This is a genomic window from Bradyrhizobium sp. Ken51 (assembly GCF_055807435.1).
The window spans coordinates 55,044-96,461 of sequence record NZ_JBVVPB010000026.1 but is presented as its reverse complement, the minus strand read 5'-3'; the positions used below and the strand labels follow the sequence as shown (position 1 = coordinate 96,461).

General features: G+C 59.0%; 34 protein-coding genes, 1 tRNA gene and 5 pseudogenes (1 of these 40 cut by a window edge). 16 read left to right on the top strand and 24 right to left on the bottom strand.

Translation table 11 applies throughout. The annotated features are described in order from the left end of the window. Positions 1-146 (top strand): annotated as a pseudogene (locus tag AC0L27_RS31895) (IS701 family transposase); the annotation flags it as partial. A 129-nt stretch (positions 147-275) separates the two neighbouring features. Here AC0L27_RS31895 and AC0L27_RS31890 read toward each other — a convergent pair. Continuing rightward, positions 276-1,813: pseudogene (locus AC0L27_RS31890) on the bottom strand (ISL3 family transposase); the annotation flags it as partial. A 166-nt stretch (positions 1,814-1,979) separates the two neighbouring features. Next, positions 1,980-2,207, bottom strand: a complete 228-nt coding sequence (locus AC0L27_RS31885) for a hypothetical protein (RefSeq protein WP_473321651.1) — start codon at positions 2,205-2,207, stop codon at positions 1,980-1,982. 907 nt (positions 2,208-3,114) lie between these two features. Between AC0L27_RS31885 and AC0L27_RS31880 the strand changes: the two genes are divergently transcribed. Beyond that, positions 3,115-3,798: an HAD family hydrolase gene (locus tag AC0L27_RS31880; protein ID WP_473321648.1), complete on the top strand. Its 684-nt coding sequence runs from the start codon at positions 3,115-3,117 to the stop codon at positions 3,796-3,798. Continuing rightward, the gene (locus tag AC0L27_RS31875; RefSeq protein WP_473321646.1) at positions 3,795-4,049 is read left to right on the top strand and encodes a hypothetical protein; all 255 of its coding nucleotides are present in this window, start codon (positions 3,795-3,797) and stop codon (positions 4,047-4,049) included. The genes AC0L27_RS31880 and AC0L27_RS31875 overlap by 4 nt, the downstream gene beginning before the upstream one ends. A gap of 469 nt (positions 4,050-4,518) precedes the next feature. On the opposite strand, the pseudogene AC0L27_RS31870 reads toward AC0L27_RS31875, so the two are convergent. The 8 genes and pseudogenes from AC0L27_RS31870 to AC0L27_RS31835 all read right to left on the bottom strand — a co-directional run bounded on the left by AC0L27_RS31870 (position 4,519) and on the right by AC0L27_RS31835 (position 10,563). Then, positions 4,519-4,919 (bottom strand): annotated as a pseudogene (locus AC0L27_RS31870) (hypothetical protein). A 16-nt stretch (positions 4,920-4,935) separates the two neighbouring features. Continuing rightward, a complete protein-coding gene (locus AC0L27_RS31865; protein ID WP_473321645.1) occupies positions 4,936-5,130 on the bottom strand; it encodes a hypothetical protein in 195 nt (64 codons plus the stop codon). Positions 5,131-5,217: 87 nt separating this feature from the next. Then, positions 5,218-5,562 carry a DinB/UmuC family translesion DNA polymerase gene (locus AC0L27_RS31860; RefSeq protein WP_473321660.1) on the bottom strand — a complete coding sequence of 115 codons (345 nt, stop codon included), beginning with the start codon at positions 5,560-5,562 and terminating at the stop codon, positions 5,218-5,220. A 1,721-nt stretch (positions 5,563-7,283) separates the two neighbouring features. Next, a pseudogene (locus AC0L27_RS31855) lies at positions 7,284-7,440 on the bottom strand (IS5/IS1182 family transposase); the annotation flags it as partial. Further along, a pseudogene (locus AC0L27_RS31850) lies at positions 7,423-7,848 on the bottom strand (ArdC-like ssDNA-binding domain-containing protein); the annotation flags it as partial. The pseudogenes AC0L27_RS31855 and AC0L27_RS31850, both read right to left, overlap by 18 nt. Positions 7,849-8,339: 491 nt before the next feature. Continuing rightward, positions 8,340-8,522: a hypothetical protein gene (locus tag AC0L27_RS31845; RefSeq protein WP_219685460.1), complete on the bottom strand. Its 183-nt coding sequence runs from the start codon at positions 8,520-8,522 to the stop codon at positions 8,340-8,342. 1,043 nt (positions 8,523-9,565) lie between these two features. Beyond that, positions 9,566-9,832, bottom strand: coding sequence for a DUF3551 domain-containing protein (locus tag AC0L27_RS31840; RefSeq protein ID WP_473321643.1), 267 nt, complete (start codon positions 9,830-9,832; stop codon positions 9,566-9,568). 374 nt (positions 9,833-10,206) lie between these two features. Next, complete coding sequence (locus tag AC0L27_RS31835) at positions 10,207-10,563, bottom strand: hypothetical protein (RefSeq protein WP_473321641.1); 357 nt, start codon at positions 10,561-10,563, stop codon at positions 10,207-10,209. 1,080 nt (positions 10,564-11,643) lie between these two features. On the opposite strand from AC0L27_RS31835, the gene AC0L27_RS31830 reads away from it, so the two are divergent. From AC0L27_RS31830 to AC0L27_RS31810, 5 genes are all read left to right on the top strand, one after another. Continuing rightward, on the top strand, positions 11,644-12,594 hold the full coding sequence (locus AC0L27_RS31830; protein ID WP_473321639.1) for a hypothetical protein: 951 nt from the start codon (positions 11,644-11,646) through the stop codon (positions 12,592-12,594). 6 nt (positions 12,595-12,600) lie between these two features. After that, on the top strand, positions 12,601-13,212 hold the full coding sequence (locus AC0L27_RS31825) for a hypothetical protein (RefSeq protein WP_473321636.1): 612 nt from the start codon (positions 12,601-12,603) through the stop codon (positions 13,210-13,212). Positions 13,213-13,876: 664 nt separating this feature from the next. Further along, positions 13,877-13,952 (top strand) — tRNA-Ile (locus AC0L27_RS31820). 607 nt (positions 13,953-14,559) lie between these two features. Next, a complete protein-coding gene (locus tag AC0L27_RS31815; protein ID WP_473321634.1) occupies positions 14,560-15,201 on the top strand; it encodes a hypothetical protein in 642 nt (213 codons plus the stop codon). 273 nt (positions 15,202-15,474) lie between these two features. Continuing rightward, entirely contained in the window at positions 15,475-15,762 is a 288-nt protein-coding gene (locus AC0L27_RS31810) for an HU family DNA-binding protein (protein ID WP_473321630.1), read from the top strand. Positions 15,763-16,438: 676 nt separating this feature from the next. Here AC0L27_RS31810 and AC0L27_RS31805 read toward each other — a convergent pair. The 5 genes from AC0L27_RS31805 to AC0L27_RS31785 are packed head-to-tail and all read right to left on the bottom strand — an operon-like array spanning position 16,439 to position 22,746. Next, the gene (locus tag AC0L27_RS31805; protein ID WP_473321629.1) at positions 16,439-18,472 is read right to left on the bottom strand and encodes a GAP1-N1 domain-containing protein; all 2,034 of its coding nucleotides are present in this window, start codon (positions 18,470-18,472) and stop codon (positions 16,439-16,441) included. Next, positions 18,457-19,344, bottom strand: a complete 888-nt coding sequence (locus AC0L27_RS31800) for a TRAFAC clade GTPase domain-containing protein (RefSeq protein WP_473321628.1) — start codon at positions 19,342-19,344, stop codon at positions 18,457-18,459. The genes AC0L27_RS31805 and AC0L27_RS31800 overlap by 16 nt, the downstream gene beginning before the upstream one ends. Next, complete coding sequence (locus AC0L27_RS31795; protein ID WP_473321626.1) at positions 19,341-20,300, bottom strand: TRAFAC clade GTPase domain-containing protein; 960 nt, start codon at positions 20,298-20,300, stop codon at positions 19,341-19,343. The genes AC0L27_RS31800 and AC0L27_RS31795 overlap by 4 nt, the downstream gene beginning before the upstream one ends. 55 nt (positions 20,301-20,355) lie before the next feature. Next, positions 20,356-21,450, bottom strand: a complete 1,095-nt coding sequence (locus tag AC0L27_RS31790; protein ID WP_473321622.1) for a GTPase-associated system all-helical protein GASH — start codon at positions 21,448-21,450, stop codon at positions 20,356-20,358. Then, entirely contained in the window at positions 21,451-22,746 is a 1,296-nt protein-coding gene (locus AC0L27_RS31785) for a metallophosphoesterase (protein ID WP_473321620.1), read from the bottom strand. Positions 22,747-24,113: 1,367 nt separating this feature from the next. Here AC0L27_RS31785 and AC0L27_RS31780 point away from each other — a divergent pair. Continuing rightward, on the top strand, positions 24,114-24,410 hold the full coding sequence (locus AC0L27_RS31780) for a hypothetical protein (RefSeq protein WP_473321619.1): 297 nt from the start codon (positions 24,114-24,116) through the stop codon (positions 24,408-24,410). A 40-nt stretch (positions 24,411-24,450) separates the two neighbouring features. After that, complete coding sequence (locus tag AC0L27_RS31775) at positions 24,451-25,278, top strand: hypothetical protein (protein ID WP_473321618.1); 828 nt, start codon at positions 24,451-24,453, stop codon at positions 25,276-25,278. A gap of 69 nt (positions 25,279-25,347) precedes the next feature. On the opposite strand, the gene AC0L27_RS31770 is transcribed toward AC0L27_RS31775, so the two are convergent. The 8 genes from AC0L27_RS31770 to AC0L27_RS31735 all read right to left on the bottom strand — a co-directional run bounded on the left by AC0L27_RS31770 (position 25,348) and on the right by AC0L27_RS31735 (position 34,569). Beyond that, entirely contained in the window at positions 25,348-26,391 is a 1,044-nt protein-coding gene (locus AC0L27_RS31770) for an FAD-dependent oxidoreductase (RefSeq protein ID WP_473321615.1), read from the bottom strand. Between the two features lie 66 nt (positions 26,392-26,457). Next, a complete protein-coding gene (locus AC0L27_RS31765) occupies positions 26,458-27,333 on the bottom strand; it encodes an ABC transporter permease (protein ID WP_473321613.1) in 876 nt (291 codons plus the stop codon). Then, on the bottom strand, positions 27,326-28,192 hold the full coding sequence (locus AC0L27_RS31760; RefSeq protein WP_473321610.1) for an ABC transporter ATP-binding protein: 867 nt from the start codon (positions 28,190-28,192) through the stop codon (positions 27,326-27,328). The genes AC0L27_RS31765 and AC0L27_RS31760 overlap by 8 nt, the downstream gene beginning before the upstream one ends. Then, positions 28,189-29,082 carry an ABC transporter substrate-binding protein gene (locus AC0L27_RS31755; protein WP_473321608.1) on the bottom strand — a complete coding sequence of 298 codons (894 nt, stop codon included), beginning with the start codon at positions 29,080-29,082 and terminating at the stop codon, positions 28,189-28,191. The genes AC0L27_RS31760 and AC0L27_RS31755 overlap by 4 nt, the downstream gene beginning before the upstream one ends. 1,412 nt (positions 29,083-30,494) lie before the next feature. Then, positions 30,495-31,031 carry an SCO family protein gene (locus tag AC0L27_RS31750; RefSeq protein WP_473321606.1) on the bottom strand — a complete coding sequence of 179 codons (537 nt, stop codon included), beginning with the start codon at positions 31,029-31,031 and terminating at the stop codon, positions 30,495-30,497. Then, the gene (locus AC0L27_RS31745; RefSeq protein WP_473321604.1) at positions 31,024-32,640 is read right to left on the bottom strand and encodes a linalool dehydratase/isomerase domain-containing protein; all 1,617 of its coding nucleotides are present in this window, start codon (positions 32,638-32,640) and stop codon (positions 31,024-31,026) included. The genes AC0L27_RS31750 and AC0L27_RS31745 overlap by 8 nt, the downstream gene beginning before the upstream one ends. Before the next feature lie 421 nt (positions 32,641-33,061). After that, positions 33,062-33,532, bottom strand: a complete 471-nt coding sequence (locus tag AC0L27_RS31740; protein WP_473321601.1) for a nuclear transport factor 2 family protein — start codon at positions 33,530-33,532, stop codon at positions 33,062-33,064. 110 nt (positions 33,533-33,642) lie between these two features. Continuing rightward, complete coding sequence (locus AC0L27_RS31735; protein ID WP_473321658.1) at positions 33,643-34,569, bottom strand: NADPH:quinone oxidoreductase family protein; 927 nt, start codon at positions 34,567-34,569, stop codon at positions 33,643-33,645. A gap of 203 nt (positions 34,570-34,772) precedes the next feature. Here AC0L27_RS31735 and AC0L27_RS31730 point away from each other — a divergent pair, with 203 nt between their 5' ends. The 5 genes from AC0L27_RS31730 (at position 34,773) to AC0L27_RS31710 (ending at position 40,595) form a co-directional block, all read left to right on the top strand. Further along, positions 34,773-35,825: an AraC family transcriptional regulator gene (locus AC0L27_RS31730; protein WP_473321600.1), complete on the top strand. Its 1,053-nt coding sequence runs from the start codon at positions 34,773-34,775 to the stop codon at positions 35,823-35,825. Positions 35,826-35,944: 119 nt separating this feature from the next. Further along, the gene (locus AC0L27_RS31725; RefSeq protein ID WP_473321598.1) at positions 35,945-37,504 is read left to right on the top strand and encodes an acyl-CoA synthetase; all 1,560 of its coding nucleotides are present in this window, start codon (positions 35,945-35,947) and stop codon (positions 37,502-37,504) included. After that, complete coding sequence (locus AC0L27_RS31720; protein WP_473321597.1) at positions 37,501-38,712, top strand: ABC transporter substrate-binding protein; 1,212 nt, start codon at positions 37,501-37,503, stop codon at positions 38,710-38,712. Before AC0L27_RS31725 ends, AC0L27_RS31720 begins: the two co-directional genes overlap by 4 nt. An 81-nt stretch (positions 38,713-38,793) precedes the next feature. Next, entirely contained in the window at positions 38,794-39,945 is a 1,152-nt protein-coding gene (locus tag AC0L27_RS31715) for an acyl-CoA dehydrogenase family protein (RefSeq protein WP_473321596.1), read from the top strand. A gap of 347 nt (positions 39,946-40,292) precedes the next feature. Beyond that, positions 40,293-40,595 (top strand): hypothetical protein, encoded by a 303-nt coding sequence (locus tag AC0L27_RS31710; RefSeq protein ID WP_473321594.1) that lies wholly within the window; start codon positions 40,293-40,295, stop codon positions 40,593-40,595. A gap of 27 nt (positions 40,596-40,622) precedes the next feature. On the opposite strand, the gene AC0L27_RS31705 is transcribed toward AC0L27_RS31710, so the two are convergent. Beyond that, on the bottom strand, positions 40,623-40,940 hold the full coding sequence (locus AC0L27_RS31705) for a hypothetical protein (protein ID WP_473321593.1): 318 nt from the start codon (positions 40,938-40,940) through the stop codon (positions 40,623-40,625). Positions 40,941-41,147: 207 nt separating this feature from the next. Here AC0L27_RS31705 and AC0L27_RS31700 point away from each other — a divergent pair, with 207 nt between their 5' ends. Then, positions 41,148-41,418, top strand: the 5' portion of a protein-coding gene (locus tag AC0L27_RS31700) for a PAS domain-containing protein (protein ID WP_473321591.1). Its footprint extends 191 nt past the window's final position; the window shows 271 of its 462 coding nt (coding positions 1-271); the start codon lies at positions 41,148-41,150; the stop codon falls past the right edge of the window.

Here is a 41,418-nt window from a genome sequence, read left to right as displayed (position 1 = left end):
ACGCCACGATGTGCATCGCAGCCTACGGATTCCTGGTCTCCGAGAAGGAGACGATTCCCCCCTCAGCAACTCGTCGCTCCGCGCCGTTCCGGGCATCTGTCCTACCCGAGGGTTATAGACCCAGAGGATCCCCCCTTGCGGCCTGAACGCCACATTCCAAACTCGATCGCAACCCTGCGTGTGCGGTTGATCAAAGCGCTCATCAAAAACATGCCGCGATGTCCTTGCTGCGGCAGCACCGCCCCAACATCACGGCGGAAGTTATGACGCAGTACGATTAGCCGAGCCTGCAGCAAGTCGAGCTTGGCGCGTCCGTATTTGGCGCTTGACCAGTTTGAGCTTGGTGATCTCGCCTTCGGTCTGTCCGTTGGACCAGGACGTCGTGATCGCTGCGCTGACGGCGGCCTTGTCCTTGATGACGCCGTTGGCGAAAGAGATGACGAGGCTTGCGCATGCTCGTTCCAACCATGGTTCAAGCTCTACGTGAGCCTTCTTGCGGATCATCGCATGGAAAGCGGCTATGATCTCTCGAGCTTCCACCAGGAGAGGAACGCCTTGCTCAATCGCCGCAATGGTGACGGTTTCTGACTTTGATAACGTATCGCGGCCATTGGTCATCAGGCGCGCGATCGTTCTCGCGGATGGTACGCGCTGCAGGCTCTGAGCATCGGGCGTTTCGGCACGCCGACGGCATGTCGCCCATTCGGCAACGACCCGCACCGAGCCTCTAAATCCCTGCGCCTTGAGGCGACGCCAAAGGTCGGCGCCATTACAATGGCCAGCGGCCCACTGAACATCCAGCCATGGCAGGTAGTGCTCGAGCGAGCTCTCGCGCACCCTGAACACGTCGGATCGCTGACCTCGCAATACCCTGCGGATGAGGCCCGGCTATGGCCGGTGAGCGGTACGATCTCCTTTATGGAGACGCCCGTCTCAGCCTGTTTGAGAATTGCCGCGTTCGTGTCTTCTCGCCGAAGATAGCCCTCATATTGAATGCGCTCGGCGGCGGTCAATAAAGTGGGCTTTATGGTGGCGGAGCCGACCGCGATGCGGACCTGGCGCATGGATTTGCGAACCACATCCACGAAGGCGTGACTGGCGTTCTCCATGAGGTGCCAACGGTCGGCGGCCTGGGTGGCGTGCAGGAGTGCCTTGGCCGCAGCAAGGGCGTAACCACCGCCGCGGTCGCGCGCGACCACAGCGATCTGTGGCTGGCCCGCGAGCCAGGCCTGCGCAGTGGCTGGCTCTCTGTCGGGTAAGAGAGTGATTGGTCGGCGCCGCTCGAGGCCGCAGATGATCGTTCCGTACCTCTGATTGCGCCGCTAGGCCCAATCGTCGATTCCGATCACGCTCGGCGGAGCAAAGGGCGGACACCCGCGCTTTCTAACCACCCGAAGCAATGTGTCGTTGCTCACGGGCAGCATCGACGGGCAAAACTCGGCGCCGGGCGACGACTCAAGGCAAGCCCAAGGTGATGGACGATCAGATCGAGCCGCGTCGTTCGCCGCGCCCGCGGTGCCAGAGCGCCCTCGTCGAAGCGCTCGGTGAAAATACGCCGACCGCATAGAACAGTAACGCAGCGGAAGCGGCGCGCCACGACCACGAGGCGAACCTGCCGCCCCGCCAGCGGCAGATCATTTAGGCGCCTCTGATATCGGCAATGGATCCGCCCAGAACTGGTACCGCAGCTGGGACAGAGACTCGTTCCGCACGTGGCGCATACGGTGATCACGGTCGTAGCGCCATCACAAAAGGCGCTTTCCACGTCAAATCCGCGAGGGACCGCCGACGGACGTAGGGCTCGCTGCATCATATTGATTCCTTTGTGAAACCAACGCGAGCCGACGCTTGAACTTCATCAAGAGTGAGTCAGAGCCAAATTTGAACGCTATTGACAGGCGAGATCGCATATCGGGATACGGTCGACGAGATTTTGAATATGGGAGTTCATGATAGTTCTCCTATTAGTCAACGACCACTTAGAGAGTGGCATCGTCGGCCAGATTAAGTGCGTCATGATCGCTCTGCGTCAGCTTAACCATGCGCTCGATGTCGGATGTGACGCTCGCGAAACCTGCCGGTGCGATCTCAACTGTCACGGTGCCGCTGCCGCATTGCAGATCATGCCGCGTCGTCACAGCGAACGGGCCGAACACCTTGGTTTCCCCCGCCGCTATGGACGCGGTGCCCTGCTGCGCGTCGCCCAATTGATCACCGAGCAGAACGGCGGATCCGGAGCTTAAGGTCGATGCGATAACCGTCAGCGCGCTATAGGACGGCAGGCCAATGCTTCTGCGTTCGGCGTGGTGAGCCTGTCAGTCATTTTGAATTCTCAGGTGGTTGGTACTCCCAGTCATCGATCCATTTCTGGCGATCTTGCAGGTGGCAAATGCGTTGCGCGGTCAGATATTCCGGCGGGAATTGTGCGAGGCCTTTAGCCTCGTCGCCCTGCCCATGCATTTGGATGTAACCGTTGACGTAAGTGCGGTGGAAAGGGCCGCGTCCCCAACCCGGATGATGATCGGACCTGAGGCGTATTCAGCGAAGCTCGAGTCTGCAAAGGACCGCGAGTGCTCTCCACGAGAGATCGGTTCGCGGTCCTCAAACCGCTGCTTGCTCAGGCAGTCGCCTTCTGAAGCTCGACTTTCCCATGGCAACCGGAGCGTCTTCAGCGCAAAGGCCTCCTCTCCAAGGAGAGCCGCTCGCGAGAACTCGCAATGGCGCCTCCGTCATATTCAACATTTCGCGTTGTCGTGTTCAGCCGTATCCTACTGAAGACGTTAATGTCGGAGACCAGACACTGAGGCGCGAGTGTTCCGTCGCCGAAGCCGAAGAACATGGTATTGCCCTCTTCAAGCGAGGCTCGCAAATGACTTTGGTGGCACGTGGATTGCTGGGACACCGTAGAGAGCCCGTTACGATCATGACGGCCTCGCAGTCGCCCGGCCCAGGGGTCAAAATGAAACTTGCTCGATTGGTCGCGGGTGTGTCAATCGTCTCCATTCCCGCCAGTATTTGAACTCATCTAGTGTGTCGATGCCCAGGTAGTTCGGTGCTCCTATACATAGCGAACGACGGTGGTACCCGCACGGAATCCATGCTTAAGGTCAGATCATGAAACCGGTTCTCGTCTTCGATTGGAATGGAACACTGCTCGACGACGCCTACGCACTGCTCGAAACCACCAATGCAATACTAGATCGCTTTGGTCGCACAACGATCGACATGAAGACTTTTCGGGAACATTGCGACGTTCCGCTGTCTCTTCTTTTTCGCGGTCTCGGACTATCGCAAGACGAGCTTGCGACGGTGGATCGCGATGGGAGTGCAATGTTTCACGACGCCTACGAGGCTCTTGCGGGCAGAGCCGACCTGCGCGAGGGTGCGCGCAGAGTCTTGGAGTTGGCGCGCCGAGAAGGGGCTTCGTCCATCATCGTGAGCAACCATATAGTCGACCCTCTGCGCTACCAATTGAGAAGACTTGGAATCAATGACTGCATCGACGATGTGCTCGCGTTTGAAAGCCGCGACACGCAATACAAATCGACGAGCAAAGGAGAGCGTCTTCGTCTATACATGCAGAAGAACAACTTGAAGCCGGCGTCAACCTTCATTGTCGGCGATATGCCGATCGAAACGGATATTGCACGGAATCTCGGACTGATAAGTATAGCCATTACCGGGGGATTTGTTTCCGAGGCGCGCCTGCAAGCGGCGCATCCAGACTACACGATTAACAACCTTCATGAGCTGTTGCCAATCTTACGAAGCCACGGTTTTTTCGGAATGCACAAATGATGATCGGCGAAGAATCACCGCACAGCGTCGATAAAAGCTTGATCATGTCGTCCATGTTGAACGAGTTTATCTCGGCGATTCGAACTCCGCCTTCGACATCGCACGCGTCGCATGGCTCAACCGCGCGACGCTCTTCTTGTTTCAGTCGGCGAGTCCAGCATCTGCAATATCGAACCGGTGATCCGGTACCTGCCGCACTCGCGGCGTTCCACGCGCCTGTAGTCGTCACCGGTGGGCTGCTCAAGGCTTGACGATGTCTTGCAGATCGAACATTAACCATCTCTCACCCACACATTGCCGCTCTTACGACCTCAGCGATCCCAGATCGTCGAGTGTGTTGGGAAGCGTCACATTGTAGAATCGGAGAGCAACTTCACCCCGATGTGCGCCGAACGCTGACCCCAACTATTCAAGCGCAAGTCAGTACTGGTCTGGACGAAATCAGTACTGGGCCGGGCTCATGGTCGGGCCGATGGGGCCAAAGTTGGGAGTTCGGGACTCCGCAACCGTAACAGCACCAGCGCTCGTGCCGCTCGGTACGCCCAAAGGCACCGGTTCGCTTTGCCGCGCGTGTCGCGCTGCCGGAGTGCGCTTCGCCGCTGCCGGCGTGCATAGTCCAATATCGCTCCCACACGTCCTACGCAGGGGACCTGTTGGTGTGCGCAACAGGCGAGTCAACGATTTGACTTTCGCAGGCTCGGAGAACTCGGCGGCTGCTCCTCAAGATGCATGCGCTCGCGCGCGTTCGCGGGCTTCGCGGCGACGCTGGAAACGCTCGCGCCGGCGGTTCGCTCGTTCCGAGGGCTGGGCAACGATGGCACCGGCCAGGCCGTCTCGACTGGGACCTTCCCCGTCGGCTCGTCTTGGCCTCGGCGCGCCTCCATGGTCTCGAGCACAACTCGCCCTCTCACCGTGATTTTCCAACCGCCGTTTTGGCGTTCAACGAGGCCGTCAGAAAAAATGTCCAGCCCGGGAACGCGCGCGGCCAGCCGTTTGGTGCGCTCGGCCCATTCCGGGCCGCTGGTCGCGAGGATTGCCATGTCGCGCTTGAGGTCCGCCATCACGGCAAATCCTTGGGGGTAACTCACCAGGATCTTCAAGACTGTGACCTGGAAGTTCACTCCGCACCTCGCCCGATCAACGCCACATGATGGACGCTAGGGCCAGGGCTTTACGCCCGATCTGCCGCAGCAGGTTCGGCGTTGTTTCGTCGGTCTTTGCGGCCTCGACGATCTTGGAGGCCACGCGAGCGCCGCTCTCCTTGCGCGGAAGCGTCTCGCAGACCTCGTCAAGTACCGCTCGCGATAGAGCGGTCGTGGTGTATTCAAACATCGACGCCTATCCTACCGTAAGTCTTTCGACCTTGGGATTCCCGCAGTTGAGGTAAACTCTGCCGCGCTGCGCACGAGGGCTCGCGCTCTACTCTTCTACCGCGGCCTTGATTCTGATCGATGCGGACTCAAATTGGTAGGCCGAGCTGCAGCTCGGCCTGGGTTCGCCCTGGCGTGAAGGCAAGAAGGCGGATCGGCTTTGGAGCGGGTATCTCGTTTGAAAAGAAGACGACCGACAAGTGTTCGAGCTCGCTGCGGCTCGAAATCGGGACGCGTCTCGTCCTGCTCCGCGCGATGATCTCGCATCGTTGAACCTCACCTTCAGGGTGACCGTCCGGCCACGCGAACCTTTGTCCTCGAAGTGCCTCCAGACCCTCTCGACGGAGCGGCTGTGCCTTCGTGACAACAGGAGTAAACGCCGAGGTGTCGACACCCAGTCGAAGGCGAGGCCGGTGATCTTGATGACGTGGCGCCGCGTGCAAGGCGTCCGCAACTGACTGAAAGCGCACACTGCAAATATCAGTCTCCTCACAACGGGCTCAGACGTGGACGCTACCCGATGGTAGCAGACGGACTTTCTACATCGCCTCCCCCGGCGCAACAAGGTGACGAATTAGCATATCCATCACGTGCCACGACGCTGCCTTCTTCAGCCGAGCGATTCGGTCGTAAGGTCGGGTTGGAGCGGATCTCGACTTCGGCATGAGAGGCCGCCATCATCATTCAACATTCCGCGTTGTCGCGTTCAGCCCTGTCCGGCTGAAGACGTTAATGTCCGGGACCAGACACTGAGGCCCGAGTATTCCGCCAGCGGACGCGAAGCACATCGCTTTGCGCTGTTCAAGGGAGGCTCGCAAATGCCTTTGGTGGCACGTGGATTGCTGGGACACCGTAAAGGATCTGTACGACCATGGCGGCGTTGCAGTCGCGTGCCCAGAGTCTAGATCCGAGCATCTTACGCATACTAAACCGCGGGCACCGCGTGGACGGGGTAGTACAACTCGTACAATTGCTGAATGAGATGGGCGTTGAGAATCTCTCGCTTGACCTCATGTATGGATTGCCGCAGCAAACGCTCCGTAGCTGGTACGACTCACTTATCGGCTTACTGGATGTGGGGATAGAGAAGTTCAATGTATTCCCCTTGATGTTTCAAATCCACAGACCCCTGGCGCGCTCATCTTGGTCAAGCCTGAGATCCGGCCGCCGGTTCTCGGCGACGAGAAGACGTGTCGCGTTGGGAATGTTTCGCAGCCGCAAGCAGCTCGCCAACGAGGAGAGTACGTGGCGGGCGGAGGTCTGGTGCAAGCCCATGTTGGTCCATTCCGCGTCGAAGGTGATGCGATCATCCGGTCGCGCGTTTAGATTTTGGATAGTTCTTTGCGACGGAGGCGCATTATGGAAGGCATCTCATGGGCCGATCTCAACGGGATGAACAACGCGCCATTGCGTTGGGAGCCGGTCTATCGATTGAAGTGTGCAGCCCCCTTGCTCTCCTGATGCTAGGTCGGCTCGGTCTGACCAAAGGGTCTCATTTGACGGCTGCTGGAGACAATTTGCAAAGAGAGGCCGTTTCGAGGGGTGTCGCTGGGTAAGCGGTTCGGTGTCAGTCGATGACGACGGGTGTGGGAATGCCAAACGCAATCGAACTGATTGTGGACGGTTACGTTCGCTTGAACAATCGGAGGGCCTCAGTATGCTGCGCCGGAAGCTGGCGGTGGACCTAACGGCACGTGCAGGTTTTGATTTCCGGACAACGTCCAGCAGATCGAGGAAAATATCGTCGTGATCGAGGCTGGGCTGGCGCGGTTGGATGGCGCGGGGACCAGCTAACCTCCCCGAAGCCGTCCGTGTTCAAGCTGCGATTGATCGCGCAAGGGCGCGAGGATCGCGGCTTGGTTGCTGGTGATGCTGTAGCGGTTGCACGTCTGAGGTTACGGACGACGGCATAAACCTGAATTCCTCCCGAAGCCGATGGGGTGCCCCCAAAAAGAAAGGCCGCCTGCGTCGCCACAAGCGGCCCAAAGTCTAGGGAGGAAACGCCCAAGGAGGGCAGCGATAGCGGGAGTGCTACCGCACACCCTATAGATAAGGCGATCGTAGAGGCGGCTCAATTGTACGTAAGGGGTCACGGACCGATACCAAGGTTTATACATAACCGCTGTCGCCGAGGAGCCGGCTTGGATAGAGATCGAACCGTTCGAGCGAGCGGAATCATGCGCTTGGCAGCCAGCACCTCCGCGTGCCGAATCGCCGTAGTCGCCTCAACATCGACGATGATCGCGTTCTCGACGTCGATCAGGTAGATCGTAAAGCGCTTCAAAAATGGAACAGCTTGTGCCTCCTCGCCGGTCTCGTGTGCGCGGCGCTTTTCGTCGACCGGCACAAAGCGGTCGGCGTAGACGACGGTCGTGCCGCGCTCGCCCTTGCGGACGTGACCACCGAGCGACAGCGCCTGGCGGAATGTGAGCCAGCTCTGACCGGTGAATCCGCGTTCCGTGGCGGCCCCCCAGAGAATCAAGATGTTTATGCCGCTGTATTGACGGCCGGACGCTGCGCTTTTCGGCACGGCCAGAGGCGCCTTCGCCGCCGCGGTACCCCAAGGCTGCACCCACGGCACTCGGCCGGCCTCCAGTTCAGTGATGATCTTGCTGGTGATGTCGTCATAAAGGTTTGCCCGGTCCTCGCCGGTGCGCACCCGAGGATGATGTCTGGACATCGCGGATCTCCGCGACGGGCGCCGCGAGCCTCTCTCGCAGCCTATAACCCGTCACGGCAAAACCCGGCCGACACTCTGACTCTCGCCTCTACTTGAGAGAATGCGAAATCTGCGACGCAGCCCGCCTTCCATCGGAAGTTCATGGGAATTGCATTGAGCTAGCCAGGGCGGCAGGCCCGACCAGGTGTGCGCCAGGGGCGCATCGCCTCAACGGAAAATGGCACCCGGAGAGCGTGAGCATAGCGACCCGAAGGGGCACGCGGGTCCGAGTGCAGCGACGAGACCGGTCAATAGCGGCACCCGGGAACGGGGCAGTGATAGCGATCGCCGCAGGCGAGCCCCTTTTCCGAGTGCCCCCGGCGAGGAGCTCCGCAGTCCTTGCGCGAGGGATCGACGCCGCACGGCCGAGACGCAAAGCGGCTCAGTTCACGAGAGCCCGATGCGGCCAAAGCCGCACGCGCGCAAGCGGAAGAGTCCGCTAGTCGTAGGATCTAGATTTCCTCGCGCGCATTGGTCTGCGCGTCATAGATCCTGATCTGAAGCATAGGAAAACGCTTCTTCAGTTCTTCTCCGCCCGCCTTTGCGCCATCTCTGGTCGCAAACTCGGCCTTGAGACGACCGTCCACTTCAAGGGCGTAACCAGAGGCCGGCAATTCACGGGTGGCTGCAACCATTTTATTCTCATTGTGCGGTAAGTCATAGCGAATGATGGATACCGTGAGTCGCCCGAACCACGCTAGAGCCATCTGCCCAAGCGGCGCGGATCGGCCATTGCACGTGTGGACTTCGATGAGACCCTCGTCACACGAACCTGGACGCGAAAAGCATGTCTTGCCTCTTTCCTCCGCCGCAAGCAGTTCGGCACAGCCCGGTTCAAAATTTTTTTTAAAAAGTTCAGCTCTTCAGCGGCCCCGTGGCCTCGGCTCTGTGCCCATCGACCGGCAAGCGCGATACTTACGAGGACGGTGTCTCAGGCGACCGCATAAAGCCCCGCCTGCGCGAGGATTCAAAAAGCGTCGAAGCAGGAAGACAGCGCACCGAGTCCTCCTGTCAGCAGGTCGTGAGTAGCTGGACAGGACCGATGGGGGCGGAATCCATTGGGGTAAAAAACATGCCCGCTCGCCGCAGCACGTGAGGGGCTCCCACAGCAGGGCATCGAGCACGATCGCGGTCAGCGGGCTGCCGCCTCCAAGCGAATGAATAACAAAACAAGGCAACAGCAGGTTTTTATTACGCAAACGCCAGTCCCACCGTGACCGCAGCGGACAGACTTTGGCGATGCTCGAGCAGATGGTGGGACGCTTCACGCGAACCGAACTGACCTCTAGGAACGGTTTCAGTTCGCCCCGACCTGGGGAGCACACGCAGAATGCCTCGAGCCGGGCAGGCCCATAGGCCGGCTACAGCAGCGCTGCCGACGATCCATGGCCGTAGACACCTGTCCACCGAGACCAGCCTGCTTATTGAGGAAGGACGGGCGGGTGAATTCCATACGCCAGTCGCGCCGAGGAGCCGGAGGAACCCACTCACTCCGGTCAGCAACAGACGCTATGTGAGGCCGACAAGCTCCAGGCTTGCATCCTGGTGCAACCGAGAGCACGACCCTACTCACGCAGGATGTCAACCGGGCAGAAAGCTCAACCCTTAAGCTGCAGAGCCGGCGCATCCATTTCCATGAGCAAATATTGATAGCTCGATCACGCTTGTCTATCACGCATCAGCGCAATTGCTGTCCTTGTCGCTGGAATGCGTAGGTTGGATTCATCCCGCAATAGGCCAAGGTACCGGAGGCAGTGGCCATGCACTGGTCATAGGTCGAGAACTGGCAATTGCCCGGATATCCCCAGGCGCGTCCCTGCAAGCAATAAACGTCCTGCCGAGCCGGTGGAATGTACGAATGCCCCCGCGAAGCGGCGAGCGAAGGCGATCCGAAGCCGGCGAGGATCGGAAGTGCAAGCATACAAAAAAGGAGAAGGTTGCGCATTGGACTGTAGCCTCCGTTAGATCTTCGAACAGAGTCTAAATGTGATGTTCTTAGTTTTGGTCAATGCCAAAAACATTTGGTGGAGCGCTTGGCCGATCGCGTACGAAAGAACTCCGATCGTCAGCGGCTCCGACATTGGAGCAGGATTCCTGCGGCTTCTTAAAAAGCAGTGCAGTTTTCAGGCCTCAGGGGAGCGAAAACCCTGAGGGAATAGTCGACCCGAGCTTGCAAATTATCGGTTCGGGGTGATCCAACTCTAGGGCTCGGTTATCTCGAACGCCGAAATATCCCGCCCGTTTGAGCATGTATCACTTGAGAAGAGGCCCTCGAGCGGATCTGGCGGGGCCAGGAAGATTCAGCGAGCTTGAACTCTCCTAGGGCTTCGTCATCGGCCTGATCCGACGCAGCAGCGACTCGGCATGTTCCTCGCGCTCGCGCATGAAGCGCTCTTGATGGGCTTTGAAGCTCTCGATCCGCTTCCTGATCTCATCGCGCTCGCTGCCGCCATAGTTGGGAAAACTGAGCTCATGCGGCACAACGTCTTTTTTCAGCTCAGGCCTCGGCCTCTCGATCTCCACCTTCAGCGATTTGGTGAACGCCATCGTTTCAGCGACCAGCGCGTCGAGTTCCCTCTTCCAATCGTGCATTAACGCCCCCCGTGCGGCACCGCCGGGCTGGCGGGCCAATTCCGTAAAACCAACCAGCGACTGTGGCGCCGAGGCCGATCGCATCTAGATCGGCCCAATTCTATCCGATCATCCCTGAAAAAGGCCGCCGACGATCTCGCCGGCGGCCTTCCGGGTTGAAAATGCCATCGTGAATAAATGTAGTCCAGCCCCGGTGGCAGCGAGGATAGACTCGTAACGCGCCGTTTTCTAGTTCTACAGATTAGGTTGCTTAACGCAGCTCTTGCCGGATTTATTCAAGTCGGCCACGCATCGAGTGTCCTATCGCGGCCATGCCTGCAGTTGCAGGCGCAGTCACGCACCCGGAAAGATTTAAGTCGGCGTCTGTTACTCAAAGTTTGTTGTTGCTGACAACGTTCGAGAGGACAATTTGCCGGGCCGATCCTGTTCAACCGTCACGCGCTTACTTCCGTCACTTATTGAGAATGCCGCGACGTGGCCCGAAGTACGTGACTTCCAGCAAGACCCGCCCTACAGGTCGGCCGCTGTTGCTTGCCAGCCTAGTGCCTCTCACCAATGAGAGTGGGGTCGCCAAGATTCACGTTCAAATCAAGCTCGATCGTGGTGTCGTGCACCGGCGCCGCACCAAATCACTTAGCTCCGCCGACACGCTGCTCCCAGATCTGGGAAGATCGGTTCTCGGATCGGAGCAACGGGCTGAAATCTCTCTGACGCACACGTCCGCTGCTCCAAAGATCCCAGGTTTGCACAATCAATGCGGTGGAATTCATCGAAAAAGATCGCCCGAACGCCGAATTCGAGCGCCATCGCAACTTTGCACGTCGTGTGCTGCCGGCCACGAGTGGGTGTTACCCAAATCCGCTGGGTGTCGCACCGCTGTTTTCGCTTTTCTACCATCGAGTCGAAGTCGACGGTTCTGTGATTCCCGGTTTTGACATCAACTCGTGGCTGGCCCGGATAACAAGCCGATTTTCACGTAACCACGCATCAACTGCTGGTGCTGCACGGGCGCGAAACGCGCTCTGCACTTCCCAACAACCTTGCAGGACAATATGGAAAGATTTCTCCGGCCCGCCCGGACCGATCAACTGGTGGTAGATTGACCAATTCTGTTGATTATATCGTTTGGTGTGCGATGTTCCCGGAAAGCAAACCGGGGGCACAATGCTACGAGGCAATCAGCGATTCATCCTGTTTTTTGATCTTGCCATGACACCTCATCCATCAGATGCGCCGGCACTATCGTTGGCTGAGTTCATTCCTTACCTGAAGAAGAGGCAGGCGAGCGATCTTTGCTTCCAGGTGATTGATAACGAACGGCGCGTCATCAGGCTTTCGGCTCTGAAGGAGATCAAGCTCTCGAATGGCGCTGCGGCGATCGCGCTATTGTTTTGCCTTGGGGATCGGGACAAGGCCGATCCAGGCTTCACGAATTTCAAGACCGGAAAGGTCAGGATCCCAAAGCGCGCCGATGACGAGGCCGGCGGCCTTTCCGTCCATGCGGTGATCTCGCTGAAGCCTACCCAAAAAGGCGGTCATCTGTACCGCATGGTCTACGAGGATGTCTCGGGCTTTGGCCGTTCCTTGATTCAAGGATTTTTGCGAGCAGAGTTCAAAACGATCTCTGATGATCAGGGGCTCACGTTCAAGCGGGAGGGCTCAAAAGAGCCCTTGAAGACACGTCCGATGGTCGACTTGACCGGACACGCCTCTGACCGCCTGAAGGACTCGATCAAGGAAGGTCGGCTGCTCCACGTCGAGTTGATCAACTACCGCGAAAAGAACCTGGGTTTCGACGAATCCCAGTTCATTCGATCCGTGCGGCGTGACCTTAGCCTCTCGATCGCGAAGGCATTGCCGAAAGGTGAAGCGCTGAACCTTATTGAAAAACTGAAGGAATATGCGCGCAAAAACGACTATGAAGCGATGCGCGTCCGATGGAAAGAGCCGCAAGCAAGCAAAGCTCACAGTGCCAAAGTGGACACCGCCAGGGTCGATGCTGGAGAGGCCTTGTTTGTCAAGTCTGCTGAGGTCACACTGCGGCAGGCTCTGCCGGACATCTCCGACACGATGAGCGATGAACTGATCTCGAAGATCAAAAACTTCGTTGGATAGACAGCCATGTGGCGGATCCTCGTTCCTCTGCAGTATCTGAGGATAGCTCACCCCGAGAAGTGGAAGTTCGACTACGGCCTGCCGATAGTTCTGGGGGCGTTCTTTTCTCTGCCTGCCTTCTCATCCGAATTCGTGAAGGACGCTGTTGGGTCGCTGGACATCATCGGGAAGCTGAGCAACTTCCTCGGCGTACTGACCGGGTTTTTCATCGCTGCGCTGGCCGCAGTAGCGACTTTCGGCAAGCAGGAGATGGATGACCCCATGCCTGGCGAACCGCCTGTTCGGCTCGAGCACACGGTCAACACGGAGAGCTATTTTGAGAACTTGAGCCGTCGCCGCTTTTTGTCGTTCTTGTTTGGCTACATGGCGTTCCTGACGCTGGTGCTCTACGTGGTTGGTTACGTCTATCTCCTCACCGACAAATATTGGTTGTCTGAAGCGGCCGCGACTTGGCGCCCAACCATCTTCCGGGTTTTCTGGTGCGTGTACGTATTGGCCTTGGCGAACCTGCTATCGAACACGCTTCTCGGTCTTTTCTACCTGACGGATCGGATTCATCGACCGAACCGGGTCGCTCGATGGGGGGCATCGGACGGCCCCCCAAAAGCTGAGCCTTGAAGCGGGATGGTCGCAAAACCGGTGAGCTTAAGACCGCTCATTTGTTCGCCCTCAGCCGATGTTTCCAGGCGAGCGGAGCCATGCTCACGTGCCGATCGCGCCAAGCCTACCGGCGCCGTTACTTCACCTTCTGCAGCTCTAGGGCCGGCCCGCCTTTCGCACAGCGATCACGCCGTTGTTTAGCGATCTGCGGGTCATTCCAGCGCGCATGGTGTCGCGGTGCTACAGCCTCATTGACACAGCTGCGAGAGCTGCCGGCGTAAAATGCGAGAACCATCGCAGCCTGTCCGACCCGGAACATCCCTCCCGGTACTCGAGGCTCGTGCTCGCATGATTTTCAGCTCTCGACCCGCGCCAACACTTGGCCTGGACGACCAGCTTCTCCGCTATCTCGCTGCCAATGTCCCGACGCGAGATCGCCGACGATACTGGTTTGGACAATTGAAACCGTGTCGCATGCACCATCCCGATTCCATCATGAGCTGTGGTCGATTTCGTCGGCAGCACGCAACGCCTGAACATGATCCTCGACGGGCGGCGCCTCGCGAGCTTCCACCTGCGCTAAACGTGATCTGCGAGCCGCCCAGTTCGCCTGAAGCGATATGGGATTGCCGAAATGCTGGTCGACCTGTAAACGATCCTGCGCAGACACCTTTCGGGGGTGGGGCCCGTAGCTCAATGGTTAGAGCCGGCCGCTCATAACGGTCTGGTTGCAGGTTCGAGTCCCGCCGGGCCCACCATTCCTCGAAAAATCAAAGCCTTGGTTCCGGGATGCCCGCAGGTGGGACATTTCGGTGAGGCATTTCGTCGTGTTTGTTCCGTCCTATCTGGCTGTGTCACGTCACGGCATCTACTATTTTCGATGGCCATTGCGCATTGCGGCTTCGCTCAAGCACAGGTCGTCGAGCGTAAAGGTTTCGCTACTAACCCCCGATCCGAAGGAAGCATTGCGCTTGTCACGGGCATCAAGCTATTCCGCTCAACAACTCGTTCATTACGGCACCGAGCGCGGAATGACATTTGAAGAGATACGAAGGCTGCTGACTACACACTTCAGTCAGATGTTAGCACAGCGCAAGCTACAGATACCCCCCGCAGCGCCCCGACAACTGTCCCGCATCAGCCAGCCACCAGACCTTCTTTACTATTCATGGAAACAGCACAACCGCGCGATCCGAGGGGCGAATCAGTTATAGTTCGCATATCTCATTCTAAGGGGAAGACAGGAATGTCGGATCACGTGAGGCATATTGGCGTTTCGCCGCCACCGCGCCCAAGCAGTCCCAATCCGGGCACTCACGTTCCTATTCGCCCCGCGCCGGCCCCATCATCGCCGCCACCGAAGAAGTGAGCGAATGGACGGACTTATCGCTTGAAGCTACGACGGCGGGCAACGACGCGTTGCCCGATACCGAAGGTTACGTTTTTGGTCCAAAGTTTGATGCGCTTCGCTGCGCAATATATCACGTGGCGCGAAGAAATTTCTTCGACCTTTCCAATAGGCTTCTAAATTTCCTCGTTATCGTGCTTGGTGCAGGGGTTGCGGGAAAGGCAGCGAAACTGATTCATTTCGAAGAAGGCTGGCTGGAGTTTGGAGTACTTATATTTGCCACGGCTCAACTCACGTTCGACTTCGGGTACCGCGCGCGAACACACGAGTTTCTACAGAAAAAATACAACGATATGCTGGCCGAAATCGAACTTGATCCCAAGCCAAGCGAGAAGCGCTACAATGCAAAGCTCTTCACCATTGCAGGTGACGAGCCGATGCCGCTCCGGGCCTTAGATGCCCTTGCTTACAATGCAGCCTTGGATGCGACCACAAGCGACCCGGACATGAAGCGTCGCAACCGAGTGTGGATTCCTCCTCATCAGCGCGTACTTAGACACTTCATCGCGTTTCATGCCTATGAGTACAAGTTGGAATCTGAGCACGTTTCCATTTGGAAAAAGCTGCTCGGAAGGCGCAACCTCGAGAGCGCTGTATGACCCGTAGAGGCCCAACACAGGTCGACGAGCCGAAATCTCATGCCAGCGTTCGTCCTCCGCCAAAACGATTTAAAACAGCCAAGAAGACCAAGAAGGTCGCCAAAAAGAAGAAGTAATGGCTCACAGCATTGAAGGTCCCAATGCGCATAGCCTTTCTTTCTCAAGGGCTGAGAGATGGTGAAACGTAGTTATCGGATCAGACCGCCGCCTCGTCCCACGCGGCCCAAGCCTAGCACGCTGCCACTGCTCCCAGCAGGACCGCAGGCTAGGGTATTGAGCAAATCACAGCTGATCGAAAAGATTGCTGTCAGTACCGAACTTTCCAAGAGAGACGTTAAGAGCGTCATGGAGACGCTGACCGACGTCGGCCATAGGGAACTGAAACGGAGCGGCGTGTTCCTCGTCCCCGGCTTCGCGAAATTCGTGGTGGTCAAGAAACCCTCCACCAAGGCGCGCAAGGGCACCAACCCCTTTACGGGCGAAGAGATGATGTTCAAAGCCAAGCCGGTCCGGAAGATCGTCCGCGTGCGACCGCTGAAGGCCACTAAGGATGCGCTGTAAACAGATCCCCACGATCTGACGTTTTCGTGCAAAGAACCCGTCGAGCGGGAAGCTCGGCGGTTTTTTAACCACCAACCATAGCTCATGCTCGGGTACGGCTTTCCGATTCCTCGCGACTTCGTCGATGATCGTTCAAAAGGCGATTAGTCCAACAAGCCGAAACTTCTTCGGAGATGCCTTCTTATGCGAGGCCTTCCAAGATCCTGGAAACGCCCATTTTGACTGCATTTTTGCGGTCGCTGGCGCATGCGGCTTAGGGGGCATACTTTGCCTGGTAACCACCCTTCGGACCTCGCCAATATCTATTTTGGATCAAATGATTTCAGGAGTTTAGCGGCGCCATAGGGGACGAACTATGCCCGGTGCCGCACCCAACGAGATTGTGGTCGGCTCGAGGCGACCGTTGCACCCCGTCCACTATACGCGGACACTTTCACGACGGCGTTTTGCTAGCATTATGCTAGTAAAACACAGCGCGATCAAATTTTCGTTTATCTTTTCAAAGGCTTACGTGGCACCCCAGGTGTGGAAAGGTAACCCAAGTTGGCAACCCTGTGCGCCCTTCGAAATTGATGCGGACCGTTTGGCCTGCACGTCCGGCTCGGCGCATCCTATGTTGCTTTGTGCAGCAGTCGCGATCCCTTCGTATGCGGAAAATGCTTTCGCTTGCGTTGGCCTAGAATAGCAAACGGTCGATCTCGGCGATCCGGCGCTGCTCCACGTCTGAGGTGGAGAATTGGAGCCTGTCGCGAACGCGTTCCAAGTACTTCGATCCGCGCCAACTCTTCGCCATCGAGGCAGCCAATTCGCGCCAGATTTTCGGATCGTCCACGAGGTGGGCGAACTCCCGCGGATCTAGTTCTCGGTCGACGAATCTGTCGATCACAGCTTGCCGAACTCGCCAGCACCGATCCCATTCGTTCCACGGGGCGACCCACGGCAGTTCTTGATAAAGCAAGCTCCACCCGGCAGAAGGCAACCGCCCCTCCGCCAAAGCTCGATATACCGCCTCGAAGGAAACCTTGATAAGCGCCGCTTGAGCGCAAGACTGCCAGCCGAGAGCACGCGCCAACAGGAACGCCTTCAGATAGTCTTCATCCTCGCGGTTGAGCGATCCCCTCGCCCGCGTGAATGCCTCCAGCCACGGGTCTATCCCGCCTGCACTTCTAATCGCATCCGGATAAGTGACCCGCGCGACAAGCAGGAGGAGCGGCCTGAAACTCACCCTCCCAGTCGACAAAGCATGATTCAAGTCGTCGCGACGACTGCCGAGCGCGCGCAGCCACGCTTCGAGCTTGGACTGTTCGACATCATCCGCGATCCGCTCGATGGCCTCGATCACGGGACCCGCCCCGAATTTCCGGATGCAGTCGTGGGCGCGATCGACGCCGCCGGCGATCATGCCGGCTACGATGGCCGCGGCACCGTCTGCCGACGATGAAATCGACAGAGCCTGTTCTACATTCAACCCCGGAATCGACCAGAACTTCGGATTGACGAGTAGGTCTTGTCGCCGGTCGGCGATCACTAGTGCGACCGACGGCTCACGATTGATCCCGGCCAAGAGCGCTTCGTCGTCCATGGACGCAAGCTTCGCTTCGGCCGCCTGTGTCAAATGATCTTCTGTCGCAAGGGCGCTCGCAAACATAGAGGGCTGCCTTCGCCAGAGTTCTTCGCTCGTCTTTTGCGCGATCAGGACGTTCGTGCCATCCGAGCGAGCCTCGTTCAATACGAGCTCGAAGCTCGCATCGTCGATGCTTTCGATATCCTGAGCCAGCCTCTCGACGATGGACTTTCGTGCCGTCACCGCCTGGGATGAACCAATTTCGTCCAATGCCGCGACCGCGTCGGAGATGCCAGTCAAGAACGGCTGTCCCTGCACGAAGTTAAAAATTCGACTTAAGGGACGCATCGCGGCCCGCGCGCCCGCGATCTCACCACCGCTTCCGCGCAAAAACCGACGCAGGCCTCGAGCATCCGGATTCATGAGGTCTTCGACCACAAGAGCGAAGTCGGGATCGACAACTTCCTGTGACGGAACGACCGCATCCGGAATCCTCATACGTGGTATCCGGCTTGCACTCGACACCAGCTGCACGTCGAACATGTCCGACGGCGTGGATCGATCGCTCGTCGTAAACGTGCAGAAGCGGAAACTTCTGCGCAGTCGGGGCCACTGTTGCATCCATAGCCCGACGACCAGATCTTCGTCGAAGCCCGCATCAAGGCCGGCGACGATCTTCTGCATCGGATGACCGTACACGGCATCGATCAAGCCGGCCGCCGCAGCCGTCTTCGAAATGGCATGAACCGACGAGGAAGAGCCCGGGAGCAGCAGGTCGCGCCCATAGGATTCGCGCTCTTGCGTTCCGGGCCGGCGGAACGAAGACAATATCGACGAAGCGGAACGCAACGCCGCCAGATCGGAGAAATCGATCAAAATCGAATGCGTCCACACGCAACCGGGACGCGGCATTTCGGGCGCCGGCCAGGTTCTCGCGACTACGTACTTAGCTGACTCGATCAACGAATATCCGGTCAGATATCCTTCGGCCGGTAGCGTCCCGCCGCCGGCGGCATCGCTGAAAACCAGCATGGTTCTGACGTCCCGAGCCGGAAGCGATGCGGAACCGGCGAGTAGCCGATGCCCCTCGCCGTAGCCGTGCAACGTCTGCTGACACTTGAAAGCGGACGCTAGTTCATCAGCCATTCGAGCGGCTCCGTCAGATCGTGCGTTTCGGACCCGTCGCGAAGGAGTCTTATCCGCTTCGACGCCAGATCGATATCGCGCAAACGCTCCGCATCCTTGCGGCGTTTCGCCTGCGGATTGCCTTCATCGTTCTGATCGTACTCGCCGCCTTGCGCACTAAGACCATAGGTTCTGAAGGTCCAGACGTCACGGCCACTCTTGAGATACTGATCGAACATCGGAAGTTTCGCAGCCAGGAAATCGTCTGGCGATTTACCCTCCCCCTCGGCCTTGTCCCAGACTCCGATCATCACGGCAATCCGACGCGGCCCGCGATCGAGCGGCGCTCGCCTGAAATGCTGCAGCAGGTCGACCAATTGGATCTGAGTTGGCGCATGCTCGGGCAACCACTCTTCGGGTTCTGCCTTTGCAGCCCCGTCTCCTTCGACGTTCGCCTTCAACGCCTCACGCTCGGTGATCCAGGCGGGAGCACGTATCCTATCGCCGTTTACCAGCAGCATGATGTTGCTAGAATCAAGGTTCGGCACGAGACCCTCATCGAGTTTTCGCTCTTCCCACATCCGGCGATACTCCTCACCCGGGACATCGGGAAACGTTATGCGGACCTCCCTCCCTTCATTGTCGCGTAGGTTCATGCTTACCGACTTCACTCCGGCGATCTGGGTACGCCCCTGTTCCTTCGCGCTACGCCACAACCGGACGATCTTGTTCAGATAGGCGTAGTCCTGATTGCTCATGGAACCGTAACGTAGTTTCGTCGCCATCTCCCCGCTTTGAATGAGGTGCCAAAGGGCAGCGAGAAACGTCGTCTTGCCCGAAGCCGGCAAACCGACGATCGACACCCCCAAGCCGAATTCCGCGGCGGCCATCATTCCTCCCTCAGCGCGAGTTTCGAGAAAACACGGTCGTCGGAAACCGCAATCGGCGTAAAGGGCTCCGGTTTTGGCGCCTGTAGCCAAAATTTCAGTAGCTCGCCCAGACCATCGCCTCGCTTGACCTCCATGTTCTTAGGCGAGGCGGTCGTCACGAAGTGGCAGATTTCTCCAAAGTCGCTCTCGAACCGCGTCTTAAGCAGCGCGACCAAACGGTCGAAGTCGGAAGCTGCAACGGCCGCCTTGCCGGAAGCCAATACCTCGTCGTTCTTCGTCAGAACGACCGCCATCTGCGGACGACGGACGAACGTTTCTGCTTCTCGAAGCGACTGCACGATCGGCGGGATCGCACCCAACACGTCGTGCCTAGTATCCGGATCGCACAGCCGGCTGCCGTCGACGAGAACCGTCACTGTGTCCGCACGGCGCAACTCGAACAACGGCTGAGCGTTGGAGATATCGTCCGCCACTTCTTCGTATTCTTCTCCCGATCGATCTGCGAGCAGCAACGACGCAAGTCCGTCGTCTCCGGGCATCTTCACGTCGAGGTGGTAGAACGCCACCTCTCCTCGCTTAGTCCGCTGCGAGTGCGCGATACCACGCTTCGAAGCTACCCGAGAGTCGTGACAGATTTCCTCGAAACCGTGCAGTGTCGACGAGCCCGCAAAAGAAATGCCGTGAACCTCTCCTTCCTGAAACGCGTCGTATATGCCGGCCAAAAGACTAGTCTTCCCGCAATCGTGCATCCCGATGATCGCGACGACTCTGGAAGGCATTAGGCGCAACACAGAGCCGGCCCTGACGGAATTCAGCGTCGTTCCCGCCTCGAGATCGACGCCCGACTTGGCAGGCTCCGCCGCTTGAGCATCTCCTCCCGCTTCTTCCGAGGGTTCCTTGCCGTAAAATTGGCATTCCTTGAGCTGGAAGCCTTCGACGCACTTGCCGTCGACTGCCACGCGGCAGTCCGGATTCGAACAGGTCACCTCCACCGGGGCCATCGACCGACACGCCTCACTCGTACTTCAGGAACAACCGCTCGCGGTAGAACAACTCGCCGAGCAGCAGGGGCGAAACCGCTTCATTTTCGCTCAGTCCAGTCACCGCTGCCCAGCCTTTCGCCCAAGATTCCGGATCTCCGGTCTCGACACGCTTGTCCAGCGCGAAGTGAATTGGCGTTGTGATCGGCGATGCCGATACCGTTTCGATAGTCTCGGTCGCCCATGTGTCGGAGACTGCGTTGGTGGCCGTTACGACAGCCAATTTCCCACGGGATTTGAGGCCGGCCCGCGACAACAGAGCCGGAAGCGCCAATGGGCCGGGGCTGGATGCCGTTCTGCCAATGAGTTCTCGGGCGAAGATGAGCGGCTGCATCGCTTGGTCGACCTTGTCGAACGGCACATTCAGATCCAAGCTGCGTTCGCCGAGCAGCCACCAAAGCATCTGCAATTCCTCGTCGGCGACGCGCATGTACGCGCCCATCTTGTCGATCGACGAATTGACCTTCGCGACGGACGTTTGGAGCGCGGCTTCTACCGCATCCCGAAGGCCGCTCAGCGTCGGCTCGAGGGTCTGAGGCGCATTCGGTTGCACCTGCGACAAATCGGGCTTCCAATCGATCTCGGGGGCAGCGACCTGGAGACCTGCAAGATCGGGCCGCTGGCGGCGGGTCGATCCTAACTTCTTGATCGCCTGTTCGGCGATGCCGACCAGATCCATAGGCAACTGCGTCGCGCGAGCGCCGCCGAACGCGGTCGTAGTGACCGCGAGAGCCGCGATCGAATAGGATCCGAACAATTGCACGAGCGCACAGGCCGCAAGGATTTGGTTTTCCCTGCCCGCCGCCGGATCGTAATCTCCCGTTGCCGCGAAGGCCTCATGGAATTGCTTGAGCTTGCCGGCCAATACCGGATTCTTGTGTCCTGCGGCACCGGCCTTGGTGTCGAACGCCAATCTCGTTAAGACCTCGACCGTCGCGCGATTCCGCGTGGCCACGACTTGATCGACGCCCGCCCATCTGGCCTGCGCCAGTTCCTCGTCGAAGGACACTTCGCCATACCAACGAGCGAAATCCGGATGCATCGGAACGACCTTGCGTTCAGCCATCATCTACCCCTCTCTCTCCGCAACCAATTGGGCCAGCCTCTCCAACAGGTCGCGTTCCTTTGCTCTAATAAGCGCTTTCCCGTATCGCTCGGGCTCCGGCAACGCGATTTCTTCCTCGCTGATCAGCCCAAGCTCCAACGCGATCCGCCGTCTATCGCTCGACGCCAAATCCCAAAAGCGACTAACTATGTTGCGAGTGACTTCGCTTCCCATGGCAGCCTCTGCGTCGGTGGCGCTGGAAATCATCGCTACCGGCGACACTACCGCAAGTCCGGCGGTAACGGCAGGATCATCGAATACCGGAATCGTATCCTCCGGAAATTCAATGGTGTGCCGGAATACGTCTTCGTCTCCCGAGGTTTTGATGGGGCGGAAGCCCTCCGGATTCGACTGATAGGTGAACTGGTGTGTCTCGACCGACAAACATCGGTCCTTGCCTGCTCCCAGCACGTTGATCTTGACCAGGTTGTAGCCCGGTTCGTATTGGTTCTCGCTCCGCGACGGATTGACCGCGCCTGCGGCCCATCGCACGAAGTTCGTTTCTTGCAGCAGGCGTTGCCTGTGCTTGTGACCGAATATCTGGAAAGTCGCCCGTCGATTCAAGGCGTCTTCCACCTCATCCCCGTCTATCAGCCAATCGAACGGATGATGGCACATCACCAGGTTCACCACATTTGGAACGGGATCCAAGGCGGTCTGCAGCGGACTGACATAGAGCGAAGGCCTTTGATCGTCCTTGCCGTCACGACCCGACAATATCGTCGACGTGAGGCCGTGGATCCGGAGTTTGACGGTCGGCGACAGATCCAAGTCCTGCTTCCAGTAAATGCGACCTGGCCAAACCTGACAGTGCATCGGTGCGGCGAATTCGTTGTAAGCTCTATGTCCATGAAAGAGCGCCTCGCCAGTCGAAGCGTCGCTCAGTTGCGCCGAAAACACGCTCTCCCGCCACTGCTTCTCGTGCGCGATCGCGCGCTGCGCGTTACGGGTGTTCATCGCCTTCGAGATCGCGTCGCGGTCGACGTCGTGATTCCCAGGAATGACTAGGATCCGCTCGACCTGGCAACCGGTGTCCTTGGCGAGCTTCAGCAGCCAGGCTTTCGCGACACCATACTCCGACGGATCACCCTTGAAGGCCACGTCGCCGCCGACCAGAATTGCGTCCACCTTGCCCAACCTCGCGATCTGGGTCGCAAGGTGCCGTTCGAGACGGGTGCGCACGCCGCGATCGGGATCCATGTCCGGGTTCAAGCATTGCGGGGCCTTAAAATGGATATCGGATATGTGAAGCAGCAGCATCTATTGGTTCCCGGCAACTCGGCCGATGGTCGGAGCGAGAAGAAATTTAACGATCTATATGCCGAACAGGCAACCGTCCTGTGTCTAACTCTTTGTTGGGCTTGACAGATTTTGGAATTCGACTCGAGGCCGAGTGAGAGATAGCTCAAAATACTATATTCCACCAATACAAGGCATAGGCAACTTGGCGAGACTTCAGGTTGTCGCAGTCGCAAAGCGTTTTATGAACGCTTACCCGTGGGTGTAAATAGCGCAGAACTTTGACCCATCGGCTTTGCCGTCCACCCCAACACGAGAGCTCTACAAACGCCCAATTAAAAAGTGTGGCCAGTCAAAAATCCAATCAGCATCAATATATCTACTGTCCTTTTGCCACCCCAATCTTCGTACCTAGCCAGGAGAGCAGTGTAGTTATAGATAAAGCAGAGCGCTAACCAACCAACTATTATGCCTGCAGCGAACCACACAACACTCTTCAGGCTGTTCATGTGCGCGGTGTCCGTCTTGATCGGCAGTGCGCCGAGGGCCCGTACCCGAAACGGTCGGGGCCTTGAGTGATGACCGCTTTGGTCCAGACACATGATTTGATGAAGACCATGAAGATAGCGATTAACCACGCGGCTGCGGCGATTTCTTCGGAATGGGCTTCCGCAGGGACAGTGGGGAACAAGCTGAATCTCACAAACAACCAATCGAACCTAACTGCGTGCCCCGTCAGCTTCCGCACCAGAAAAAAAACACGCGACTGAGCAGTCCCGTTGCAATCAGACTGTTGAAGGCAGCGCTGAGGCGAGCTCCGAAGGTCTCCGAAAGCGGATATGTCCTGTGCAAGGGCTTCGGCGCGGGCATTCCGAGCGGCGAGAGGAGGAGAATGAGACCAACCGCAGCAAACATCGATGTTGTTTGAGGCGAAAACGACCCTGCCCCATAAACCGGTAGCATGACAATGATCGGACGGACGAAAGACCACCATGCCTTGGCTGGATGGACCGACAGCCCCACACGGTCGGCCAAGTATTGCTCATTGAAACTCTCGCGCGGTGTAAAGAGCGCGCGCCAGAGCCGATAATGCGTAAGTCGTTCACCGCCCACCAGGCGAAAATCGAAGTATCGGAAGTACGCGTAAAGAAGAATAAACTCAAAAAAAATCCATGCGCAGATCTGCCGGTTGACTGGAACTGGGACGAAGCGGATGCAGTGCTAGGTGCGCACTGGCGTTCTAGATGCAAGCACGCTTTCATTGTGTTGTAATTTGGTGACAACTAAAGATTTTAACTCACCAACTTCGGCAGTGACTTGCGACCCCACCCGCTCCGTGGCCTGATCGTATCTATTGCATGCAGGGAAATGATACTCAGGAGACGAATATGCCCCCACACCCTCCGCCATGCCTACCTGATGAACGACTGTGGGGAAGCCTGTGCTACCCCAAGATCGATGCGCTGCGCATTATGAAGTCCGGCGAAAATTTTGATTTCGTGCTCGGCGACGTACCAAGCGAACTGCTACCCGAGCTCGCGAAGTCTGCCGGTGACCAGGGCCACTTTGTCGTCAAGAAGGCGGATCCCGGTTTCGAAGTGACAATCAAGGCCTTGCCGCGTGGAGAGGCAACCGAACTCCTAAAGCAGATCAGGCCTGATTCCGGCGTTCAGCTACCCGAGTAAGGCACCAAACATGTCTCGTCACTCCTCGAGGGTCACCGCGATGGCGCTCGTCCTAACGCTGCCGCTCGCCGGCTGCGGCTTCACACCGCCCAAGCTTACCGAAGGTTGGGAGGCTCAGGACATCGGCACGGACATGGTGTTCAACATCAAGCGCAATATCTTCTGCGAGACCATCAGGGCGATACGCGAAGTTAATAAGATCCACACCAACTTTGGACCGGCGATACCGCCCGACTATGGCGTCCAGTTGCAGATGACGCTGACGATCGCCGAAAGCTCGGCCGTCACCCCTAGCCTCACCTACAACCGCACGCTGACGGATGGAATGGAATCCGGCAATTCGATCGGCCGCAGCTGGGGCGTCGGCGTTTCAGGAGAGCTATCGTCGACGGCGACGCGCACAGATACGACCTATTCCTATTGGGGTGTCGCCAATATCGCTGGCCCAGGCAAAAACAAGAAAATGTGCGATATGGAGGACTGGCCGATCAATCAGAATGTCAGCTCTTTGTTCGTGAAGTCCGACCTGGGGATCGAGCGCTTTTTGCGCGATCACGTGATGGCGGCAGATCTACTTTTTTCATCGAAGCCGACGGGAGACAAGAAGCCCGAAAAGGTCGACGTCTATAGCTACGATCTTAAGTTCGTTGTGGTATCGAGCGGTGGCGTAAGTCCGCAATTCAAGCTTATCCCGCTCTCGGGCGGCGGGACGCCAATACTCAACGTGAACCGAACGCGGACGCACGAGCTGCTTCTGACTTTCGGGCCAACGGGCCCCAACGGGTTTACACCATCGGATATCTCGTTCAGCCAGCACCTTACGAACCAGCTCAATTCCTCGCTGGGCCGGAGAAGGCTCGTTCCGTAGCAGCGATAAGGAGGCGCGGTTAGGCGCCCCCTCTTCTGCTAGTCGGCGGCTTTTGCCCTCGCATCATCGTTAGGAGTGCCCTGATACAAAAAGGATGGTTCTGATGCTGCCGCCTTTAGCGGTGCCCTCGAGCATAAGCGTGACCGCAAAGCGATTGCTAACCGGGTCGACGCCGGTGCGATCGAATGGCAGGAAGAAGTTCGGCTGCGACGCACGCATCTGGTACTGCACGTCATCGTCAGCCTTGTCGAACCGCGCATAGACCGCGCCCTCGAGCAGCGCTCGGGCAATAGCCGAGCGCCCCCCCTTCGACGCCGCGCCGGGGACAACGCTGCCGTCTTCATAGGTAAAGGTCGCCCAACCGTAGAACAGGGTTTTCGTTACCGAGCCGAAGGCCGGCGAGATTGCATATGGATTGGAGAATTCCATGCTGCTGAATTCAGCGCCAGCCTCCGCCGCCATAAGGTAGCCATCACCGGTCAGGATATTCGATCCCAGGGTCTTGCTCAGGAACGCGCAGCCGCCTGTCGCAATCACGACCGCCTTGGCCCGCACCGTCCAGCGATCATGCTTCTGCCGGCGCAGGCCGCTGGCACCAGCAACGGCGCCATTGTCGTCCACGAGCAGTTCGAGCGCAGGACTATGATCTAGAATGGTGACGCCAGCCTGCTTGGTCCTCTTGCGCATCAGGCGCATGTATTCTGGGCCCTGCAGCGAGGTGCGCTGCGACTTGCCCTCGTCATTGGTGGGATAACGATAGCCCCAATCGGCGAGCCGGCTGCTCTGCAGGTAGGTTTGCTCGAGGACGCGCGCCATCCAACGTCGGTCCTGGAGCTGCCCGCCCAGCTTCTCGCGCTTGGCCATCGCCGCCTCGCGAAGCGCAGGAGCCGGGTCGACGTACCACACGCCCGTGCCGGCGGCAGCGGTAGCCCCGGACGTGCCACAAAAACCCTTGTCTGCCAGCACAACGCGCGCCCCGCGTTCCGCCGCACTCACCGCAGCCCAAGTGCCCGCAGGTCCGCCGCCGAGGACCAGCACGTCGGCGTTGAACTCAACCGATCCCGGCGGGGCGGACACGCACTCGGCGCGATGGGTTGGCTTGTCATCGTGCACTCCTCTGAGCGGAACAATCTCAATCGCGCGCTGCGTCGGCTAATCATCACATGTGGAGCTGACGGATTACGCCGTCACTGGCGCCTTCCAGCGCATGAAGCGCCGCTCCAGCGCTTCGAGAACGGCATTGGACGCCAACCCGATGACGGTGATCCCGAGGATGCCGAAATACATCTGCGGGATCAGGAAGCTATATTGGCTGTTGATGATGAGATAGCCGAGGCCGGCCTTCGCGCCGACCATTTCGGACGCCACCAGCACCAGCATGGCCGACGCGCTGGCGAGGCGTATCCCGACAAAGATGGTGGGAAGCGCTGCCGGCAGGATCACCTTGCGGAACAGCTGCTGCGGGGTTGCCCCCATGGTCCGCGCCGACTTGATCAGCAACGGATCGACCTGCTTCACCGCGGCAACGGTGTTGAGCAGCAGCGGCCACGCGCAGCTATAGACCACCATCGTGATCTTCGACGTTTCGCCGATGCCGAGCAGCAGGATGAAGACCGGCAGCAGCGCGAGCGGCGCGGTATTGCGGCAGATCTCGATGAACTGGTTGACGAGATTACCGAGCCGGGCATACCAACCGACGGCCACGCCGAGCGGGACGATCAACGTGACCGAAATCAGAAAGCCACTCAAGGCGCGCAACAGGCTGGCGGAGACGTCATCGTAGAGCTCACCGGTTTGCGCAAGCTGCCAGCCCGCAGCGATAACCTCCGAGAACGGTGGCAGGAACACGGCATCGATCAGCCCGATTCTCGGAGCCGCCTCCCAGACCGCCAGCAGGGCAATCAGCAGCAACGAGCGGTGCCCGAAGGCAGCCAGCCCGCGGGCCGCGGCGCGGATCCGGTCCGCCACTGGCGATGCTGGTCTTTCCACGCTGGTGAGCGGCTCTCGGCGCCCGTGCGCAACCTCCAGCAATGTCAACATTTCGAGACTAGACATGGGCAACCTCTTCCACTTTGCGGGCGGCACGCTGCGTGCCAATGGCGCCGGCCAACTGTCCCTGCTGTGCCTTCAAAACTTCCTCGCGCAACAGACTCCAAACGTCGTGACGCACGCGGCCGAACTCGGATAGCGAGCGTACGTCGCCATCTTCGCTGCGCAGCACATCTGGAACGTCGAACACCTGCTTGATCCGGCCCGGGCGCGACGTCATCACGGCCACCCGCTGGCCGAGCACGATCGCCTCGTCGATGCCATGGGTGATGAAGACGATGGTTTTTCCGGTGGCACGCCAGATCCGGAGCAACTCTCCTTGCAGCGTCTCGCGGGTCTGAGCATCGAGCGGGGCGAACGGCTCGTCCATCAGCAGCACCTCCGGATCGTAGGCGAGGCTTCGCGCGATCGCCACGCGCTGCTTCATGCCACCGGAGAGCTCGTGCGGGTAGCGGTCGGCAAAGCCGGACAGGCCGACCAGGTCAAGGAAATGCCGGGCGATGTCGCGCCGCTGCTTGGGCTTGAGCCCGGCGATATCGAGACCGAATTCCACATTTTCCGCAGCGGTGCGCCAAGGAAACAGCGCATACTGCTGGAACACGATGCCGCGGTCGCGACCCGGTCCGGCAATCGGCCGCCCATCGAGCAGGATCCGGCCGCTACTGGGCAGCGTGAGACCGCCCAGCAGATCGAGCAAGGTCGACTTTCCGCAGCCGCTCGGGCCGACAAGCGCCAGGAATTCGCCGGAGCGAACATCGAGCGTGATGTCCTCAAGCGCGGCAAAGTGCTTTCTTTGCTCGGCCCCCTCGCCACGCAGGAAAAACTCCTTGCGGACTTGCTCGATACGGATTTTGACCGAGGTCATCGGGCCTCCGCCGTCTTGCCGGGACGAAAGAAGTTGAACGCGTTGGTATAGGTATCAGATGCCTTGACCTGACCCGGTTTGAACAGACCGTCCTTCTCCAGCCAGTCGATCCAGACCTGGATTTCGGCATCCGAGATCACGCCGCCCTTGGAGGCAACGCCCGTGCTCTTCCAGTACTTGATGGAGGAGGCATCCTCATTGCGCTTGCGCTCGGCGATGATCTTGTCGAACCGGGCCCTCACCTGTTCCGGCGGTGTGGTCTGGGCCCATGCGATCGCCTGCGAAATCCCCTCCACCAGCTTGCGCGAGGCATTGGGATTGTCCTTGATGAATTTGTCTCGCAGCACGTAGGCACCGCCGGTGAACTGGCCGAACAGATCGGTGTCATTGAAAAGCGAGCGGATGCCCCCACGCTCGAGGGCCTTGTCGCGCAAGACGCCGCTGAGCGCACTCACCTCGACCTGGCCTTGGCGCAACGCCTGCTCGCCGCTCACCGGTGGGATCGCCACCAGCGTGACCTGCTTGGCCTCGCTCGCGCTGAGGCCGGACCTAGCCATGTACTCGCGCAATACGAACTCCAGATGTGCGCCCAGCGTGTTGACCGCCACCTTCTTGCCGATCAGGTCGCGCGCGGACTTGATCGGACTGTCGTCCTTCACGAAGTAGCCATAATAGGTATTGGCATCGGAGCCGTAATAGCCGACCACCGCCTTGATCGGGGCTTTCGCCGCGATCAGCTTGAGGATCGCGCCATAGAACGCGCCGCCGATGTCGATGTCACCGGTGACCACGGTCTGAATATCCTGCGGCCCGCTGATGGTATTGCCGACCCATTTCAGCTTCAGCGGCGCGAGATAGCCGAGGTCCTCGGCCAGCTCGGGAAAGGTCACCTGTCCCGCCCAACCCTGGTAACGGATCTTGCGTATGGACGCGCAATCTACGCTGCTTCGGTGTCACCGGGAGCGCTCCCTCTCGGGTCATCGCCATTGTGTGAACTCTTCATCTGCTGCACCTAACGGAGGTCCAAGCACGCATTGATGCGCCGCTGGCGGCGGTGATGACCACCAGTGCTGTCAAAATTCATCCAAAAGGCGCGCGGTAGTCCAGACGTTTGGAAGCCCGTGGGCCGGATGCTGGCGCGCCTTCACGCCGACCTTCGCCTTTTTTTGCACGCGGGGGCAAGTGAGCTAGGGGACGGACGGCGGGTTACGAGCTTGCCAACAGCGCATGCGGCCTCTCCGATTTTTACGCTACAGCGCGCAGGAACGGTCCGGTTGCAGGTCGTTCGGCTTCCGAATCGACAGTTTCAATCACCGTGTTTCGATCGGAATATTGCGCTCCCCAGCCAACATTTAGGATAGCGATCGGTCCCGGATTCACAGGTCAAGCTCTCGGCAAAGAATGGCATCCTTTTCGTACGCCACAGCTATCCGGCAGCAATACCTTTGCGCTTGATTCCTTTCTTGCTGGAACAACCCACGGTCTTATTGCATCAGACCGATCGTGGTTCGGAGGAGGAGGCATGCCAGAGAAGGAGGAAGAGATACGGACCAAGCTATTTGGGCCCGTAGATTCCAGAAAGCCGCCGCGGACCACGACGCGCTCTCGCAAGAACCGTGGCATGCCGCCGCCCGCGACCTTCGATTTCGATACATTGCCGAACAGCTCTAATTTGACGGCACTGGAGGCGGCTGCGGTTATCCGGCGCACGCCCGGCGCACTGGAGCAGTGGCGGCGCGATCCGAACCACCCACTGAAATGGCGCTACGTCGATGGCAGGCCCCTCTATCGTGTCGATGCGATGCGCGAGTATCTGGCCAGATGCAATAAGACCACTAGCAGGCCTCAGCCGCATAACACTCACGGAGACGGCCGAGGAACTCGGCCTTGATCGGGTCAAGCGGATCCGTCCGCTGCAGACGCAGGATTTCCCGCTCGCCGCGGCGAGCCGAGGACCACGGTCTAAGCCTGGATCGTGGGCACCACGTTAGGTGACGGTCATGCGCACGCCGTCTCGACACCCCCGCACGCACATCAAGGGCGGCGAGGGATGCTCGCCCCTCGCCCGGCGCGCCCACATTCCACCTTTTCGAGGATGCTAACCGGTTGCAGCTTCTTTCAAGCAGGCGCTGCTACCCTGGTCGCCGGACTTGCGACTGCCAAGTGATCGCGGCAACGCACGGCGTCATCGACTTCACCCTCCGCCACCTTGAATTGGTCCAACCCGATCAGGATGACAGAGCAGGCTCTCAACGCCCTGCTCTTCGACTGGGCTAAGAGCAGCCGCTGACCGCTTCGTGAGCTACGCTCCCGAGCCGAGATCGCTGCCGATCCGCGCCACCAGTTCGTCTTCACCGACCGCATCGGTGAAATGCGCGACGTAGCGACCATCCGGACCGACCAGATAGGTGAAGGCGGTGTGCGGCATCTGATATCCCGTCGCGTCGTCGGGGTCGGCTGCGCGCATCGCGAAGACCTTATATAGCGACTTGATGTGATCGATGTTTTCGCGCGAGCCAGTCAGGCCGGTGAAATGCGGATAGCTGCGCTCCAGGAATGTCTTCATGACCTCGGGCGTGTCCCGCTCCGGATCGACGGTGACATAGAGCGGCCGTAGGCGTGAAGCCAACGGCCCGAGCCTGCCGATCACCGCCGAGAGCCGCGCGAGTGCAGCAGGGCAAACTGCGCGGCAATGGGTGAAGCCAAAGAAAAGCAGCATGAACTGGCCGCGATAGCTGCGGTCGCTAACGGCGTGCCCATAATGGTCGATCAGCTCAAAGGCACCGCCGGGCCGTTTGGCCGGCTCGCCTGCGGCTTGTCCTTTGCAGCAGTCAGACATGGTCGAACGCCACGATGAGCGTGGTCGTCCTCTCCAGTGCCAGGTTCACCACGATGGTCCCATCGTGTACCACCGCCTGAACCGCGCCGATTGCGGTGATCGTCCCAGCGCGACTGGCGGCCACCGGCTCGGCGTCACGGAACAGCGTCCAGGACGCAGCCGGCACTATCGGCCCAATTCCGAGGATGGTCTCCGAACCACCGGCCTGGCGCGGCTGAAGCGTCAGCACGAGGAGCTTCGCGTCGCGGTCATAGATCGCACGCGTCACATCCATGGCCGGCGTGATCCGCCGCAAGGCAGGAGCAGCGAAGTGATCGGCGGTCCATGGCTTGTTGTACAACGCCCACAAGCCGTCGGGAACATTCAGGCGCGCATAAGCCAGCATCGCATTGCCAGTCAGCCGATCCATCCGGACCAGATTGCCGTCCGCGTCATAGGATTGCTCGTTCCGCGGATAATAGAGACCGCCGTCGCTCCAGGTCGGAGACATATGGCGGTCGGCATGCGCCAGCAGACCCTGAAGATCAGGATCTCCCATCTCGGACAGCAGCGTGGCGACGTAGCCGACGTCGGGCATCGGCCATGAATAGGTGCGGTCTTCGACGCCATCGAGCGGATGGCCGCCGGCCAGTGCCTCGCGAACGCGTGGCACCACGGAGTTCGGGTGGAGTGAGACGAGGCCGTGACGGCCGTACTTCAGGACGCCGCGGAGTTGGTCGCGATAGATGCCGTGCACGAAATCGCGATTCCAGGCGTTCATCACCGCTCCGCCCCATGCGGTCCAGCCGACGCTCTTCGGCGCCACGAACTCGTCCTGCTCAATGCGCCACCAGGCGTGGAACCACCCTTCATTCGAGAAGATGCCCTTTTTCTCCCAGGCGGCGCGATAGCTCTGTGTCGCCTCTTCGGCCACCGCAGTGCCCTTACGCAGATCCGCAAACCGAAAGCCGAGCATCGGAAACTGGTTGCAGACGATGAACACGCAGTTCGGCTCACAGGCCACGCCGAGCCATCCGTTCTCGACCATCTGCCAGTAGATCACCTCGTTGAGCGTGGTGCGGTTGTATTCGAACTTCTCGGGCTGCATTCCCCAGAAGATCGGGTTGTGCAGGAAGGTCAAAGCGCCGGGCTGGTCATAGCTATCGTCATCGAACAGCATACTCTGCATGCCCACCATAGCGGACAGATGCCCGCTATACATGATGTTCTCGCGGACCACCGGATCGATCCAGCCCTTACGCAGCTCCTTGATGTCTGGATTGACGTATGGCCCTGATTGGCTGGTATCTTTCCAATATCCCCACACCTCGCGCCGCAACATCTTGCGGATCAAGTGATCGAACGTGCTCCGAAACACCGCGGGTGCGGCAGGTAGGCGGTGATAGTGCGCAAGGGCCAGCGCATATGCCATCTGCGCGAGCTGATAGCGATAGGAGTCCAGCCATTCCTGCCCGGGGTCGGGAATGCCCATCTTGGACCATTCGCCGTCGGGCTGGGCGGCGAGGTTCTCGATGTGGCGGAGATGGCCAAGCTGCAGAGGATCGAGAATAGGAAATCGCGACACATCCGGCGCCTCGCGATGGGCGCTCCCAAGCTCCGACACGGTCATCCTGATCCTCCCAAAGACGAATCTTTTTGGTCACATCCTGAGGTATGCGCGGTTGACGTGCTCGCTGTCCTGCAACTCCTGCCCGGATCCTGATTAGACGATCGCCCCCTCTCCACGCCAAAACCTATATCGGCAATCCCCAGGGCTGCACGCGCGTTCTGCCCAACCAGCCGGATGGTGACGGCCTGTTCTCGCAGCAGATCGAACACCGCAGGCTATCTGCGGCAATTCGAAGAGCAAGGGCGAGCGTGGCTTGTCAACCCGCAGCAATTTGGGCTCGCTCGTTGACGCACGTGGGATAGGCAGGATTTGCTGCCGGACCCCGTGAGCTTAATGGGAGCCCAACGAGCACTTCCGCTGCCCTTGTTTTGAGAGAGCGCGTGTAAGTTTTCAGAGTTGACCTCTGTGCGTGGAAATCTCATCACAAATCCATTGGGGACAAGAGGTGATCAAGATCGCGGCAGGGAGGCTGTTCTCCTCCTGGGAAAAGGCTTCGGTCGTAGTATTCCGAACAGCGGCCGATTTTGCCTTCATCATCTATGGCCAGGACGGCGCACAGACGACCGTGAAAAGCTTTGCCGCTAGCGACTACTGCGCCCTTCCCAAGGCTCTGACCATCAAAGGTTCCTTCTCCGAGCGCTTGAACCACCACGACGGCATCGCCGGCGAATATTCTTTCCGGCGTCAGGCGAAACCCCGAAATTGCCCGATGCCAAAATTGATGATGGAGCTTCAGGAAATCGCGACCACGACGTAGCAATCCAAAGGATGGGTCGATGTATTCGCCATGTTCACTAAACAGATCCGCGAAGTCATCCGCGCTCGACTTGTTCCATCGCTCCACCCAAGAGTGGCCAATGTTCTCAAACTTCTGCTTGTCCAGCTTGCTCATGCCTGTGCTCCGCTACATCATCATTTTAGGATGGTTGCTGGGGTCTTTAACTCTCGTCCATTCGTTGATGCCTTCGGCGATGGTTTGTCAGCCCGGTGACGGCTGAATGATCAGATTGTCACCACAAGTTTTCCGAACGCGCTCCGGTCAGCAAGGAGCTGGATCGCCTTGCCACCCTCATGCAGAGGGAATTCCGCGGTGATGCCGGAGGACAAGATGCCTTCTCGGTACCAGCGCTGCAGCTCTCGCCGGTTGGCCTCATTCTGCGCATCCTGCTGCAAGATGAACGTCCGCCAATTAATCCCGAGCACGTCGCAGTTCTTCAGGAGCGGAAGATTGAGCGGCAGGGATGGAATACCCGCCGTGAAGCCGAGCACGAGATATCTGCCACCCTCTGCTACACAGCGGATAGCAGCTTCCGTCAGCCAACCGCCCACCGGGTCGATGACCACATCCGCGCCGCGGCCGCCAATTGCGGTCTTCAGGTGAGCCGCGACGTCCCGGCGCTCGTCGGGCGGCACAGAGGGATACAGGATACCTCCGCCCGCGCCATGGCGGCGAGCGAAGTCGACCTTCTCCTGTGACGAAGCCGCGGCGACGATATGGGCCCCGAGATTGCGTGCAACCTGCACTGCCGCGATGCCGACGCCTCCCCCCGCGCCAAGCACGAGCACGGTCTCGCCTGCCTTGAGACGTGCGCGGGTGTGGAGCGCATAATATGCCGTCTCGAACGTGAATTGCATCACGGCGGCATCGGCAAAGGACATTCCGTCAGGAACGTGGCTGCAACGTCCGGCATCTACAGCCACGAACTCTGCCATACCGCCCGTGCCAATGCGGGCCGCGATCCGTTGCCCGACCCGAAATCCGGATACGCCGGATCCCAGCGCAGAGACTATTCCAGCCACCTCGGCTCCCGGAGCGAAGGGACGCGGCATCTTGACCTGGTAGCGATCTTGGATGGTGAGAAGGTCCGGATAGTTGACGCCGCAGGCCTTCACCGCCAATACCACCTGTCCCGCGCCGGGGACTGGCATTGGCACATCGAGCAGCCGTAGGGTCTCGGGACCACCCGGCTCACAACTCATTAGGGCACGCACCAAGTTTCCCCCATCTAATTTGGTGGTAACAATGAAACGAAGCGTCGCGCCCGCAATGACAAAAATAACCAATAGCGTTGACCGTAGCTGCCACCACGAAGGTGGCGACTGCCCAATCTGCGGGCTAACATGATGCCACCATGCCATTTCAAAGACTTGGGCCATTAGACAAGGCGCCGCCGCGTTCCGCCATTGACTGCAGCTATGTCGGGCTGGTGCTGAGCGGTGTCCGGGAGGCAGGATTCGATGTCGCTCAGCTGGTGGCACGGGCGGGCATAGCGGCTGAGCAGCTCGAGAAGCCGGGTGCCCGATTGCCGCAACACCAGTTTGCCCGCTTGATCGCGGTCATTACGCGGGAGACGCGCGACGAACTCTGGCTCCTCGGCAGCCGTCCCATCAAGCCCGGCAGCTTCCGCATGATGTGCCGCTTGCTGATCCGGTGCGCCAACCTGCGGGAAGCGATCAGGATCGGCTGCCAATTCTATCATCTGGTCGCGGACGATTTCGTGGTGCGTCTCGCGGAAGGTCCCGACGACGCTTCGCTCTACGTCACCGATACCATTGCCCAGCCTAACCGCCGGCGCATGGCCAACGGCGCGATCCTGATGTTCGCCTATGGCCTGATGTGCTGGCTCGTGGGCCGCCGGCTGCCGCTGATCACAGTTCACTACGTCTTTCCAGAAGAACCCTTCAGCTTGGAACTCGAACCGTTCTATCGAGCCCCGATGCTGTTCGAGCAGCCCCGTACGGAAATCCGGTTCGGCACTGAGTTGCTCGACCTGCCTATCGTGCCTGATGAGGAGCGCCTGAGGCGTTTCCTCGCGTCCATGCCCGGTGCGCTGCTCGTGCGCTATCGGGACGACAGCAGCATGGCTGAGCGAGTACGCGCAATTCTCCGCCGCAATCTGAAGCGGCCGTTACCCTTTGAGGACATCGCAGGCAAACTGGCCGTGTCCCCACAGACGCTGCGCCGCCGCCTGCTCGAAGAAGAGAGCTGCGGCTTTCAAGAAATCAAGGACCGGCTGCGGCGCGATCTCGCCATTCATCTGCTGCAGAAATCCCGACTGTCGCTCGAGGAGATCGGAGTCTCCCTCGGCTTCTCCGAACTCAGCGCCTTCCACCGGGCATTCAGGCGTTGGACCGGCTCTGCGCCGGGCGAATACCGGGAGAGCCATAGGCCACCGGCGAAATAGAAATCGGATTTGGTCAATCCGATTGGCATCCGCGGTCATTCAATGACCACGCGCCGAAATCGACAATCCCCGAAAGCCGATCCCATTCGGCGCGAAGACCATCGTCTTAAGGGGAAGAAATGCCAAACCTACGCCACTGGGCAGAACGCCATCCCGACAAGATAGCCGCGCGGGTCGCGTTCTCGGAACGGACTGTAACTTATGGTGAGCTGGACCGCGGAGCCAACGCCGTCACACAACTATTGATCTGGACGGGCCTGGCCACCGGCGACGGCATCGCGATCATGCTCGATAATGACCTCAGTTACTTTGAACTCATCTGGGGTGCCCGTCGCCAGGGACTTTATTACACGCCGGTCAGTACGCATCTGACACCCGAGGAGGCCGCATACATTGTCCGAGATAGCGGCGCCAAAGCATTTTTTGTCGCCACCCGGTTCGCCGAAACGGTCCAGGAATTGCTGGCCAACAACCCTCACCATTGCGCCGTCTACGCGCTCGATGGTGCACTGGACGATACTCTTAGCTATGCCGCGGAGCTCGCGCGCTTCGATCGCATGATCGAGACTCCCGACGGCCCGATCGGCAAAGATTTCTGCTATTCCTCCGGTACGACGGGCAAACCCAAAGGCATCAAGCAGCCGCTCTTCGCCAATGCGACGCAGGCTCGGACATCAGGCGACTGGGTACAAGCCAATTTCGGCTTCACAGAGGATGCGGTCTATCTCTCCCCCGCACCCTTGTACCATGCTGGGCCGCTTCGCCTCTCCATGCGTACGCTGGAAAACGGCGGGACCGTCATAATCATGAAGCAGTTCGCGGCCGAACCGGCTCTGGCCGCCATCGAACGGTACCGCATCACCCACAGTCAGTGGGTGCCGACGATGTTCTTCCGTCTGCTGGCGTTGCCGGAGGAGGTGCGCACCCGCTACGATCTATCATCGCATGGCTGCGCGATTCATGCGGCCGCGCCATGCCCGCCCGAGATCAAAGAACGAATGATCGAGTGGTGGGGCCCGATCATTTGGGAATATTACGCAGGCTCGGAACGCAACGGCGCAACCTGCATCTCGACAGCGGAATGGCTGTCGCATCGCGGATCGGTCGGGCGCGCCTGCATTGGCACGATCCACATTCTCGACGAAAACCAGAATGAGCTTGGCCCCAGTGAGATCGGCGACGTGTATTTCGACGGCCCGCCATTCGTCTACCACAACGATCCCGAGAAGACCGCGCGCTCGCGAAACGCGAAAGGGTGGTCGACCATCGGCGATGTCGGCTACCTTGACGGGGAAGGATATCTATTCCTGACCGACCGCCGCTCCCACATGATTATTTCCGGCGGCGTCAATATCTATCCCGTCGAAATCGAGAACCGCTTGGCGCTGCACCCTGACATCATCGACGTCGCCGTGTTCGGCATCCCAAATCCGGAATATGGCGAAGAGGTCAAGGCGGTGGTGCAGCTCAAGAACCCTTCGAAGGCGTCACCCGCACTCGCGGCCGAACTGATCGCATTCTGCCGGGACGGCCTATCGCACATCAAATGTCCGCGCTCGATCGATTTCGAGGCCGAACTGCCGCGGCAGGCCAACGGAAAGCTGTTCAAGCACGTGCTGAAGGAGCGCTATTTGCAGCGATCCTCAGCCCAGATCAAGCAGGACAGGCAAACAGCGTGAAGAAGCTCACAATCGCGATCTGTGCAACCGCGTGGGCGGGCTTGATCTCTCCGACAGCCGGCCAGGACAAGAACTACGGACCCGGCGTGACGGATACCGAAGTGAAAATCGGCCAGACCATGCCCTATAGCGGCCCTGCATCCAGTTTCGCCGCAATCGGCCGCGCCATGATCGCCTATTTTCAGAAGGTAAATGCCGATGGCGGGATCAACGGTCGCAAGATCAACCTGATCTCGCTCGACGATGGCTACAGCCCCCCAAAGGCTGTCGAGCAAACGCGCCGGCTTGTGGAAAGCGAGGAAGTGCTGGCGATCGTCGGCACGATCGGCTCGTCCACGAACTTTGCAACGCAAAAATATCTCAACGCCAAGAAGGTGCCGGGGCTGTTCCTGGGCACGGGCGCCAATCGCGTCTCGGAGCCCGCCACCTATCCGTGGTCGATGGGCTGGCAGCCGAACAACCATGCCAAAGGCGTGATCTATGCCAAATATCTTCTGAAGGAGCGACGCAGCGCGAAGGTAGCCGTGCTTTTCCAGAACGACGATTTTGGACGCGACTACATCAAGGGTCTCCACGATGGCTTGGCCGACAAGGCCGCCACAATGATCGTCAAGGAGATCAGCTACGAGGTCGCTGAGCCGACGGTCGATTCACAGATCCTGATCCTGAAAGCGACTGGCGCCGATGTGTTGGTCGACATCTCGACGCCAAAGTTTGCAGCCCAGGCCATCAAGAAGATTGCGGAAACGAATTGGCATCCCGTGCATCTGCTGAGCGATGCGGCCGGCTCAATGTCGAGCACACTGGTGCCGGCAGGGCTCGAGAATTCGAAAGGTGTCATCACGGTGGCCTTCCGCAAGGATCCCAACGACGAGATGTGGGCCGATGACCCCGGCATCCGGGACTATCTCGCGTTCATGAAGCAATACATGCCCGAAGCCAATCCATCGGAAACCCTCCACGTGTTCGGCTACGCCACGGCACAGACGTTTGTTCACGTCCTTACGAACTGCGGAGACAACCTGACGCGCGAGAACCTGATGAAACAGGCGACCGGCATCAAGGACCTCGAACTTCCAATCATGCTTCCCGGAATCAAGTTCAATACCAGCCCGACACGGTACACGCCGATAAGTCAAGAGCAGCTGATGCAGTTCGACGGCGCGACCTGGAAGCCAATCGGCGAGGTCATCGACGCGGAAAAATGAGCGTTTCGACTGACGACATCTGGGGGGCGGAGGCGACGTCCTTCGCCGGCCTCCATTCATTATCTATAGAGAGGACCTGCCGTGGACTTTGAACTCACCAAGGAACAACTCGATCTCCAGCAGCGAGCACGCACCTTCATCAATACCGAAGTCTTGCCCGTTTATCGCTCCTGGCCAATTACCGTTCCCGAGTACAGCCCGGAGTTGACGGCGCATTTGAAAGGGAAGCTCCAGGACTTTGGGCTGACGAAGCTTAACGTGCCGAAGGCCTACGGCGGCCAAGGGCTCGGAGCGATGGAGGATGTGATCGTCCTTGCCGAATTCTCAAAATCGCCAAGGCGCATGCCTGGCGGGCACTTTGCTCCGTGGCCTGTACTCTATGAGGCAAGCGAAGAGATCAAGAGCAAGTACCTCTACCCGGTCCTTGAGGGCCGGACATCATGGTCCATGTGCTTCACCGAGCCGGAAGCGGGCTCCGACTTGGCACGCATCAGGACGACTGCTGTCAAGAAAGGGGACCAATACGTCATCAATGGAACGAAAATGTGGAGGACCGGGCACCATGAGGCGTCGTACACGGCCGTCGCTGCGGTGACTGATCCGGAAAAGGGGCATCGCGGCATCAGCATCTTCCTCGTCGACAACGACACGCCCGGTTTCGAGAAAGTGCGAGACATTCCTGTCATGTCGCGCCAATGGGGTGTCGAGCAGGAGATGAAGCTGGAGAATGTCCTCGTTCCGGCGGAGAACCTCCTGGGCGGACCGGGGGCTGGATTCTCAATTGCCCAGCATCAGTTCAATCGCTTTCGGCTTCGCTTGGGAGGGGTGGCGCTCGGGATGTCCGAGCGGAGCCAGGAGCTCGCGATCGATTGGGCAGGGACGCGCGAAGTGTTCGGCGGGAAGCTAGGCGACAATCAGGCGATCCAGTGGATGCTGACAGACTCGCAATTCGACATCGAATCGATCCGGTGGAACACGTACTATGCAGCCTGGCTGGTCGACCGGGGAGGCTACTCGGCCGCAAGGCTACAGGCCTCAATGGTCAAGGGCTACTGCATCGATGCCGGACTGCGGGTCGTGGATCGATCGATGCAGATCCTGGGGGGACGTGGTCTTGCAATCGACGACTACCCATTCAGCGACTTCTACAACCAATTGCGTATGTGCAAGCAGATGGAGGGTTCGACAGAAATCATGAAGATCGTAATGGGCCGCGAGATCCTCCGCAAATAGAGACGGACTTTTTTTCCTCGTTCAACGAGCCTCAGAATCCCGAACCTGCTGAGATCATCGAGCTCACGGGCGTCACAGACGAAATGGTCTTAGGCCATCGGATCGATCCAGAGGGGGGTTCGGCGTTTGCGTCCGATACGATGATCATCGTCGCCCACAACGCAAACTCTGAGCGGAAATTCGCTGAGCGCTACTGGCCGCTTTTCGAGCGGTAATCCTGGGCATTGTTCTGCTACGGAAATCGACTGGCGTAGACATGGATTTGACGGTTCGCGCGTCGGCTACTTGTTGGCCGGCTTCACCAAGCCCATCGAGCGATCGATGATTATCGTGCTTTGATTGAGATATTGTCGGCCGACGTACCGAGTCTCAATCGATCCGCCTTCGCTATTCTTCTCGAACGAGCGCGGCGCAAGACGATCCGTACATGGGCCGAGCAGCCTCCCTTCGAGCTGAAGGATCCGCTGAAAAAGAGAGGCTACCGATGGAGCGACGGTACAGATGGAACACCGCGGTCCTGGTACATCAATCTTGACGAGTCTCACCAAACAGAAGAAATCGAGTTCTTGAGAAAAACAATCTATCTGCAGGAAGTTGATCCGCGAATACAGCTGCTGATCGCGATGAACAGGTTTTCTATTCGCGTGTAGACGGGCCTGGCGTAACCGGGCTCGGTTCTATGCCAGCAACTCTGGTTGACGCGCCTCACGTTGCACTTTGAACGCTGCGATGAATGCTTCGAGGCCGGCGGCGGTCAAACCGTTCTCATAGATGAGACCCAGCCGGATGAGCTTGACGGTCTCGACCGAGCTGTTGCCACGCGTGGATCCACCGCCGAACAGCTTGATAATGATTCGCTGCTCCTTGCGCGTTAACTCATTCCAAAACGTCAAATCATGCACCTCAAAAGCTCCGTGCGAATCGCTGCATGACACAGAGGTATTAGCCGATTGCTCAGAGGCGAAATCGTGGCAGCGGCTTGCGACCTTCTTCAAGGTTTGAAAGTCCAACCTCAAAATGGCCCCTCTCGGTCGAGGATCGAGCGGCGGCTACTACTACTTCGGGTACTGCTGAACGGCGTGGATCTGGTCAATGACTCCATGCTCGCAGTCACGATGTCCACCCGCTGACGAGGATGGATCGAATGCTGGTTCTTGCTGCACTGCATGAGTCCGGTTGTGCCCCCATAGCCGACCTGCGGCATGCAGCCGGTCAGGACCGCGCGATGCGTCAACTGGTCCGCTACCTTGGACCTGACCGGCGGTCTGTCGTTCGATCAGAGTCAGGCCCTCGTGCGATATAACACCTGCCGGTGCTTGAGGATGACGGGCCTATTGAACAGTACAAGCCCAGCCCATTTTTCTGCCGAGCCTTCGGCAGGACTGGATGCGCGATTCTGCGAGGCTATGAAAGCGGCGCCCGTGATGATTTGGGTCTCAGGTACGGACAAGCAATGCATTTGGTTCAACCGCC

Coding starts and splice junctions, on each gene's coding strand:
- AC0L27_RS31760 (WP_473321610.1), bottom strand. CDS start 28,192: ATGACCTCGGTCAAAATCCGTATCGAGCAAGTCCGCAAGGAGTTTTTC.
- AC0L27_RS31825 (WP_473321636.1), top strand. CDS start 12,601: ATGTGGCGGATCCTCGTTCCTCTGCAGTATCTGAGGATAGCTCACCCC.
- AC0L27_RS31725 (WP_473321598.1), top strand. CDS start 35,945: ATGCCAAACCTACGCCACTGGGCAGAACGCCATCCCGACAAGATAGCC.
- AC0L27_RS31735 (WP_473321658.1), bottom strand. CDS start 34,569: ATGCCAGTCCCCGGCGCGGGACAGGTGGTATTGGCGGTGAAGGCCTGC.
- AC0L27_RS31840 (WP_473321643.1), bottom strand. CDS start 9,832: ATGCGCAACCTTCTCCTTTTTTGTATGCTTGCACTTCCGATCCTCGCC.
- AC0L27_RS31745 (WP_473321604.1), bottom strand. CDS start 32,640: ATGACCGTGTCGGAGCTTGGGAGCGCCCATCGCGAGGCGCCGGATGTG.
- AC0L27_RS31835 (WP_473321641.1), bottom strand. CDS start 10,563: ATGCGATCGGCCTCGGCGCCACAGTCGCTGGTTGGTTTTACGGAATTG.
- AC0L27_RS31875 (WP_473321646.1), top strand. CDS start 3,795: ATGATGATCGGCGAAGAATCACCGCACAGCGTCGATAAAAGCTTGATC.
- AC0L27_RS31785 (WP_473321620.1), bottom strand. CDS start 22,746: ATGCTGCTGCTTCACATATCCGATATCCATTTTAAGGCCCCGCAATGC.
- AC0L27_RS31830 (WP_473321639.1), top strand. CDS start 11,644: ATGCTACGAGGCAATCAGCGATTCATCCTGTTTTTTGATCTTGCCATG.
- AC0L27_RS31805 (WP_473321629.1), bottom strand. CDS start 18,472: ATGGCTGATGAACTAGCGTCCGCTTTCAAGTGTCAGCAGACGTTGCAC.
- AC0L27_RS31800 (WP_473321628.1), bottom strand. CDS start 19,344: ATGATGGCCGCCGCGGAATTCGGCTTGGGGGTGTCGATCGTCGGTTTG.
- AC0L27_RS31730 (WP_473321600.1), top strand. CDS start 34,773: ATGCCATTTCAAAGACTTGGGCCATTAGACAAGGCGCCGCCGCGTTCC.
- AC0L27_RS31880 (WP_473321648.1), top strand. CDS start 3,115: ATGAAACCGGTTCTCGTCTTCGATTGGAATGGAACACTGCTCGACGAC.
- AC0L27_RS31845 (WP_219685460.1), bottom strand. CDS start 8,522: ATGGTTGCAGCCACCCGTGAATTGCCGGCCTCTGGTTACGCCCTTGAA.
- AC0L27_RS31765 (WP_473321613.1), bottom strand. CDS start 27,333: ATGTCTAGTCTCGAAATGTTGACATTGCTGGAGGTTGCGCACGGGCGC.
- AC0L27_RS31865 (WP_473321645.1), bottom strand. CDS start 5,130: ATGTTTGAATACACCACGACCGCTCTATCGCGAGCGGTACTTGACGAG.
- AC0L27_RS31775 (WP_473321618.1), top strand. CDS start 24,451: ATGGCGCTCGTCCTAACGCTGCCGCTCGCCGGCTGCGGCTTCACACCG.
- AC0L27_RS31780 (WP_473321619.1), top strand. CDS start 24,114: ATGCCCCCACACCCTCCGCCATGCCTACCTGATGAACGACTGTGGGGA.
- AC0L27_RS31790 (WP_473321622.1), bottom strand. CDS start 21,450: ATGATGGCTGAACGCAAGGTCGTTCCGATGCATCCGGATTTCGCTCGT.
- AC0L27_RS31750 (WP_473321606.1), bottom strand. CDS start 31,031: ATGTCTGACTGCTGCAAAGGACAAGCCGCAGGCGAGCCGGCCAAACGG.
- AC0L27_RS31740 (WP_473321601.1), bottom strand. CDS start 33,532: ATGAGCAAGCTGGACAAGCAGAAGTTTGAGAACATTGGCCACTCTTGG.